General features: G+C 51.6%; 42 protein-coding genes and 1 tRNA gene. 32 read left to right on the top strand and 11 right to left on the bottom strand.

Going from position 1 to position 50,940, the window contains the following annotated elements; all coding sequences use genetic code 11:
• Positions 1 to 17 precede the first annotated feature (17 nt).
• Positions 18 to 94: transfer RNA gene (locus PKO01S_RS21110), tRNA-Pro, on the top strand.
• Positions 95 to 253: 159 nt separating this feature from the next.
• Here the strand turns inward: PKO01S_RS21110 and PKO01S_RS21105 are convergent.
• The 3 genes from PKO01S_RS21105 to PKO01S_RS21095 are packed head-to-tail and all read right to left on the bottom strand — an operon-like array spanning position 254 to position 5,632.
• Positions 254 to 2,041 (bottom strand): PAS domain S-box protein, encoded by a 1,788-nt coding sequence (locus PKO01S_RS21105; protein WP_127533419.1) that lies wholly within the window; start codon positions 2,039 to 2,041, stop codon positions 254 to 256.
• Positions 2,013 to 2,885: a CheR family methyltransferase gene (locus PKO01S_RS21100; protein WP_307719847.1), complete on the bottom strand. Its 873-nt coding sequence runs from the start codon at positions 2,883 to 2,885 to the stop codon at positions 2,013 to 2,015. Before PKO01S_RS21100 ends, PKO01S_RS21105 begins: the two co-directional genes overlap by 29 nt.
• Before the next feature lie 17 nt (positions 2,886 to 2,902).
• Positions 2,903 to 5,632, bottom strand: a complete 2,730-nt coding sequence (locus PKO01S_RS21095) for a response regulator (protein ID WP_127533418.1) — start codon at positions 5,630 to 5,632, stop codon at positions 2,903 to 2,905.
• 345 nt (positions 5,633 to 5,977) lie between these two features.
• On the opposite strand from PKO01S_RS21095, the gene PKO01S_RS21090 reads away from it, so the two are divergent.
• The 5 genes from PKO01S_RS21090 (at position 5,978) to infC (ending at position 10,551) form a co-directional block, all read left to right on the top strand.
• Positions 5,978 to 7,444 carry a circularly permuted type 2 ATP-grasp protein gene (locus tag PKO01S_RS21090; RefSeq protein ID WP_127533417.1) on the top strand — a complete coding sequence of 489 codons (1,467 nt, stop codon included), beginning with the start codon at positions 5,978 to 5,980 and terminating at the stop codon, positions 7,442 to 7,444.
• Positions 7,445 to 7,465: 21 nt separating this feature from the next.
• Entirely contained in the window at positions 7,466 to 8,443 is a 978-nt protein-coding gene (locus PKO01S_RS21085) for an alpha-E domain-containing protein (RefSeq protein WP_127533416.1), read from the top strand.
• A gap of 249 nt (positions 8,444 to 8,692) precedes the next feature.
• Positions 8,693 to 8,815, top strand: a complete 123-nt coding sequence (locus PKO01S_RS29635) for a hypothetical protein (protein WP_281278942.1) — start codon at positions 8,693 to 8,695, stop codon at positions 8,813 to 8,815.
• A gap of 254 nt (positions 8,816 to 9,069) precedes the next feature.
• Positions 9,070 to 10,026, top strand: coding sequence for an AraC family transcriptional regulator (locus PKO01S_RS21080; protein ID WP_127533415.1), 957 nt, complete (start codon positions 9,070 to 9,072; stop codon positions 10,024 to 10,026).
• Between the two features lie 27 nt (positions 10,027 to 10,053).
• Complete coding sequence (gene infC, locus PKO01S_RS21075) at positions 10,054 to 10,551, top strand: translation initiation factor IF-3 (protein WP_127533414.1); 498 nt, start codon at positions 10,054 to 10,056, stop codon at positions 10,549 to 10,551.
• A 45-nt stretch (positions 10,552 to 10,596) separates the two neighbouring features.
• On the opposite strand, the gene PKO01S_RS21070 is transcribed toward infC, so the two are convergent.
• Positions 10,597 to 10,866: a hypothetical protein gene (locus tag PKO01S_RS21070; RefSeq protein WP_127533413.1), complete on the bottom strand. Its 270-nt coding sequence runs from the start codon at positions 10,864 to 10,866 to the stop codon at positions 10,597 to 10,599.
• Between the two features lie 171 nt (positions 10,867 to 11,037).
• Here PKO01S_RS21070 and PKO01S_RS21065 point away from each other — a divergent pair, with 171 nt between their 5' ends.
• Positions 11,038 to 11,832: a peptidylprolyl isomerase gene (locus PKO01S_RS21065; RefSeq protein WP_174818602.1), complete on the top strand. Its 795-nt coding sequence runs from the start codon at positions 11,038 to 11,040 to the stop codon at positions 11,830 to 11,832.
• Positions 11,833 to 12,287: 455 nt separating this feature from the next.
• On the opposite strand, the gene PKO01S_RS21060 is transcribed toward PKO01S_RS21065, so the two are convergent.
• The gene (locus PKO01S_RS21060) at positions 12,288 to 12,893 is read right to left on the bottom strand and encodes a DJ-1/PfpI family protein (protein ID WP_127533411.1); all 606 of its coding nucleotides are present in this window, start codon (positions 12,891 to 12,893) and stop codon (positions 12,288 to 12,290) included.
• A 170-nt stretch (positions 12,894 to 13,063) separates the two neighbouring features.
• The gene (locus PKO01S_RS21055; RefSeq protein WP_127533410.1) at positions 13,064 to 13,690 is read right to left on the bottom strand and encodes a TetR/AcrR family transcriptional regulator; all 627 of its coding nucleotides are present in this window, start codon (positions 13,688 to 13,690) and stop codon (positions 13,064 to 13,066) included.
• A gap of 198 nt (positions 13,691 to 13,888) precedes the next feature.
• Between PKO01S_RS21055 and PKO01S_RS21050 the strand changes: the two genes are divergently transcribed.
• Positions 13,889 to 15,361: a DHA2 family efflux MFS transporter permease subunit gene (locus PKO01S_RS21050; RefSeq protein WP_127533409.1), complete on the top strand. Its 1,473-nt coding sequence runs from the start codon at positions 13,889 to 13,891 to the stop codon at positions 15,359 to 15,361.
• A 114-nt stretch (positions 15,362 to 15,475) separates the two neighbouring features.
• On the opposite strand, the gene PKO01S_RS21045 is transcribed toward PKO01S_RS21050, so the two are convergent.
• Both PKO01S_RS21045 and PKO01S_RS21040 read right to left on the bottom strand, forming a co-directional pair.
• Entirely contained in the window at positions 15,476 to 16,546 is a 1,071-nt protein-coding gene (locus tag PKO01S_RS21045) for a phosphodiester glycosidase family protein (protein WP_127533422.1), read from the bottom strand.
• Entirely contained in the window at positions 16,546 to 16,971 is a 426-nt protein-coding gene (locus PKO01S_RS21040) for a hypothetical protein (protein ID WP_127533408.1), read from the bottom strand. The genes PKO01S_RS21045 and PKO01S_RS21040 overlap by 1 nt, the downstream gene beginning before the upstream one ends.
• A 225-nt stretch (positions 16,972 to 17,196) precedes the next feature.
• Here PKO01S_RS21040 and msrA point away from each other — a divergent pair, with 225 nt between their 5' ends.
• Entirely contained in the window at positions 17,197 to 18,159 is a 963-nt protein-coding gene (gene msrA / locus PKO01S_RS21035) for a peptide-methionine (S)-S-oxide reductase MsrA (protein WP_127533407.1), read from the top strand.
• A gap of 101 nt (positions 18,160 to 18,260) precedes the next feature.
• On the opposite strand, the gene PKO01S_RS21030 is transcribed toward msrA, so the two are convergent.
• Positions 18,261 to 19,598: a hemolysin family protein gene (locus tag PKO01S_RS21030; protein WP_127533406.1), complete on the bottom strand. Its 1,338-nt coding sequence runs from the start codon at positions 19,596 to 19,598 to the stop codon at positions 18,261 to 18,263.
• Between the two features lie 242 nt (positions 19,599 to 19,840).
• Between PKO01S_RS21030 and PKO01S_RS21025 the strand changes: the two genes are divergently transcribed.
• The 13 genes from PKO01S_RS21025 (at position 19,841) to PKO01S_RS20965 (ending at position 34,956) form a co-directional block, all read left to right on the top strand.
• The gene (locus PKO01S_RS21025) at positions 19,841 to 20,764 is read left to right on the top strand and encodes a DMT family transporter (protein ID WP_246070668.1); all 924 of its coding nucleotides are present in this window, start codon (positions 19,841 to 19,843) and stop codon (positions 20,762 to 20,764) included.
• A 174-nt stretch (positions 20,765 to 20,938) separates the two neighbouring features.
• Entirely contained in the window at positions 20,939 to 22,330 is a 1,392-nt protein-coding gene (locus tag PKO01S_RS21020) for a S16 family serine protease (RefSeq protein WP_127533405.1), read from the top strand.
• Between the two features lie 149 nt (positions 22,331 to 22,479).
• On the top strand, positions 22,480 to 23,490 hold the full coding sequence (locus PKO01S_RS29630) for a peptidoglycan-binding domain-containing protein (RefSeq protein ID WP_281278941.1): 1,011 nt from the start codon (positions 22,480 to 22,482) through the stop codon (positions 23,488 to 23,490).
• Between the two features lie 393 nt (positions 23,491 to 23,883).
• The gene (locus PKO01S_RS21010) at positions 23,884 to 24,861 is read left to right on the top strand and encodes a lantibiotic dehydratase C-terminal domain-containing protein (protein WP_127533403.1); all 978 of its coding nucleotides are present in this window, start codon (positions 23,884 to 23,886) and stop codon (positions 24,859 to 24,861) included.
• Positions 24,862 to 25,058: 197 nt separating this feature from the next.
• Positions 25,059 to 25,973: a polyprenyl synthetase family protein gene (locus PKO01S_RS21005; RefSeq protein WP_127533402.1), complete on the top strand. Its 915-nt coding sequence runs from the start codon at positions 25,059 to 25,061 to the stop codon at positions 25,971 to 25,973.
• Positions 25,974 to 26,163: 190 nt separating this feature from the next.
• On the top strand, positions 26,164 to 26,346 hold the full coding sequence (gene comX / locus PKO01S_RS21000; RefSeq protein ID WP_127533401.1) for a competence pheromone ComX: 183 nt from the start codon (positions 26,164 to 26,166) through the stop codon (positions 26,344 to 26,346).
• Between the two features lie 169 nt (positions 26,347 to 26,515).
• Positions 26,516 to 28,783, top strand: a complete 2,268-nt coding sequence (locus PKO01S_RS20995) for a sensor histidine kinase (RefSeq protein WP_246070667.1) — start codon at positions 26,516 to 26,518, stop codon at positions 28,781 to 28,783.
• A 440-nt stretch (positions 28,784 to 29,223) separates the two neighbouring features.
• A complete protein-coding gene (gene comX / locus PKO01S_RS20990; protein WP_127533399.1) occupies positions 29,224 to 29,403 on the top strand; it encodes a competence pheromone ComX in 180 nt (59 codons plus the stop codon).
• 1,106 nt (positions 29,404 to 30,509) lie between these two features.
• Positions 30,510 to 31,859, top strand: a complete 1,350-nt coding sequence (locus PKO01S_RS29445; protein ID WP_246070666.1) for a sensor histidine kinase — start codon at positions 30,510 to 30,512, stop codon at positions 31,857 to 31,859.
• Positions 31,837 to 32,502, top strand: a complete 666-nt coding sequence (locus PKO01S_RS20980; RefSeq protein ID WP_127533397.1) for a response regulator transcription factor — start codon at positions 31,837 to 31,839, stop codon at positions 32,500 to 32,502. The genes PKO01S_RS29445 and PKO01S_RS20980 overlap by 23 nt, the downstream gene beginning before the upstream one ends.
• Positions 32,503 to 32,657: 155 nt before the next feature.
• On the top strand, positions 32,658 to 33,398 hold the full coding sequence (locus tag PKO01S_RS20975) for an ABC transporter ATP-binding protein (protein ID WP_127533396.1): 741 nt from the start codon (positions 32,658 to 32,660) through the stop codon (positions 33,396 to 33,398).
• 38 nt (positions 33,399 to 33,436) lie between these two features.
• Positions 33,437 to 34,141, top strand: coding sequence for an ABC transporter permease (locus tag PKO01S_RS20970; protein WP_246070665.1), 705 nt, complete (start codon positions 33,437 to 33,439; stop codon positions 34,139 to 34,141).
• A 149-nt stretch (positions 34,142 to 34,290) separates the two neighbouring features.
• The gene (locus PKO01S_RS20965; protein ID WP_307719846.1) at positions 34,291 to 34,956 is read left to right on the top strand and encodes a ribonuclease H-like YkuK family protein; all 666 of its coding nucleotides are present in this window, start codon (positions 34,291 to 34,293) and stop codon (positions 34,954 to 34,956) included.
• 33 nt (positions 34,957 to 34,989) lie between these two features.
• Here the strand turns inward: PKO01S_RS20965 and PKO01S_RS20960 are convergent, their stop codons facing one another.
• Positions 34,990 to 35,661 (bottom strand): 3'-5' exonuclease, encoded by a 672-nt coding sequence (locus PKO01S_RS20960; protein ID WP_127533394.1) that lies wholly within the window; start codon positions 35,659 to 35,661, stop codon positions 34,990 to 34,992.
• Positions 35,662 to 35,889: 228 nt separating this feature from the next.
• Here PKO01S_RS20960 and PKO01S_RS20955 point away from each other — a divergent pair, with 228 nt between their 5' ends.
• Together PKO01S_RS20955 and PKO01S_RS20950 are read left to right on the top strand one after the other, a co-directional pair.
• Positions 35,890 to 36,744, top strand: a complete 855-nt coding sequence (locus tag PKO01S_RS20955; protein ID WP_127533393.1) for a DUF4097 family beta strand repeat-containing protein — start codon at positions 35,890 to 35,892, stop codon at positions 36,742 to 36,744.
• A gap of 209 nt (positions 36,745 to 36,953) precedes the next feature.
• Positions 36,954 to 37,454 (top strand): YfbM family protein, encoded by a 501-nt coding sequence (locus PKO01S_RS20950; RefSeq protein WP_127533392.1) that lies wholly within the window; start codon positions 36,954 to 36,956, stop codon positions 37,452 to 37,454.
• Between the two features lie 109 nt (positions 37,455 to 37,563).
• On the opposite strand, the gene PKO01S_RS20945 is transcribed toward PKO01S_RS20950, so the two are convergent.
• Complete coding sequence (locus PKO01S_RS20945; RefSeq protein ID WP_127533391.1) at positions 37,564 to 38,496, bottom strand: AraC family transcriptional regulator; 933 nt, start codon at positions 38,494 to 38,496, stop codon at positions 37,564 to 37,566.
• 212 nt (positions 38,497 to 38,708) lie between these two features.
• Between PKO01S_RS20945 and PKO01S_RS20940 the strand changes: the two genes are divergently transcribed.
• The 8 genes from PKO01S_RS20940 (at position 38,709) to PKO01S_RS20905 (ending at position 50,894) form a co-directional block, all read left to right on the top strand.
• Complete coding sequence (locus tag PKO01S_RS20940; RefSeq protein WP_127533390.1) at positions 38,709 to 40,532, top strand: ABC transporter ATP-binding protein; 1,824 nt, start codon at positions 38,709 to 38,711, stop codon at positions 40,530 to 40,532.
• Entirely contained in the window at positions 40,498 to 42,213 is a 1,716-nt protein-coding gene (locus tag PKO01S_RS20935; protein ID WP_127533389.1) for an ABC transporter ATP-binding protein, read from the top strand. Before PKO01S_RS20940 ends, PKO01S_RS20935 begins: the two co-directional genes overlap by 35 nt.
• 257 nt (positions 42,214 to 42,470) lie before the next feature.
• Positions 42,471 to 44,252 carry a sensor histidine kinase gene (locus tag PKO01S_RS20930; RefSeq protein ID WP_127533388.1) on the top strand — a complete coding sequence of 594 codons (1,782 nt, stop codon included), beginning with the start codon at positions 42,471 to 42,473 and terminating at the stop codon, positions 44,250 to 44,252.
• Positions 44,249 to 45,892, top strand: a complete 1,644-nt coding sequence (locus tag PKO01S_RS20925; RefSeq protein ID WP_127533387.1) for a response regulator — start codon at positions 44,249 to 44,251, stop codon at positions 45,890 to 45,892. The genes PKO01S_RS20930 and PKO01S_RS20925 overlap by 4 nt, the downstream gene beginning before the upstream one ends.
• A gap of 107 nt (positions 45,893 to 45,999) precedes the next feature.
• Entirely contained in the window at positions 46,000 to 47,718 is a 1,719-nt protein-coding gene (locus PKO01S_RS20920) for a type 2 periplasmic-binding domain-containing protein (protein WP_127533386.1), read from the top strand.
• A gap of 238 nt (positions 47,719 to 47,956) precedes the next feature.
• Complete coding sequence (locus tag PKO01S_RS20915; RefSeq protein WP_127533385.1) at positions 47,957 to 48,850, top strand: ABC transporter permease; 894 nt, start codon at positions 47,957 to 47,959, stop codon at positions 48,848 to 48,850.
• A 21-nt stretch (positions 48,851 to 48,871) separates the two neighbouring features.
• On the top strand, positions 48,872 to 49,750 hold the full coding sequence (locus PKO01S_RS20910) for a carbohydrate ABC transporter permease (RefSeq protein WP_127533384.1): 879 nt from the start codon (positions 48,872 to 48,874) through the stop codon (positions 49,748 to 49,750).
• An 82-nt stretch (positions 49,751 to 49,832) separates the two neighbouring features.
• Positions 49,833 to 50,894, top strand: coding sequence for a glycoside hydrolase family 53 protein (locus PKO01S_RS20905; RefSeq protein ID WP_127533383.1), 1,062 nt, complete (start codon positions 49,833 to 49,835; stop codon positions 50,892 to 50,894).
• Positions 50,895 to 50,940: the final 46 nt, after the last annotated feature.

Genomic DNA, 50,940 nt, shown 5'->3' with positions numbered 1-50,940 from the left:
TTTCAACAACTGAATAACGGGATGTAGCTCAGCTTGGTAGAGCACCTGGTTTGGGACCAGGGGGTCGCATGTTCGAATCGTGTCATCCCGACCAGTTAGAACTTTGCGGACTATAACCGTCATCATACATAACAAAGAGCCTTCAGTTATCTGAAGGCTCTTTGTTTATTTATATCGAAGATTTATATGTTGTAATTAGCTGAGCCAAGCCAATCCGGTTATCGAAGGGGTCTCGATGTGTATCATGGCAACATTATATCGAGAGCTGCCGCTGCTTGAATTGAATGGAAAACGTTGTTCCTTGCTCACTGGAGGTGACTTTAATTTCAGCGTCATGCCGCGCTGCAATGCCATAACATACCGACAGCCCAAGACCGGTGCCATTTATTTTCGTGCTAAAGAATGGAGTGCCGAGCTTCTCCAGTACTTCTTCCCTCATACCAGTGCCTTGATCCCGAATCTCCATGACGATGAGATCGTGCTCAGAATAGGTTTTGATCGATAATTCGCCCCCGCTCGGCATCGCTTCAAGTCCGTTGAGCGTTAGATTAAGAAGCAGCTGACGGATTTCTTTCTCATCCAAGTGAAGAGCTGGGCAAGGTGACAAATCTAATTGTATCGAATGGTTGCTGCAGAGTGCCTTGGAATGAATGAGCGGATACAACGTTTCGATAACAGAGTTCAACTGATGCAGCTTACGGTTCGTCGTATGGGCCGTTGCAACGGACAGAAACTCGGAGACGATATTGTGAGCGCGGTCCAGTTCTTCGATCATAATGTTCGTATATTCGGACGAGTAGTTTTTGGATAGCTGCAGAAATCCTCTCACGGTCGTCATCGGGTTGCGAATTTCATGCACAATTCCAGCGGCCATTTTGCCTGTGAGATTCAGGCGGTCGAGACGAACCATCTCCTTCTCCAGAAACAGCTGCTTCGTAATATCAGTAATAACGGTGAGCAGGCAGTATTCGCCATGCAGTTGTATACGCTCGGTGGACATTAGTCCTTCGCGCAGCTCGCCGGTTTTGGTCATATAACTGATCTTAATATTCCGGACGGGAGCATTGTTGCCCATCATTTCGTTAATGGAGTGCAGATGGTCTTCTTCGATCATATATTGCAGCTCGTAGCCCGGATTATGCAACACTTCCTCTGAACTGTACCCCGTCGTTTGCAGAAAGCTGTCGTTCACGTTCAAGTACGAGCGGTCCTTCAGAGAGCGGACGCAAATTAATGAAGGCGCTGCATCAAAAATACGGCGGAACCTTTCTTCCTCCAAGGCTTTACGTTCCGTAACATCCCGAACGGAGCAGACGAATATATGCCGGTTATCGACTTTCGCTTCACCGACTTGGATATCGACGGGGAATCGATGCCCGCCTCGGCGGACTGCATTCGTCTCAATAATGGAGTTCCCTGCATCTTCCTCTGTTAAACGTTCATAGAGCTCCGGTACAAGCTTATTGATAGGCTTGCCAATCAGTTGCTCCGGATTATAATCGAACATTGGCTTAGAGGCACGATTCACGGTTATGACCGTACCGAGTTTGTCCATTGTTATAATCGTATCATTAGAGGTATCGCCGATAATGCGGAGCAGTTCATTTTGCAGCTTGATCTGTTCCTGATATTGATGCATGCGGACAATAGCTTCGATTTTTAACGTTAAGGTTTCGGGATGAAACGGTTTGAATAAGTAGTCGATTGCACCGACTGCATAGCCTTGCTTCACATTCTCAGATGCTTGGCTAATCGCGGTTACGAATAGGATAGGGACATGAGTAGACTTCTCACGCGATTTGATGAGGCTAGCAGTTTCGAAACCATTCATCCCCGGCATCTGTACATCAAGCAGGATGACGGCGAAATCCACGGATAATACGTACCGGAGCGCCTCAAGTCCGGAGGTCGCGGTATACAGCTCATATTGCGGTTTGTCCAGCAGGGCGGCTAGAGCAATCAGATTTTCTTCACGGTCATCAACGAGCAGTATATTGACTTTCTCTGGGGAGTCATCCGATTTTTCTGTATAGTTTCTCAATGGGATCCATCTCCTTATATAAAGCGCTATGGCTCGTATAAGCGATACTTTCTCTCGTGCCAAGACCTAGGAAGCCGGAAGAAATTAAGCTGTCATAGAACAGGCCATGTACGCGGTTCTGCAGGGCAGAGTTGAAGTAGATCATAACATTGCGGCATACAATGACGTGAAATTCGTTGAACGAGTGGTCGACTGCCAGGTTGTGCTGCGCGAACAGGATCGGTTCCGATAAAAAAGGATGAATTACAGCCTGGCCATGCTGAAAGCTGAAATAGTCGCTTAACGATCTAGTGCCGCCTGCAAGCAAATAGTTGCTCGAATAGGCTTGCAGCCGATCAATCGGCAATGCCCGCTGTTTCGCTGCTTCGACGACCTGTGCACTCATATCGGTCGCGTAGTAACGGGTCTTGTGATGCAGTCCCTCTTCATGCATAAGAATGGCCATTGAATATACTTCCTCGCCGGTAGAGCAGCCTGCATGCCAGATCCGGATGCAGTCGAAATCGCGCAGAAGAGGAACGACATGCTGGCGAAAGGCGAGAAAGAAGGACGGATCCCGGAACATTTCCGTCACGTTGATCGAGAAGTCAGCTAATATTTTGTTCAGTACAGAACGGTCGTGAAGTACTTTCTCTTGCAGCCCGGAAACGGTCGTAAGGTTCTCGGCATGGATGCGGTGCCAGATTCGGCGCCGAATCGATTGGAACACGTAATTACGGAAATCGAATCCGCAATGTCTGTACAGCGCTTCTAGGAACAGTTCGATCTCGATCTGTTCAAGCGGATCAATATCCTCGGAGGCAGGGACCATGATGATTCGATCTTGGTAATTATAATTGTACAAGCCTCGCCATCCTCCTCTTATCTGCACATCCAATGCTGCAAAATCGCAAATAACTGCTCCAAACCGATTGGCTTGCTAATGTAGTCGGATGCGCCGGCTTCTATACATTTGTCCCGGTCGTCTTTCATGGCTTTCGCCGTTAGCGCAATGATGGGCAGTGAAGCGTACTGCGGCATCGAACGAATCGTTCTCATTGTATCGTAGCCGTCCAGCTCAGGCAGCATAATATCCATCAGCACCAGATCAATGGCAGGATGTTGCTGCAGCGAGGCAATTCCTTCCCGGCCGTTCTCGGCGAACAGCACGTTCATCTGACGGCTCTCAAGAGCGCTTGTAATGGCAAAAATGTTGCGCATATCGTCGTCGACGATCAGCACCGTCCGGCCTGACATATCGGAGGGCTCCTTCTTGATCGGAAGATCGGAAGGATAAGACTCAATCAGCGGAAGTTCATCGGGCTTTGTTACGTCGTACGCCGCGGCTGCTGTGTCCACCAGAAGAGGCAGCGCCTGCTCCTGTGTACGGAAGTCCGTATCGGGAAGCAGCAGCGTGAAAGTACTGCCTCGGCCTTCTACGCTTTCAACGATGATGCTGCCGCTTAGCAGACGGGCCATCTCCCGGCTGATCGAAAGCCCTAAGCCAGTGCCGCCGTATTTACGGTTGGTTGTGCCATCCGCTTGTTGAAACGCTTGAAAGATGAGGTTTTGCTTGTCACTCGCAATACCAATACCAGTGTCCGAAATTGAGAAAGCGATGGCTGAGAGAAGCGGAGCCGTCCGGCTGGCTTGCTCTAGCATAGAGCTCGTCGCTTGCTGAATGCGCAGCTTTACTTGCCCGTGCGACGTGAACTTGAACGCGTTGGACAGCAGATTTTTAACAATTTGCATCAAGCGCTGTTCGTCGGTATACAGCATGGGAGGAAGCCCGGCATCAAGTTCTGTCCGGAATGACAGTCCTTTCTTATCGGCGACAGGCGAGAACTGCTGCTCGGCCAGTTCACAGATAGACCGAAGTTGAACTTCGTCCGGATATAGCTCGATCATACCGGATTCTACCTTGGACAGATCGAGAATATCATTAATTAGACGAAGCAGATCATTGCCAGACTGGTGAATCGTGTGAGCGTATTTGATTTGAGCAGCCGTTAAATTACCTTCTGTGTTGTTGGACAAAATATCGGACAGAATGAGCAGGCTGTTAAGCGGTGTGCGAAGCTCATGCGACATATTCGCGAGAAATTCAGATTTATATTGCGAGTTCAGCGCCAGCTGGCTAGCCTTTTCCTCCAGCTGCAGCTTCGTAAGCTCCAGCTCTTTGGTCTTCTGCTCGGAGTTTCTGTATTGCTCCTCCAGCTTCTCGTTAATGCCTCTTAGCTCCTCCTGCTGCAGTTGAAGCTCTTCCGATTGGCACTGCAGCTCCTCTGTTAATGCTTGTGATTCTTGAAGCAACTGCTCGATCTGCATACGTCCCGCGATGCTGTGGATCGTGATGCCCAGATGGTTCAGCACTTGATTCAGCAGTTCCATCTGAATAGGTGTAAATGGCGTAAAGGCAGCGAGTTCAATAACGGCCGCGACTTGCCCTTCGAATTGTACGGGCATGATGATGATGCTAGCGGGGAGCGCCTCTCCAGTTCCTGAACGTATCGGTATATACGATTCTGGAACCGCAGTAAGGATAATCGCTCGGTTGTCAGCAGCGGCTTGTCCGACTAACCCTTCGCCGAATTGGAAGCTGTTCTTGACCGTTCCAGACGAAGATGCAGCGTACGAAGCCAGCTTCGTCAGATGCATCCGGCCTCCTGCACTGGAGCGGATATAGAACACGCCCAGGCTTGCGCCTGTCAGCGGTGTAATCTTCGTAATAAACAATTGCGCAAGCGAATTCAAATCATGGACACCCTGAACCATCGTAACGAGCTCGGCGATCGTTGTTTCCAGCCATGTCTTGTCCCGTTCGAAGGCGGAATACTTATCCAGCGTCGTGGCCATTTCGTTGAAAGAAAGTGCGATTGCACCGATCTCGTCCTTGGAACGGATCTCGATGCGGGGCAATCCTTCGCTTGCATTGTAACCGGTCTTAACGCTGGAGATGACGTTCGTTACCCGGTTCAAGTTGCCCGTGATTTGCCTTGAGATAAAGAAGCCAAGCGACAAGGTAAGGATGAAGGCGATCAAGCCGATAAGCCGGGTCGTGCTGTTGGCCCAATTGACAACCTTCTCATTGTGCACGATACCTTCGCCGATCAATTGCTCCTGACGGTCGGAGATCGAAGCAGCTAATGGACTGAGCTGTTTGCCGATCGGAAGCACTTCCGATTTGAAGAAATCGAGCGTGTTTTCCTGGTTGCGGAAAGTTTCATAATCGTCCAGCATTCGATGAGATTGCTGCTGAAATTGCTGGTTCAACCGGGCAAGCTCTTGCACCAGTGTTTGAGTATCCGGATGAGTAACAAGCAATTCGGTCTCTGCGACACGTTTGTTCAATAGATTGTTAGAGGATTGAAGACTTGTGAGGAAGGAGGCATCGTCGGTTAATAAATATCCGCGGAGGTCGTTCGTCTGCTGCAGCACCAAGATTTGAATATCTTTGGTTGCGGCAAGTACGGAAACCTGCTGATCGATGAGGTTGGAGTAGGAATCGTTTACTTTATTCATATAGTAATAGAATACGCCGCCGGCAACAGCGACGAATAAGGACACGAGTAAGAAGGCGGTAAGAAGCTTAGTGCCGATTGTTAGTTTCATGCCATTTCTCCCCCAATTAATGGATATCAAACCGTGGAAGCACGATCAAAATCCGGCAGATGAGCTATATGTCAGGTAGAAACTGATTTCGGTCGAATTGAACTAATATGATAGATTATCTGTTCTTATATGTTACATCGATAACCTGTGTTTGTCATGTAACCTAACATAAGCGATGAACGGTTTTATTGAAATCAGTCTAAATTGTCACAGAATTGTCACAACTTCAATAGCTCATTTCGACATACTCCAATAGTAGGCCTATCCTATACTAAACACATGTTTCAGGTGTAATGAAACGTTACGCTTGATGGTGAGAAGAAATGAAATTAGGAGGGTACCGTCATGGCTATGCTGATGATGAAGCGCAAGCATTTGTTCGCCAATTATGGCAGTTCCGTATTCTATGATGAAATGTTCGATCAGCATGGCAAAGTGCGATCGCCATATGGAACAATGATGAAAATATTAGCCAGGATGGGAATCGATGAGCTTAGTAAACGTCATGCCGTGATGCAGTCCGAGATGGTGACGCAAGGAATCACGTTTACTTTATATAGCGATAATTCCGAAGATTCATCACTGGAGCGGACGATTCCGTTCGATTTGATACCCAGAATGATGACGGCGGAAGAATGGTCGTTGCTGGAACGGGGATTGAAGCAGCGGGTGGAGGCTTTAAACCGGTTTATACACGATATTTATCATCAGCAGAACATTCTGAAGGACGGCATCGTACCGCGTGACATGATCGAGGGCAATCCTTATTATGTCCCAGCTATGACAGGCCTGAATATACCGAACGATACTTATATTCCATTGTCTGGAATTGATATTATTCGAAGCGAGACAGGGGCCTTCTATGTACTGGAAGACAACCTCAGATCGCCGTCCGGACTGTCTTACGTTTATAAAAACCGTGCCTTAATGATGAATCTGTTCCCGGAAATGTTCTTCGAGCACCGCGTAAGGGATATCGGAGAAGGGTTGAACGCGCTTCTGCACAGTCTGCGGAAGCTTGCGCCGAATGGAAAGCCGGACCCGCTTGTTGTGCTTCTGACACCGGGAGAATATAACTCAGCTTACTACGATCATACCTTCCTTGCGCAAGAGATGGGGATCGAGCTTGTGGAAGGCAGAGATTTGACGGTCATCGACAAGAAGGTCTATATGAAAAGCTTGCAGGGATTGCGTCAGGTTGATGTTATATACCGTCGGATCGACGATGAATATTTGGATCCGCATGCGTTCCGGGAAGATTCAATGCTTGGCGTTCCGGGCTTGATAGAAGCTTATTGCGCGGGCAACGTCGCACTGGCTAACGCACCGGGAACGGGAGTGGCCGACGACAAGGCGGTATATGCTTTCGTGCCGGATATGATTCGTTATTACTTGCAGGAAGAGCCGATCTTGAACAATGTGCCGACCTATATTTTAAGCCGGCCGCATGAGTGCGAATATGTGCTCAGTAAACTGTCTGAAATGGTCGTTAAGGAGAGGTCGTTATCAGGAGGCTACGGCATGCTGATCGGACCTTCGGCTTCCGAAGAGGAGCTCGAGTCTTTCGCGGAAAAAATAAGACAGGATCCGCAGCGGTTCATCGCGCAGCCGACGATGAAGCTGTCATGCAGTCCGTCGCTCAGCGATTCGGAAGTGTGCGCGCGTCATATCGATTTGCGGGCGTTCGTGTTCAAAGGAGAGGACATTCATGTCGTCGCGGGCGGACTCACGAGAGTCGCTCTGCAGGAAGGCTCACTAGTTGTTAACTCCTCGCAGGGCGGCGGAACGAAGGATACGTGGATATTAATATAGGAAGGAACAGAGGTGAGGATCATGATGAACCGGTACGCAGAGTTGTTATTTTGGGCAGGACGTTATATGGAGAGAGTCGGAAACTATGCGAGATTGATCGATGTGAACTATCATATGAGGCATGAGCTGTACGGTCATCAGGACCGGGAGTATATATGGGAAAGGCTGGTCGAGACGACTGGCGAAGTACGGCGGTTCGAAGAGCTGTACTCCAATATCAATGCGGGCACGAATGAGTTGACCGTGCTTCATTTCTTGACGTTCGAGCGGTCCAACACGAATTCGATATTCGCCTGCGTCCAGCAAGCGCGCAACAATATTCGAACGCTGCGCCAGTTGGTCCCTGCCGAGCTGTGGGAGATGATCAATTCGTTCTACATATGGCTCAAGGATCAGAATGTGAGTCAAATTATGCTTCAGTCTCCGCATCTGTTCTATCAGAAGGTGCGGGAGTGGGCAACGCTGTTAAGCGGTGCCGTAGACTCCATCATGATCCGGGGACAGGAATGGGATTTCATTCAAGCAGGCAAATACGTGGAACGGACGGATAATACACTGCGAATCATTAGTGCTGTTCATCGGCAGATTGGCAAAGCACCAGCCGCCGAGGGCCATTCGTACTCTTACAAACGTACGGTTGTGCTGTTGAAGTCCGTCGGCGGATTTGAAGCGTTTCGCAGGCTGCATGCAGCGGACGTTACGTTCGAAAAGGCGTTGGAATTTATGCTGATGAACGGCCAATTCCCGCACTCGGTGCAGTATGCTTTAACAGCCCTAGGCCGTCACTTCGAGAAGCTGCAGCTCCAAGAGGACGGGGGGAATGCGATAGCTGAAGCGGCGGTCCAGCTGTCGGGAACGATACAGTCGGTCGTTGCAAGTATGGCGGGCGGAGAATCAGATGTGACAGCAGCGGATTTGAGCCGGCTGCTGCTCGCCTCGGGACGGTTAGGCAATGCTGCTGCCTCAGCATTCTTGTCCGATGTTCACGTAGGAGCTTAAAGGAAAAGGTCGCTCTTGCTGGTTGAGTTCGGCGAGAAGTGGAACTAAAGAAAACGGTTTGTAATGAAGCATTGCCCGCAGGCGTTTGGTCCAAGACCAGCTTGCGGGCTATTTATTTGTAGAGTCACCCGGTATTCGAACTTCTTTGTGACAGAATTTGACCTTTCGTTGCTTAACGGACAAGCATGCGGTATGATCGTAGCGAGCAAGCTGCATTCGTATGAAGCGAGAAGAGAGGAGGCGGGTTGCATGGGTGTGCCAGCTGGTGTATGGGTTGCCGCAGTTATCATTACGATCGCGATTGCGTGGGTTACGTTGTGGGTAACGAAGAAAGCGTACTCGCGCAAATGGGACGAGCCCGATCATGAATAGATGAGTTTTGCCGCCGCTGTCTTCTACAGCGGTTTTTTCATTTTCGCGCCCAGAAATGACCAGATCAAATTACTCCAGATATTTACCTGACTTCTCCATTGTGAATACGCTTTCCATACGTGATAATAATGCTAGTAAATGAAGTAACAATCATACATTATTAACACCATGTAGAGAATACAGACAAGGCAGTTGCCGACAATCTGGATAAACTGGATGTCGTATACGTGCTATCGGGAGGGGACGATCGAAGGATGGGAAACTGGGCAGAAGCTTGCGATTTGAATACAGGAAAGCATGTATATAAGCCGCATCAATCGGGAGAACCACTTCTTCCGACAATTCATACTGCGGGTGACTTGGTGGCAAAAGCCGGCACAGGGTTGAAGCCTAGACGTATAAGAGATTATGAATTGATCTATTTTCCCGAAGGTACGGGTGGCGTATATATAGTTGAAGGAAGGGCCTATTCGCTTGCCGAACCATGCTTCATTATTACGCGGCCTGGCGAGTGGCATGAATATCGTTATGATAGTTCTCAGCCTTCACGGCATTTGTTCGTCCATTTCGGATTCGAGAAACACGAGGATGCGGAGAATCGGCTGCTCTCGATTTTAAGGGATATTGGGCCAGCGCGTATTGTACAAACAGATGATTTGCATGTTAGCATGATGACGCAGATGCTTAATATAGCGTATAATTACCCGACTCGCATGCAGACTCGGGGAAGTTCGCTGCTGCTCGCTCTGCTTGAAGAACTGAACGGTTATGTCGTCGACTGTCCGATGGAGAGAGAGCAGACGGTACCGCCGCAAATCGTGAAGGCAATCGATTACATCGAAGAGCATTTGGAAGAGCCGCTGACAGTCGAAGGGCTTGCGGAGAGAGCGGGATGGACGCATGAGCACTTCACCCGGTTGTTCGCACGCCATACGGGACGTACGCCGCGCGAGATGATTATTCAGCGCCGGATCGAACGGGCATGCCAGCTGCTGCTGTATGATGAGACAACTGTGAAAGAAGTAGCGTACGCGGTCGGGTTCTCTGACGAGAATTATTTTTGCCGCGTGTTCAAGTCGGTTAAAGGCGTTACGGCAACGCAATACCGCAAAAAATATTACAATCCGAGAAACCGCGGTCTGTATCCGGCCAGCAAGGGAGAGACGCCGATTCCGCCGAATCGGGTACTCTTCTTCGCAGGGATCTCGTAAGAGGCAGCGAAAGGGAAGAAAGCAGACATGAGTTTGTTAATGAATGAGAAGATCAAGTCCAAGGAAGTGGACTTGACCGGATTGGAAGGCGAATCACTCGGCATCGTATCCAGGGATGAGGCGCTTGCGATGGCGAAGCAGTTGAAGGCGGATCTGGTCTGCACTTCACCGATGAGCTTCCCGCCGCCGTGCAAGCTAGTCTCCCGCGGCGAGGCGAAGAAGGAGCAATCGCAGCAGAAGCGGGAAGAGCGGCTGCGCGAGCAGCCCGCGAAGGAGAAGGAGCTGCGGCTGTCCGCCTCGATCGAGGAGCATGATTACGATACGAAGCGGCGCCAAGCAGAGAAGCTGCTTGCATCGGGCAATGCTGTCCTGCTCGTCGTGCGGCTTCAAGGCAAGCATGAACAGGCGCCGGCGAAGCAGCTTTTGGAGCGGTTGTCCGCCGATCTGGCTCCGGCCGGTACGAAGGCGACGGGCATTCAGGTAAGCGGCAAGCAGGCAGCAGTCCGCATCAATCCCGCAGTCTGACTTACGGACCGAGCGTTGCGAGACGGAAGGGCACAGAATAAAGCGTCAGGCCATTGTGCCTGACGCTTTATTCATAGGGATCTTCTTGGTGCGTTCCTGTTCAGCTGACGGTTTGCGGTGAAAGATTTGTTTGTACACAATGGGCAGTATAATACTCCCGGCGATGGCGAAGATATCGACGAATATAAGCTTACGGAGCGCCAGCTTCAAGGTGTAATAGAATGCGGTGCTTCCGATCATATCGACAGCAATGAATTCCCGGATCGCAGACATCGGGACGACAACGATGAGGATTTCTTGATTGGAACGCAGCACGGTATTCCTCCTAACTCGGATGGGATGACCTTATGATGTATGCCTGCTACCGGTTGTCCTATGAGTAAAGGTTCGTTCATGAAGCGTGCAGGGATTTAGAGCGATTCCGTCGAATAATTGAAGGTCGTGCCGAATGGCATGTACAATCCAACTGAAAAGAGGGAGTTAACTTTGAAACATCGACTGCAAGGGCTCGTTATCGGGCTGTTGGTCGGACTGCTCCTCAGTGCGGCGACGGCGTATGCAGCGAGCGGGACGATCGTGGTAGATTTCAAGAAGATTACGTTTTTATTCGATGGGGTAGAGAAGAAGCCGCCAGGAGACGGTGCGTTCCTGTATAAAGGAACGACATACGTACCGCTCCGTTTCGTGTCGGAGTCCATTGGTAAACCGGTCAACTACGATGCGAAGAAAGCGACGATTCGAGTGGGCAAAGGTTATACGAAGGCGCCTGAGATGACGATTGATACCGCGAAAACGTACAAGGCCAAAGTGACGACGACAGCGGGTTCGTTCACGATCGAGCTGTTCGCGAAGGACGCGCCGAAGACGGTGAACAACTTCGTTACGCTTTCGCAGGACGGTTATTATAACGATATTATTTTCCACCGCATCCTTGATAATTTCGTCATCCAATCGGGCGATCCGCTTGGGACAGGACAAGGCGGCCCAGGGTACTCGTTCGAGGATGAACTGGACAATGGCCATAAGTACGAGGACGGCATCGTCGCGATGGCGAACGCGGGTCCGAACACGAACGGCAGCCAATTCTTCATTTGCACGGGTACGGACAGCGAGAACTTGAACCAATATCCGAACTATTCGATTTTCGGCAAAGTGACCGAAGGGCTTGATGTCGTGCATGCGATCAGCAAATCTAAAGTCAAAGTAAACGAGATGACGGGGGAAACAAGCACGCCGGTCACTCCAGTGAAGATCAAGTCGGTTGTTATTGAAGTGTCATAGGTCATGCCGTGTGGAGACCGGAATGTCGTCCGACGACGCCGGATTTCCACGGCAGTAATGTATGACCATAGAAGCGAAGTTCATTTGATCGGAGTTAACGCTTGCTTGTAGATGTGGTGTTGCGGAGCGGGCTCATTGTATTTCATACCATGAGTGAAGAGGTTAATTAACGCTCAGGGAGACTCGTTGTAATTCATACAATGAGGAAACTTCGATAAGGTTGAAATCAGGCCAATTCGGCGGGTTGCCTCATTATTTCGTTGTATGAAATGCAACGAAACGGCATTATAGGTCGTTAAGCAACCGTATTCGTTGTACTTAATGCAATGAAGATAAAGCGGCAAAACGCACACCCGCCTTTTGTTCTTGCTCTAACCCCGACTTAACCAATGACTAACTGCCGCCACGACAAACCAAGGGCCGTCTCCTAGGAGACGGCCCTTGGTTTGTCTATATTAAATCGCGTTCGAGGCTTGTTGTTCGAAGTCGGACGATTGGCGGTTGTTCTGCAATGCGCTTAGAAACTCGCGCATGAAGCCCGGCAGATCCGGCCAAGCATGACCCGAGATCAGATTGCCGTCTACATGCAGCGTTTCTTCGGCGTAGGTTGCGCCAAGACGCTCCACTTCGAGGCGGCAAGCATTATAAGCGGTTAGAGTGCGGCCTTGGAAGAAGCTGTTGTCGTTAAGGGCGAGGAATACTTGCGCGCCGTGGCAGATCGCGCCAACCGGCTTCTCTTCTTCGAGGAAGTGACGAATGATTCGCGGCAGGTCAGCATCGTTGCGGATGAACTCCGGTGCGCGACCGCCTGGAATGATGATGCCGGCATACTCGGAAGGGTCGACATCGGCGAAAGCGATATCAGCCGCAAGACGATGTGCCGGTTTCTCTGTGTATGTATCCCAGCCTTCGATGAAGTCGTGACAGACCGTGTTCAGAACTTTCTTCTGCGGTGCCGCGATGACCGCCTCGTACCCTGCTTCGAGTATCCGGAAATACGGATAGTACACTTCGAGCACTTCGGCTGCATCACCGGTCAGAATAAGAATTTTGCCGGACATGATATCACTCCTCTGGGAATGGTTGGATCTACCTATTCCATTATCGTAGGAGCACAGACAAGCGTCAATGAATCGCCAGAAGGAGGGCGCAAGTCCTGTCTATGTCGAAATTAAGCGCTTTCAGAAAAGGGTGCCTAAGTGACAAATAACCCGGATAGCCTTGAAAAGGTCTATTCCGGGTTATTCGGTTTAAACAACGGGCAAATGAGCGTTCTAAGCAGCTGCTCCACGATTGCGTCTGTCGACATGCCATAATCTTCGCTCAGATGCTGCAATGTGAATGGAGCAAGTGAGGCAATATAAATATGGGCAGTGAAAGCAGGATCGAACGGCACGGTCTGACCGCTGTCCTGTGATTCCTTAAGTAAGTGCGTGAGCGTGCTGTGAAGAAACATATAAGGTGGCGACGTAAAAAAGGTGCGCTTGTCGTTCTCGATGCAGCGATTGTGTACGAGTGATATGTGAATGGCCTTCAGCAGAGCGGTCTCGTCGCTCGCGAATACGACGAGCCTGCGGAACACGGCCTTCAGTCTATCTAGAACAGGCTGATCGTGAATCGATGCGAGCAGCTGCTCGATATCGTTCTTGAAGCGGTTGAAGTGGTCGTCGATCAGCTCGAGACAGAGATCGCCTTTCTGCGTATACCGGCGGTACAGCGTAGCTTGTCCTACGCCGGCTGCCTTGGCGATCTGGTGCATGCTAACGGAATCGACTCCGAACTTCGTGAACAAATCGCGCGCCGTATCCAGTATGAGCTCTGTCAGTTGTTGAGCGTCCTTTCGTTTGGGCGTCACCATTGGTTCAATTCTCTCCCTTTTTTGAATTGACAAACGGACAATTGTCCGCTATTATTCAATAAGCGTAGCGGACAATTGTCCGCAGGATGCGTAATTGGAATCTGCTTGCTATGTGTCAGATCAATGCTATCATTGTAACCCGATCCGCATAGGCAGTCAATTTCAGAAATAGAGGAAACAAAGGAGTGGAGTAGAGCAATGACGAAAGAGGCAATAAAACAAGAACAGTCGATCAGCTCGATTATCGCGCCGCTGCTCGCGATTATCGTCGGGATGTTCATGGTTATTCTCGATGGTACGGCAATGAACGTCGCGATTCCGGGCCTCGTTACGGACTTCGATTCGACGATGAATACCGTTCAGTGGACGGTTATCGGCTATGCGCTGGCACAAGCGGCGGTTATCCCGCTGGCAGGCTGGCTGTCGGACCGTTACGGTGCGAAGAACATTTTCCTTCTGTCCATTATTTTGTTCACGGTAGGTTCGGCGCTGTGTGCACTGGCTGGATCGGTTGAACAACTTATTATTTACCGCGTTATTCAAGGTTTAGGCGGGGGCATGGTTGCTCCAATCGCGATGGCGTTCACGTACCGTCTGGCGCCTCCGGGCAAAGTCGGCGCAGTCATGGGAATGATCGGCATTCCGATGCTGCTGGCACCAGCTCTCGGTCCGGTTCTCGGCGGATGGCTGATTGAGGACGCAACATGGCATTGGATCTTCCTGATTAACGTACCTGTCGGTGTTATCGCCGTACTGATCGGCCTTAAGACGCTCCCGGCAATCGGACGTCAGCAAGTGCCTACGCTAGACATTCTTGGCATTATCTTCGGACCAATCGCATTCTCGGCGCTCGCTTACGGTATTAGCGAAGGCGGCAATGACTGGGGTTCGGACAAAACAATTTACGGAATCATTATCGGTGCTGTTTCTTTGATTATCTTCATTATTGCCGAGCTGCGCCGCAAGCAACCGCTTCTGGAGCTTCGCGTATTCGGTTCGGGCAACTTCACGAAGGGCATTATCGTTCAATGGGTATCCCAAGTTGCACTGTTCGGCACGATGTTCCTGATTCCGCTGTTCCTGCAGCAAGCGAATGGTTACGGACCGTTGAAGACAGGCGTACTGATGCTGCCTATGGCCATCGCGTCCACGATCTTCATGCCGCTGGGCGGCAAGCTGTTCGATAAAATCGGCGCGCGTCCGCTCGTCGTCGCAGGTCTTGCGATCGTTACGGTTGCCGGCTACTTGCTGACTGGCATCTCGACGGAGTCGGGCACGGTGGAACTGATGATCCCGCTCGCGCTGCTTGGCGCAGGCATGGGCTTGTCGATGATGCCGCTTAACACGCACATTATTCAATCGACGCCAGCTGATCTTGTCGGCCGCGTTACGTCCTTGACGGCAGCCATGCAGCAAGTTGTAACGTCGTTCGCAATTGCCATTCTGACGACGATTCTGAATAAGAAGGTTGAGCATTACTTGCCTCAGCTCGGTCAAGAGCAAATGGGTAAAGTCATGTCGAACTCGTTCGGCGACACGTTCGGAGTGCTCGTATGGATCGGCGCAGCCGGCGTCCTGTTCGGATTCCTGCTGAGCCGTCCGAAGCGTCAGCCTGGCGGTTCCGGCGAAGGTGCCGAGAAGCCAGAAGTGATGATGATGGGCGGCCACTAATCGAAACGAGTAGTTGGAGTACAACAACAAAAAGGATGCCCGGCTTAAGCTTAAGCCGGGCATCCTTTTTGTTATGCACACGCATCACATAATGAAGATACATAAGAGCTAATGCTATTTGAAGAATAAGAAGTGGGTCGGCAGCGGCCGCAGCCTTCCATCGGAAGGATTGTTCACGATGCGTCCGTTGAAGATGAGGGACGATGAGCCGCCTCCATCTAGATTGTAGGCATTGACGGCGCCGAACCGTTTCAAGATGATTTGCATCTCCTCCAGCGTTGCGCCGGAGCTTCCGTTCTCGTTATAGCCGTCGATGACGACGAACAGCAACTGATCGTCCTTGTAGTTGGCAATAACGGTGCGAGGTGCACGCCGCGGGCTAACCTGCCATTTGCTCGGGATCGGCATCGCCTGACCGTTGCGGAGCAGCACAGGCACGAATGAAGCGCCGAATTGCGGCTTCATCAGGTCCAACTGTTCCCGGCTTGTAAATTTGCCGCCGATTAGTTTGTTGTCTTCATCCATACCGACGAAGAACAAATCTTTGTTGGAGGGCTCAAAGCCGTTCACATATTGGCCGTTCAACACGGTCGTGCTGAGCGGGTACCGTTTGCCGTGTCCGTCTGCGAAGCCGCCAGCATTGACGCCTGCTGCTGCCTTATACCGCTTCACAGCGGACATCGTCGTCTCGGAGCCGCCGAACTTATCGTTGCCGAGCACCATGCGCATCGCGTCTTTGCTGCCGAGCTTCACCTTCAGGGCGTAGCCGCTGAAGTTCTGCGCACGGATCGAGAACAGCTGCGCTCGGAGCTTGTCCGACTGAATGGTGCCGGATGTCGAACCCAGCTTGCCTGTAATGCGCCGGTCATAAATCGTTAGCGGCCGCTTAGCCTGAGTCGAAGCGGTATTGGCAATTATCCGAATGTCCGCATTCGTCTTCTCGTAGATACTGATTTGTTTCTTAATGGAGGCCTGAGTGTCTTTCGCCAATATCGCTGCTTGGTCCAATCCTTCTAATGCTTGACGCACGCCCGTGTCTGCTGTTTCTGCCTGCGGCGCGGCCTCATGAAGCTCCGGCTGCAAAATGATCGTAAGCTGCGCCGTAAGCAGCCAGATCATGATGCCGACGAACGGCGCGGCGACGAGCAGCATGGAGCGGTTAAGAAATTTGACGGGCATGTTCATCATTTCAGTACGTCCAAATTCTTCTTGAGCTGATCCAGCTGCTTCTTCACGTCGTTCAACTGACTGAACAGCTTGTTGCTGTTGTCGGTCTTCGCATTGGCATTGTCCTTCGTGAAGGTAAGAAGCTCGTTAAGCGCGTCAACCTTGCCTTGCAGTACGGCAATTTCATCTTTGTAGCCCGTTTCGACTTGTTTCAGCCGCTCGTCATATTGCTTCTGCATCTGGGTAATCTGAGCAGTAGTCTGCTGGTTGATCTTGTCGGTCATCTCGGATTTCATGTGATCGGTATATAGCTTCGCCCCAGCGATGCCGGAAGCGATGAGCAGCACCCATATGAATAGAAAAATGACGAATGCGCGCTGGCTGCGTTTGCGCGGCGCGCGGTCTGACCTTGTGGCAGGCGTTGTTGCTAGTTCGGTTTGCATAATAATCGTTCACCTCTTTGCGTTCGTTAGTAAAGCCGTCTGCGTCAGATGAACGGACGTGCGCTTTCTAGTAAAGACGATTGAACATGCCGGATTGGTTGCGAGCTTCACTATATTGTAACAAAAATAAGCGGAGGATGCTCGCCGTTCTCATTTGTTCCGCTAGCGGAGTTGGAGTATAATCGAAGCAAATTGTGCGCGTAACAGCGGGAGGAGCGAAGAACGATGAGCGAGCAGCATAACGAATTGGCCACCTTCGCAGGAGGCTGCTTCTGGTGCATGGTGAAGCCGTTTGAGGAAATGCCGGGCATTATTAGCGTCGTATCCGGCTATACAGGAGGAACGACCGTTAATCCGACCTACGAGGAAGTGTGCCGGGGAGGCACCGGTCATACCGAAGCGGTTCAAATTACGTTCGATCCGCAGCAGTTTCCTTATGCGAAGCTGCTGGACACCTTCTGGCGGCAGATCGATCCGACGGATGCCGGCGGACAGTTCCATGACCGGGGCGATTCCTACCGTCCGGCAATCTTCTATCACAGCGAGCAGCAGCGCGAGCTTGCCGAAGCTTCGAAGCGCGAGCTCAATGAGAGCGGACGGTTCGATCGGCCGATCGCGGTGTCAATCGAGCCGGCGACGCCATTTTATCCGGCGGAGGACTATCATCAAGACTATCATAAGAAGCAGCCGCTTCGTTACCGGATGTACCGCAAAGGCTCGGGCCGGGACGCCTTCATTGCGGAGAATTGGAAGTACCGCGAGGATGCGGCGAGCTTGCGCAGCAGGCTGACGCCGGCTCAATTCGAGGTGACGCAGAACAGCGCGACCGAGCCGCCGTTCCGCAACGAGTTCTGGGACCATAAGGAGCAAGGCATCTACGTCGACATCGTCTCGGGCGAGGCGCTGTTCAGCTCGCGGGAGAAGTACGATTCCGGCTGCGGATGGCCGAGCTTCACGAAGCCGATCGCAGGCTCCGGCGTGACGGAGCATCTCGATACGACCCATGGAATGGTTCGCACCGAAGTGCGAAGCCAATATGCGGATTCGCATCTGGGCCATGTGTTCGAGGACGGACCGCCGCAAGCGGGAGGACTGCGTTATTGCATCAACTCCGCTGCGCTCCGGTTTATACCGGTCGACAAGCTGGAGGAAGAGGGATACGGCGAGTATCGTAAGCTTTTTGTATAGGAAACAAGCCATGAAGGCGGCCCGTCATCGGGTCGCTTTTTTTTGCATAGAAAGAGGCTGCCACTCTTGATGATCAAGAGCAGCAGCCTCTATAGTAGCGATTAAACAACCTCTTCCAACCGCTCGTCGATCAGTTCCTCGGCTTCGCCGCCATGGACGATCAACTCGACCTTACGAATCCGGTGCTTGCTTACTTCCCGGATAATGAATTGCAGATTGCCGTGCACGAACTCGTTGTTCGCCTTCGGCTCTTCCATTTCGTTGTACAGCCAGCCGCCGATCGTATCGACTTCCTCGTGGCCAATATCTTCGCCAATCAGTTGGCCGAGCTCATCAAGCGACACTTTACCATCGAGCAGGTAGCAGTTGTCCGCCAGCTTCTCGATATCTTTGCGTTCGTCGGCATCGAATTCGTCGCGGATCTCGCCGACGATAATCTCGAGAATGTCCTCGATCGTAATCATGCCCGACGTACCGCCGTATTCGTCCATCAGAATCGCGATATGCATCCGTTCCTGCTGCATTCGGCGAAGGAGCGTCTTGACCGGCATTACTTCCGGAACCGTCATGACCGGACGAATCAGCTTGTCGAAGTTCAGCGGCTCGCCGTCTTGATGCTGGAGGAACAGCTGCTTCGTATTGATCATGCCGATGATCTGGTCCTTACTGTCGAGTGCAACCGGGAAGCGGGTATATTGTTCTTTGCGGATGACCGCCATATTATCTTCAATCGATTTATTCGAGAATAAACAAATCATATCGGTGCGCGGCACCATAATTTCTTTTGCAAGCATTTCGTCAAAGGCGAAGATACGGCTAACGTAACCGTACTCGGTATTGTTGATTTTGCCGCTCTGGAAGCTGTCGTTCAAAATAATTTGAATTTCTTCCTCGCTGTGCGCCTCTTCATGCTCCTTCACCGGCTTCAGTCCGAACAAGCGGACGAGCGCATTCGCGGAGCCGTTAAGCATCCAGATGAACGGATACATGACCTTGTGGAACCATATAATAGGCTTGGCAACCGCAAGGCTGATAAATTCCGCTTTCTGAATCGCCCATGTCTTAGGCGCGAGCTCGCCGACGACGACATGAAGGAACGTAACCGTAATGAATGCGATAAAGAAAGATGCGATATGCGAAGCTTCACTGTTCAGGTGCCATGTATCGAATAGCGGCAACAATAGCATCTTCACGGTCGGTTCGCCGAGCCAGCCAAGTCCGAGAGCCGTAATCGTAATCCCGAGCTGACAGGCGGACAGATAACCGTCCAAGTTGCTGGTGACGCGCTGCACAGCGCGTGCGTTGCTGCGGCCTTCCTGTACCAACTGATCGACGCGGCTTGTTCGGATGCGGATAATCGCAAATTCCGTTGCTACGAAGAAAGCGGTTAATACAATTAATACTGCTACCATAAACAGATTTAAGCCTGTACTGCCCATTTGTTTCCATCACAATCCCTTATTATATAATGTAACTCTTCTTTTGAACTACTATAACGGACTTTTGCTCTCGGGACAATGCGTTTGTGGGGGGCTATCCGGTGCTGAGCGGTCAATTGGTCAGAAAAAGTGAAACAATGAGCTTGTTATTAGCGAATTTCTCCGCTTTACAACGGTTCTGTGCGGAGATTATTATAATGTAGTGTACGCGTGTACATAAATATGAACGAGAGCAGGCTGGAATGAACAAGATGGCTAACAAGGGATGGGCTTATGCAGGACTGGCAGGCGTAGCTGCCATATGGGGAATCAATTTCGGCGTTTCGCGCCTCGCGATGGACACTTTCGATCCGGTATTATTCGCCTTTTTGCGCTTCGGACTCGCAGTACCGTTCTTCTTCCTCGTGTTGTACTTGAAGGAAGGAAGCGTCGGCGTCTCGCCGCGCGCTGCTGTGAAGCTGGCATTGATCGGGCTGTTCGGCGTGACGCTGCTTGAGATACTGGTTATGTATTCGATCAAATATACAACGCTCGCGAATGCTTCGCTGCTTAACGTTGCGCCATGGCCGATCTTCGCTGCTTTGTTCGCGCCGTTATTCACGAAGGAATCGTTCACGCGCCGGATCGCGGTCGGGGGCATTATCGCGATTGCAGGCGTATCGCTCGTCATATTAGGCGGCGGGGAAGGCCTAAGCCTTTCTTCCGATAATATGAAGGGGAACTTGATGGCATTCTCGATCAGCTTAATCGGCGCATTGTTTAATTTGTCCTGCATGCCGCTGATGAAGCAATATTCGGCGCTTCGCGTTACGACTTGGTTCAGTACGTTCGGCGCATTGTTCATGTTCCCGATTACGATCGGATCGTGGGGCAAGGTCGATTGGACCGGACTGTCCGGCACGGAATACAGCGTCGTTGCATTCGGCGTACTGCTATGCACTTTCATTTCCTTTATTACTTGGAATGCGGCGATGTATCGAGTCGGTGCTGCCCGCTCGAACTTCTTCCGTTATGTGGTGCCTGCGGCCGCCGTTATTACGGGCTACATTATGTTCGACGAGCAAATTACAGGTTGGCAGATCGGCGGCGGTGTCGTGATGGCAGCGGGACTAATCTGGATCTCGTCAGAGCGCAAAGCGGCCGCAGCGGAATCTTCGGCGCAATAAACATGAAACGTCTTTCGGCTATTGGGCCGGAAGACGTTTTTTTTGTAATGGCAGTGGTATAATTGGCGTATTCGGTCCAACCTAATCGTACCTTATTATAATGAAGCTGCTGCCGCATCAGCCGTATTTCAGTCCGGACGGTGTACGGATGCGATAGCTTCCAGGAGGAATGACATGCGTTCTGCGCTCAAAATGTATTGGACAGGCATTGCGCTCGCTTTCCTGTATATCGCGGCGGCCGAGTTGATTTGGGTTCCGGATCCGCTGCGCTTGCCGGGCGGTCTGACTTGGCTCGAGACCATTGACCGGCTGCTTTATGCGCCTGCGCTTATTGCGTTGATTTGGATTGCCGGGGCGGCGGCAGCATGGCAAGGTGAAGATCAGCAGGGGCGACGGCTTCTTCGTAAAATTCCCCGCGTATTCGTTATTGGATCAGGCATTGCGGCCATGATTGCGATTATAGCGGCCCCACGGACCGTGACGGTCGGCATCGGATTGCTGGTTGTTAACTGGCTGTTCGTTCTGATTGATCTGTTCGTCATCGAATTATCGGACCGCAACCGCAGACGCAGATGGCCGATGAGGACCGTAACTGCACTTGCCGCACAGCTTGCGCTGCTTGCCGTTATGGCGCTGCCGATTTCGTATAACGTCACTTATCCGGGGTTAACGATGAACATGAACCATTATGCACGTGTCGAAGGCGGGAATGTGAACGGCCAACTGACAGGTGTTCTCGTGTTCGACCGGAGGGCTGTCCCGCTGGATTGGCTGATGTCGCGCGTGCTTAATATTTATGAGCTTAGTCCCGTGCCGCCGAACGAACCGCCGCTGCGTGAAGCGTATGCGGAAGTCGTAGCGATGAAGACGGAAGCAGAGACGGTCGCAACAGCGGTTGCGCTCGGTAAGCTTGGCCTTAGCCGGGGAGCCGAGGCGAACGGCGTGAATGTGAACGCTATAGCGGAGCAAGCGGCTGCACGCGGTATATTGAAGGCGGGCGACCGTATCGTCTCCATTGCCGATCATCCGACGCTTGACGTTCAATCGCTTACCGAAGCGATGAGTGACGTGAAGCCGGGCAGCATCATTGTGGTCGGGCTCGTCCGCGGCAGCGATTCCTTGTCGCTTGCTGTGCCGACGGGTTCCGCTGAAGATGATAACGGTAAAGAGAGGGCTGTGTTCGGCGTATCCGTCGAGACGGCGTATCATTACGATATTCCGAGGCAGGTCAAGTTCGAGCGGCCTTTTGCGCATATCGGCGGTCCGTCTCACGGCGCTATGCTTGCGCTCACGATCATCGATCAATTGACGCCGGACGGCATCTCTCACGGGCGGAAGATAGCGGGGACCGGTACCATTGAGCCTGACGGCAGCGTCGGACCGGTCGGCGGCGTCCGGCAGAAGGCTTATGCGGTCGCGAGAACGGATGCCGAGCTGTTCTTCGTGCCGGCTAGTGAAGAGAGCGAGGCGAGAGCCGGACTTGAATCCGGCGATACACTGGAAATCGTACCAGTTCAGACATTGGATGAAATGCTGCAGTGGTTGAAGGATCACGCTAAATCTTAATAGAAGCTTCCCGGCACCAAGGCGGTGCGGGAAGCTTTTTTGCTATGCGGTTAGGGAATATTTCCAATGGAGAGAACGCAATGAAACGATGGATTAGGGGATAGTAAGAGCGGCAATACCAAGAATTTATGGAAGGGTGTTTAAACGGCATGATGAACCGCCACCAAGCGGCTACGGGGCAGCAGAAACCGAAACGGAAGAGAAGAATGAAGGGGGTCCAATGTTTATCGGCGGCGGTTCTGGCGGCGATGTTGTTATTCAGTTGGCCTAGCACGAGCGAGGCGGTCGGCAAGCCGGCAAGCGGGCCGGATGTGTATGTTATTCAGGGCATGTTGAAATCACTCGGAAGCTATTCCGGACCGATTAACGGAAAGTATAACGATGCAACAGTTAGAGGGGTCAAATATTATCAGAAGACGCACGGACTGCCGGTTACCGGCGCGGTCGACGGGCGGACGCTTAAATCGATTACGTACTCGTATTCCACGTTGAAGACGACGGGCAAAGCAGCCCAAGGCAAAGGGACAGGCACGAAAGGCGGCAAAGGAACAGGAACGGGTGGCGTTAAAGCTAAAGACCGCGGCGGTGCGCAAGGCATTGGAGGCGGAGGCGGCCAAGGACAAGGAGAAGGCAAAGGCATTGGCGGTGAAGGCGGCCAAGGACAAGGAGAAGGCCGCGGCTTTGGCAGCGGAGGCGGTCAAGGACAAGGAGGAGGCCGCGGTTTCGGCGGTGAGGGCGGCCAAGGACAAGGAGGAGGCCGCGGCTTTGGAGGCGAAGGCGGTCAAGGACAAGGAGGAGGCCGCGGCTTTGGAGGCGAAGGCGGCCAAGGTCAAGGAGGAGGCCGTGGCTTTGGCGGCGAAGGCGGCCAAGGACAAGGAGAAGGCCGTGGCTTTGGCGGTGAAGGAGGCCAAGGTCAAGAAGGAGGCAAAGGCTTCGGCGGGGGAAGAGGCGGCCAGCAAGGCGCAGAGCAAGAGCAGCCAGCGCCGCAACCAGCACCGCAACCGGCGCCGGCACCACAACCAGCTCCAGTACCGCAACCGGCACCGGCTCCACAGCCGGCTCCAGCACCGCAACAGGTACCGGCACCACAGCCGGCTCCAGCACCGCAGCCTGAGCCGGAACCAGCGCCAGCACCGAAGTACGGCGGGGACAACCGGTAAAATATTTGTTGAGGTTGATCGAATTGTGGAGGCGCCTGGCAGGCGCCTCTTGTTCGTGTTTCGGGGCCGGTTTTGCGGCGTTTGCGGTGCCGCATTGAGAACCATCATCAGCTGCATATTCGTGAGAAACCTTATAATGACGGGCATTGTAGGCTCCAGCCAACGATTAACTAATCATTTTGCTACTAGGTACGCAGTATGAAGGTGGAGCGAAGCGCAACAGAATTGTGGTAATTGCGGCACAACTAGTCGGTGAGAACTAACCTGAAATCTATTATGATTTCCATTAGACAACACAGTTCGCGTTTCAATAGGTTCGATAATAACGAACGGGTTAGAAGATAGCTTGCCGATTGCGAGCTGCAAATCAGACGAAGGAAGAGGGATGCATGAATGATGAACGGCCGACACAATGGCTGGCGAGCGCTCCATTTGTTTTGCAGAGGCTCTAAGATTCAAGAGCATCTTCTGTTAGAGAAATTGTTGCTGAATGTGATGAGAATGCATGAGAAGGGCGAGGTTCTCGGCTGGTTTTATTCCAGATATTCAGGTGGCGGTGCTCATTTGCGTCTACGACTCTTCCGTCCTACCGAATTTGCGATGAAGAAATTAAGAGCAGCTGCGGAACGGATGCTTCGCAGCATGCCAGTCAGCTCCGGCGAAGAAGAAGAATTGACAGGCGCCAAAGTGAGTCCGTTCATTCTTCATGAGACGTCCGTTGCGTTAGATTATGATTTCACCCCTATGGTGGAATTTGATTATGAACCGGAATTCGCTAGATATGGCGGCGTAGCTGCAATGCCGATCAGCGAGCGATTGTTCCAGCGCTCCAGCGAGACTTCGGCGATCATCATTAGCCGCTCGGTCGACAGCCGTTCGAAGCGCATGGTACCGGCATTGTGCATGATGATTGTAACCGCTTCACGCTTTGGCGTGAAGAAGGACGAGCTTTCTTCGTTCTTCGCTGCATATGCCGATTACTGGAGTGTGTTCCTTAATGCAAGGGACGTTAAGCTGCAGTACGATCAGCAAGCGATAGAAGAGGCGGAGACCCTCTCTAACCGCTTGTCGATGCCGGCACTCGTCGGTGAGGAAACGCCGCAGGATGACGTCATCGCCGTGTGGTCGCATATGGTGAGCGATGCAAGCATGAAGCTGGAAGACCTTGCGCTTGCAGGCAAGCTTCTAGTTCCGTATACCGGACAGCCTGCGATTCAGGAAGCGGACCGGCTTGAAGCGTTCCGTTCCATCGCATGGTCGCATATCCATATGATGAACAACCGGTTGGGCATGACGCCTTCCTATGAGTACTATTTGGCTCGAGTCGCGCAGCGTTTATGTGAAGCTTTTGAAGTGACGATCGACAACTAATCGTCTTGAGTAGAACTGCATACATGAGCAATTATAATTGGCCTTCTCCCGACATGTCGGGGGGAGGTTTTTTTGATATATAATTAACACAATATTGCATTTAAATGGAAACATATTCCCTCGGTCCATTGAATTATAGTACATTAGAGTTAATAGATTCGTTCATTAGTAGCTAGCAGAGGAGGCGCATCCATCGAATGTCGACGATGTTACAGCCGGCAGTGGATTTAATGAGATCAAGTATCTCCAGAGCTTTTCATGAGGCGGAGTTAAGGTCGCTCGCAGAACAATTCGTCGAGTATAAACAGACGGAAGGCAGCAGCTTCGGACAGCTTGCGGCGCTTCATTGCGCCATGTTCGGCGGTGATGAACAGCGTGCGACGGCCGCGGCGGCTGCCATCGATTTGATGATTTTGTCGCTTGATATCTACGACGACTTGCAGGATCAGGACAATGACAGCGTCCCTTGGTCGAAAGTCCCTCCTGCTCTGGCATTAAACGTGGCGATCGGACTGCAGGCCTTGTCGATTGACGTCCTTATGAAGCTTCCAAGCCCGATCGATCGTAAAGCGGCTGCTGTTCAAGCGTTAAATCAAGGCATATTAGGAGCAGTTAATGGACAGCATGTCGACATTCTCAATCATCTGTTGACGGAAGAAGAGAGCTTGCAGATGATCGCGGACAAAGCGGGGTCGCTGATCGCAGCGTCTTGTCTGGTCGGTATCGCTCTAGTAACGGACGAGCACCACGATATTGTCGAGCAGTACGGCAGAGCAATAGGCGTCTCTGCCCAGCTCTATAATGACGTGAAAGGCATTACTAGCTGGAGCACTCGCAATGATCTGCTGGCCCGTAAGCTGACGCTTCCTGTGCAGTTTTTGTTGGAACAGCAGTCGGAAGAAGCTGCAATTGTACGCAAGTATTACGATGGCGAGATTACGGCCGCGCAATTATTAGAGCATAAGATTGCGATTATGGACTATATACATGGCTGCGGATGTGTCGAATATGGGCTCGTGTTGGGCAAAATGAAGCAGTATGAAGCGGAGGAGAGCATTGCGCTGCTCCCAGTGGAGGAGACGTGGCGGGAGCAGCTGAGATCGTTCGTGTAAACGCTTTATGCTTTACAGGGCTTGAAAGAAAACGCTTATAAATTAAATCGGCTAAGTAGGCATTGGCGGCCAGTCCGCAATGAAATTGTGGTATCCCGCAATTCATAATACGATGCAGGCCGGTCCTACAAATGGTAATCTTGGATTAAGACTTACATGCCTGTAAAATATTATAAAGGTGGTTACGGGGATGCTTAAAAATGTAATCGCTCAACTGAAGCAGAACTCAGGAATGATGACTCAGTTTATGAACGGAAATGTAGCACTCGCCGGTGCTAATGTAAACCAGCAGCGGGCAGTGTTTGACATCTTTAAAGGTCAGGAAACAGCTAAAGATCAAGTTCGTGCTGGTAGTGATTTCTGGCGGTGTTAAGAATGTAAGATTAAACCGGCAACGTTAACTCGTAGCCGGTTTAATCTATTTTTAAGGAGTCAATGCCCATATGATCAATAGGTTAAAGAGAAATTGGGTTCCATTATTTTTTCTGATTACGCTTGTTTTTGCAGGGTGGATTACCGTTTTGTATTTTCGAGTTCCGAACATGGGCGTCGATGTATACGAATCTAACGGTAAGTGGATTATTAACGCAATGGATAAGAAAGCACGGGCCGCACAGGAAGGAATATTGCCGGGGGATATTGTAACGTATGTTGATCATCAGCCGGTTGAAAGAACGGGTCTGGACGAGCGTTATGGCATTAATTCAGCCAAAAGCATTACAGTCATGAGAGATGGAAGCCAGTTCGACTTTGATTTTTCGGATATGTCTGATCGACCGATTCAGTTGAACCAGTCTATTATTCCAATGTTATTATTTGTACTGATGATGACCTTCTCTTCGTTTATCGCCTACAAGAAGCCCAAGGACTTGTCGGCTTCCTTATTGATATTGTTTTTAATGTCAGTGGCAGTTGGGTATTTGTCGGGTTATGGTAACACGGTTGGAGATCTGTTCTCGTCTGTCATTCTCGAAATTGCACTAACATTTGCGCCTGTATTGTTTGTTCATTTTGTAAGAAGTTATTTCAGTAATAAGGGGATTTATTCGTTTCATAAACGCTTTGTCTATATTGGATATTGGACGGTTGCGGCGTGGAATATCTGCTATGCTCTCGTCGTTAGCATTAGTGGACAAACACCTTCGTTAATTAAAAATATAGGACTTTTGATATTTATCGCAGGCACGCTAATGGCGCTGCTCGTTCAAGCTCTAATGTACATTCGGTACCGTAATTCATCCAACCAAGCTGTAATGATCTATATGATGATTGGAAATATCGCATCATTTTCCCCAATTATTATTCTAAATTTACTTCCATACCTTTTGGTAGGGGATTTCATTGTGAGTGGCGGCGTAGCTGTATTGTCTTTTTTGTTTTTGCCTTTGACATACTTGTATCTTATTATCTCTAAACAACTGTTTGATATTGAGTTCATTGTAAGCAGGCTGAGATACTATTGTATGATTGCACTACTGCCGGCATTGTTGATCTTATCGGGCTTTGGAGTCATATTCATGAATGAAGCACCTCACCCGATAAGGTGGATTCAAATGTTTCTCGTCATTTATGGTTCAACCGTCCTATTCTTGTATGCGAAGGAAGGGCTTGACCGCAAATTCCGCAACAAGGTGATCAAGGGCGCTCATCAATTCGAGCAAAGCTTGGAGAGTTTCTCGCGTCAAGTATCCGAAGTGATGAAGGTTAACGAGCTGGAGCAATGCTTGCAAAAAGAACTGCTGAAGCTGTTGCCTGTTGAATCGGTTGGAGTTATTGAACGTCACAATGAATCCAAAGTGATCAGCTTGAAGAGAAGTCAGGGTTCCGTACCGGTAGATGAGTTGTGTCAGCGGCTGAATAATCTGTCCGGCCTAAGTATTGGGGAAGGGCTTAAACTGACCAGGGGCATCTGTTATATGATTGGACACGGCCGTTTAACGCAGCATTTTATCTGGATTGACGATAAGAATAATCATACGGAATATAACCATGACGAAAGAATGTGGATGCGTACCATCATCACGTATGTCAGCTTCGTGTATCAGAATCTTCTGCTTATCGAAGGGCTCGTTCATGATCTAGATTTGAAAAAGGCGGAGGCTCCGCCTTGGGTGCTTCGCCTGCTGTTCCGACTATCCGAGAATGAAAGACGCAAGTTAGCCAGCGACCTCCACGATTCTGCGCTTCAGGATCAGTTGTTATGGTTCCGCAAGTTGGAGGCGGTTGTGAACGATGAAGCTGCGTTGCCGACCGATATTCGTTCGAGCCTAAGGGACATTAGTGAAGGATTGCTTGATGTTATTCACCAGATTCGTGAAACGTGTAATGAACTTCGGCCGCCATTCCTTCAGGAGATGGGGGCGATAGAAGCGATTGAGAATTTATGTGTCCATACACAGTTGAATGCGAACTTTACAATTAAGTTTGACCATCAAGATTTCCGAGTCGAGCTGGACGACGAATATGTGCTAACGATCTACCGCATAACTCAAGAACTGCTGCGCAACGGGATGAAACATTCGAAGGCATCTCACGTAGAACTGCTGCTCTACTATGAAGATCATCGTATTCGTTACCGATATAAGGATGATGGGATTGGTTTCGAGACGGATGGAGTACAGTTGTCGTTTGATCATATGGGCTTGTCGGGAATTCGAGAGAGAGTATCTGCGCTAGAAGGTGAGACGATCATGCAGACAGCACCAGGTAAGGGGTTGGAAGTTGAAATCATATTGCCTCTACCCAATGCAGATAAGATCCAGCATAGCGAAAGCGATGACATGCTAGATGACGAGCGTTCCGCAAGCTGATCTATACTCACACGTAGTAATCATAGGCCTTCTCCCAGCGAATGTGGGGGAAGGTTTTTTTGATTAGGGCTTAACCAGTAGAGAGATTACATAAGTACAGTGAAGTTATTAAACAAGACTTTACTCATAACAAAGCAGTACAATTTGCGGGCTGAACTGGGCAGATTGAAGCAGTGTGAAGCGGGAGAGAAGTGGGGAGCTATGTTCCTAGTGGGAAAAATAACAGTGGTGATTGCGGTATGAATGTAAACGCTTAACACTTGACAGGGCTTGAAAAACAACACCTTCTAAGTACATCATATAAATGGGTATTATTAGCTAATCCGCAACATATTTTGCGGCATTCCACAATTCATATTGCGATGCAGATAAGTGCTACTAATGGTATACTTACTTTGTGAAATGCATGCATGTATATTAATATAAAGGTGGTATTGGGGATGCTCAGAGAAGCGATTGCTCAAATGAAGCAAAACCCTGAAATGATGCGCCAGCTTATTCGAGAGAATAAAGCGCTAGAGGCAGTAAGCCAAGCGCAGCAGCAAGCAATGTATGACGTCATTAAAGAGTCGCAACCAGCTAAAGTCCAGGTTCGCGGATTGTGGTGGAATACTAACTAAATAGTGCGTAGAAAATGCAGCCGGCAACGTTCATCCGTGGCCGGCTAAGGTTGTTTTAAGGAGCCATCGATATTATGACAAATAAGAAATTTAGAACATGGCTATTCTTGTTAGTTACGTTAGTTATTGCAGGATGGTTTACCGTACTGCATTATAGTGTTCCGTACTTGGGTATAGAGTTGAAGGAAGATAATGGAATATGGATCGTCACCTTGGTAGATAAGGAAACATGGGCACTGCAAGAAGGTATTCAGACAGGCGATGTTATAACACATGTCGACCATCAACTACTTGATAGAGAGAGATTGATGGAAAAGTACGGAATTAACACTGCGCAAAGTATTACGATTATGCGAGATGGAAGTCAATTTGAATTGGATTTTACCGATAAGTCCGAGCGGCCTATATCCATTAACCAGACGGTCATTCCGATGGCGCTATTTGTCGTCCTGTTCACCTTCTCTTCATTTATCGCCTACAAGAAGCCGGAAGATGATTCGGCTTTTTTATTAATATTGTTTCTCATGTCCGTGCCTATTGGGTATCTAGCCGCTCTGCCGAATACGATAGGAGACACTTTATCCATTGTTGTTATGCAACTCACATTGACATTCGCTCCTGTACTACTTCTACATTTCGTCAGGCACTACTTTAGCAGCATGGGGATTTATGTGATCCGTAGATATGCTGTTCCTATCATGTATGGAGCAGTTGGTGTATGGAATATTTTTTATTTCACGGTTATTTTCATTAGAGTACATAAACCGGATATAAGAAATGTACCATTGATATTCGTTAATACTGGTTTAATGATCTTTATTGTAGGTATTTTACTAGTGTCTCTCGTACAATTAAGAATGTATATCCGTTATAGGAAAACGCCGCAGCAAGCCCTTATGAAATATATGATGATAGGCAACATGGCTGCTTTCTTGCCATTCATCTTGTTAATATTGTTGCCAACACTCCTTCTAGAAAAATACATTGTGAACGCTGGCGTCGTTGCATCTTTCTTTCTGTTTTTACCTCTGACGTATGTATATTTGGTTGCTTCTAATCAACTGCTAGACATCGAATTTATCATGAGTCGGCTGAGATATTACTGTATGATCGCATTCTTGCCGGCACTGTTAATTCTGAGTGGATTTGGACTTGTATTTATTGGCACGTCGATAGAACTTGTCCAGTGGATTCAAATGTTCCTCGTCGTGTATGTATCAACCGTGCTGTTCTTGTATGCGAAGGAAGTGCTCGACCGTAAGCTTCGTAACCGTGTCATTAAAGGCGCCCATCAATTCGAGCAAAGCTTGGAGCACTTCTCACGACGAGTTTCGGAAGTCATGAAGGTAAATGAGTTGGAGCAGTGCCTGCAGAAAGAATTGTTCGAATTACTTCCGATCGAGTCAATCGGGTTTCTTGAGCGGCAGATCGAGAGCAAGGTCATTAGCTTAAAACGTACGCAGGGCGAAATGCCGTTCGAAGAGTTATTGGAGCAACTTAATCATAACTTGTCCCGTTTAAGTGTGGGGGAAGGCATGAAGTTGACGAAGGGCAATTGCTACATGATTGGTCAGGGCCGCGGGACGCAGCATTTTGTGTGGATCAGTGACAAGGATAACCATACGGAATATAACCATGATGAGAAGGTATGGCTGCGCACGATCATGACTTATGTCGGCTTCGTGTACCAGAACCTTCAATTAATCGAGGGACTTGTTCAAGACCTTGATCTGCAGAAGGGCGAAGCTCCGCCGTGGGTTCTACGTCTACTGTTCCGGTTGTCGGAGAAGGAAAGACGTAAGCTTGCAAGCGATCTTCATGATTCAGCGCTTCAAGACCAGCTGCTCTGGTATCGCAAGCTGGAGACGATCGTGAACGATGAAGCCCGGCTTCCGAATGATACGCGGACGAACTTGTTCGACATTAGCGAGGGTCTCCTCGATGTTATTCACCAAATTCGTGAGACTTGCAATGAGCTTCGGCCACCGTTCTTGCAGGAGATGGGGGCGATCGAGGCAATCGAGAACCTGTGCGCCCATACTCAGCTTAATGCGAACTTTACCATTACGTTCGACCATCAGGATTTCCGTGTAGAGCTGGATGATGAATACGTGCTTACGATATATCGGATCACACAGGAATTATTGCGGAATGGAATGAAGCATTCCAAGGCGTCGCATGTCGAGCTGTTGCTCTATTACGAAGAGCAGCGTATCCGGTATCGTTATAAGGACAACGGTGTAGGGATTGCGATGGATCGGCTGAACTCTTCATTTGATCACATGGGACTGTCCGGTATACGGGAGAGAGTGGCTGGATTAGAGGGTGAGACCCTGTTCCGGACTGCTCCGGGAGAAGGTCTGGAAGTTGAGATTGTATTGCCGCTGCCGCAAGATGATAGCGTGGAGTACCCAGAAAGCGAGGTAGAGATAGATGTTAACCGTACTGCTAGTTGATGACCATCCTTCCGTCGGGGAAGGAACCAAACATATGATTGAACAGGACCCGGACATTCTAGTTACCATTGTATTCTCTGGTGTAGAGGCGTTAGAGAAGCTGGAAGAGGAAAGCTACGATGTTATGCTGTTCGACTTGAATATGCCGACAATAAGCGGGTTGGAGCTGACCAAACGTGTGACGGCGAATAATCCGGATGCGATCGTGCTTATATACACAGGCTATGACCTGGCCTCTCATTACAATATGCTGCTGGATGCGGGTGTATCCGGCTTCATCAGTAAAGCGGCGACTAGAGAACAGCTGGTAACGGCTATTCGATGCGCTTTGCGCGGTGAGGCAGTCGTGCCAATCGCGCTGTTGAAGCAGCTTCGGCGGTCGGAAGTTCGATTCCAGCAAACCGATGGCAAAGTGATTTCGGAAGTATCGATAAGCGAGAAAGAACAGCTGATACTTCGAGAGGTGGCAACGGGGGGAAGCAACCGGGAAATAGCGGCCAGACTGTTCATGAGCCAACGGACGGTCGAATACAATCTGACTCGCATCTTCGAGAAGCTGGGTGTTCGTTCCCGGTCGGAAGCGATTGTCGAAGCGAAACGGCTAGGACTCATTAACGAACGAGATATTACGATAACGATATAGGATATGAATCTGTTGTAAAAGAAACGCAATCGTTCTGCGCGGCTATGCAGAATTGATTTCGGTGAAAATTGATAGAGTATGCTATAACATGAGGACAAGGAAGGTGATTGCTGGAATCGGGTGAGTGATAGCGACCTAGCGAATGGAGGAATGTAATGAATTCACAATATGCGATTCTAGCTGATGGTATTGGTAAGAGATACGAGCGAGTCGAAGCGATCCGTAATCTTAATCTGCAAGTGAAACGCGGCGAAATGTTCGGCATAACCGGCAGTGGCGGATCGGGCAAGTCGACGCTATTGGAACTGTTGACCGGCATCCGCAAAGCGGATAGAGGCGACATTCGATTGCTTGGCATGGACGTTAAGACTCATCTGAACCAGATCAAACAGCGAATCGGCGTACAGCTGCAGAATTCGGCATTGTACGAACGAATTACGGTGAAGGAAGCGCTGCAGCTGTTTCAAACTTATTATTATAAGAAACGCGATCTGCCTGATTTAATCGAGATGCTCAGCTTAGAGCCGTATCTCAATCAATATATTAACAGGCTCTCTGCTAGTTTACAGCAGCGGGTGTCTCTGGCGGTTACGGTCGTTAACGATCCGGATCTTATTGCATTGGACGAGCCTTATGCTGGCCTAGAGCCTCATCACCGCAAGGAGATGTGGACGATCCTCAGCAATCTGCGGGATGAAGGCAAGACCATTATCATTGCAACGTCTGCCAAGGAAGAGGCGCAGCGGCATTGTGACCGTGTTGCATTACTTGTAGAAGGAGCAATATCGGAATGCAATTCGAAGAAACCCGTACTGACCGTTCCGGCGATCATGACGGTCAAGGACGAGAAGTATATGTCATTGACTGCGTTCAATCAGAAGGGAGAATCGGCTTGATGCGATCCCTCTTAATGCATACGAAGATGGAATTACGAATGTTATTACGTGACATTATTGGACTGTTCTTCGTATTCATTATGCCTGCATTAAGCTTCTATTTCTTCAGCCAGATGTTCCAATCTCAAGATTCGGATCAGGTCCATTATTTCAATCGTTATATCCCCGGCATGATTGGCATCGTGCTGTTTACTTCCGGGTTCTTCATTATCGGCCTGGAGGCTGTTACCGATCGTGAGAAGGGCGTCTATAAGCGATTGAAGAGTACGCCGATTAAGCCGTTTATTATTATTCAGGCGATCGTGACGAAGGGGTTCGTTGCTGTAGCAGTAGGCGCTTTGGAAATCATGATAATTGCGCGAATCGCGTTAAGCGTGCCGCTCAAGATGCATGTCTTCCAGTTCCTCATTGCCTTGCTTATCGCCTCGGCGGCATTCTTCGCTATTGGATTTATTATCGCCAGCATCGCCAGAAAATTTCAAAGCGCGATGGCTATCGGATTCGTCATGCTCTATCCGATGCTATTCTTGTCGGGGGCGATGATCCCGATCGAATCGCTGCCGAATAGCTTCCATCCTGTTACGCTGCTTATTCCGCTCACCTATGCCGTACATCTGCTCCAGAACGGCTGGGAGGGACAGCTCTTCACGGTGTCCAGTATAAGAGACGTTATTGTTATGCTGTGTATTCTCACAATGGGCATATTCCTCAGCCGCAAGTTCTTTCGGTTGGACATGGAGTAGCTAAGCCGGGTTGACAAGAAGCAAGGTTAATGGATACGCTATAGGTAGACGCAGTATTGATCGTGACCGTATACGCACTAACAAGTCGCCGTTGAATGATAATGCGCAGCTGCTCCGCAGCTGACGTGTTCCGCACGGCGGCTTTTTGTATGAGTACATACTCCAGCATTCGAACGTTGATCATGGGCGGCCTCATCGACAACTTATCACGAGGCTTCTTGCGAACAGGTGGCGACTCGGATATGGGCAAGAAGAGCATTGCTTTCCACGAAGAGACGTTGTTTCAGAACTTGTCGGAGTGCCAGTTAAGTATTGAAGATGTTAGTGAGCGGATCGTTCGATTCGTCTCGGAGGATGTTAGGGCGCCGTATCAGTTCGTCATCGGGACGGACAGTCAAGTGTTCGGGGATTATACGAAGTTTGTGACGGGCGTCATTATTCGAAGAATGGGCAGAGGCGTCTGGGCTTGTTACCGGCAGTCCGTTGTAAGAAGGCCGATCTTATCGATTCGGGAGAAGCTGTCGTTCGAGACGGCGTTGTCTCAACAGACCGGTTATCAGTTCATGGAGCCCGTGTTCCCGGCAGTGGAAGGATTGCTGCTCCCTTACTTGTATCATGGGGCTGCATTCGAGGCGTATATTGACATCGACGCGGGCACAGAGCCGCATCGGAATCCAACCTCGATGTTCGTGGATGAAATGGTCGGAAGAGTGAAGGCAATGGGCATGTATGAGCCGAGGACGAAGCCGGAATCGTATGGTGCGTCGTCCTACGCGAACCGGTTCACGAAGCGGCCGGTAAGACTTGTGATGTAGCCGAACATAGAGGAAGCCCCGGTTACGGGGCTCCTACTTAGGATTGTTGAATAGCGAGGCGAGATGGCGGAACGGGTTTGAATCGTCATCGTCCTCCTCGACGCTAGAATAGACAAGCTTCGTCTCATACAGCGGATCTTCGGAGGCGTTGTTATGCTCCAGTGTAATTTGGTCGAACATCTTCACGAACAGCCGCGCGGTGTTGGCAGCGTCGTCCAGCGCTCTGTGCTGTGCGCCGTCGAAGGTGAAGCCGGCTGTCTCAAGTGCTCTGGCTAATCCAATACGCTTGCTGGCATCGTTGCCTTGCAGCTTCGTATAGTACAATTGAAGATCATTCATATTGCGCAGCCAAGTGAGTTCAAGCTTCATGTCGCGGCATTGGCGAACGAAATGCTGCTTGTCGTCGGGGCCCCATGAGCATAGATAATAGGTGCCTTCCCCAATCCATTGCTGGAATAAATCAATGGCATCGCGGAAGGTAGGGGCGGCATCGACCTGCTCTTGCGTGATACCGGTGAATTCGGTGGTGTGGGACGTAATGATTTTGTTGCGTTCGGGTTTGACATACGTCTGAAAACGGTCCACCTCGACCGGACCTTGCTCGCTGTCCGTCAGCTTGACGGCACCGATCTCGATAATGTCAGCGGAAAACTGCTGTTTCCGGAGGACGGTAAATTCTAGATCGAAAACGATATAAGTGCGCATACCGAATCACTCCTTTCTGTTCTGTTACTCTATTGTAACATGCGGCGACGAAGGGAGGGAGATGGTAAATCACGAGATTATATGCGTGCGAAGTACGATACCCGACTAGAGTCGGGTATCGAAATACGACGCCAGTCGAATGTTCGCGTACATCTGGCGTGGTAATCTGATTATAAGTGAAGCAAGCGGCTGAACGTGCTGCTTGCTGGTATAGGGCGGAGGGATGGAATGTCAGTCGAGAACGCTGAAAGCAAAGCGAATTCTTTTATGATGTGGCGTAAGGAGCAGTTGAACGGCAGATTCGAGCAGGCTGGAGCCGATGGCGTCCGCAGCGTTCTGATCGACGTCAAGCGTGCGAACGTGACGGTTACACCTAGTAATGGCGCGACGATTGGCATTCGGTTGACCGGCAAGCTGAGCAAGACTTGGAACGGAGAGATCGGCATCGCGACTTCGCGGCTGCAAGATGAGCTGGCAATCGGCATTCGGCAAGAACGAGGATTGTTGCGTTTCTTGGATTGGGGAACGCTTCATCTTGAAGTAGAGCTGCCTGCGAAGATTTGGTCGACGATTCAAATCAACACCGGCAGCGGCAATGTACGAGTGAGAGATCTGAAAGCGGACACGGTCTATGTTGCAACGGGCAGCGGGAATCTGATTGCAACGGACATCGTTGCGGGGCAACTGCTGGACATGAATGTCGGATCCGGCAACATCGACGCCGAATGGTTCGATGCGGGTAAGACTTGCATTCGGACGGGGAGCGGGAATTTGAGACTGATTGAAGGAATGACGACGTTGACCGCGGAGACGGGCTCGGGCAACATTGAAGCGGAAGAGTTGTCGATCGAAGGAGATACGGAGCTGCACTCGGGAAGCGGTAACATATTCGTCCGCTTGGCGCCGGAGCCGTTATCGTTATCGCTGGAATATGAGAGCGGATCGGGTAATGCTCACGTGACGAGACCGGGATTCGTCACGCAGGAACGCGGCCGAGGCAATTCGGCGCTGCGCGGCAAGTTCGGAGACGGTGAAGTAAGACTGAGGGTACGAACGGGCTCAGGCAATTTCCAGTTGGCATAGCGACAATAGGACGGGGATAAGGGGCAGCCACTTGATGGTTGCCTTTTTTGCGTTGGGCTCATCGGATTCGACTATTGAGTTGTTATGTAACAATTTGTAACATATAGACAAAATGGGAAGTTGGGTTTATATTACTGTTGTGAATTTATTCCAGTTGTTATTTCGCTATAACGAAAACAGAAGATAATGAGAATGAGAGGGGAATTTCCATGAGCATGGTAGGCAATCTGAAACGTATTTCTCCGACGGTATTAAATGACTTGCTCCAAGGTGATGTCGAATTAGACGAGCTGCTTTATGGTGTAGCAGATGAAGATCAATCGTTGTACCTGGACAAGTCCTGGCATGCGATTCACTATTTGTTGAACGGCGCGGCATGGGAGGGAGAAGTACCGCTTATTCATACGGTGCTTGGGGGAACGCCGATTGGCGAACCGGATGAGGAAGAAGAGAACGAAGACTATAATCCGACTCGTTATTTGACAGCTGAACAAGTGAAACAAATTCACGACGCACTGTCCGTCATTTCCGAGGAAGAGCTTCTTCGCCGTTATAATCCTGAGCATATGACGGAGCTGGATATCTATCCTTCGATCGACTGGGATGAAGATGGAGAACGTGAATACGTGATGGACTATTACCGGGAATTAGTGGCTTATTATCAAGAAGCGGCAAAGAATAACGAGGCGATGCTGCTTTATATGAGCTAGGCCGAAGCTAGATTATTCAATGTTCCGTATTCACGCAATAGAATGATGTAATATGTGAATGGTCCGGAAGCTCCTAAGCTTCCGGACTTTTTGTCATGACGCAACATCCTCATCTCGCCTTCACCGGCAAATAAAACGTAACTCGCTCCTCCCCGTCTTTCCAGCTATCCGGCTCATGGAGCCATTCGAACGACGGTCGAGTGTTATCCCACGTATAGGGACTGCCCGGCAGCCACTGAATATGCATCAGGTAGATCAGGTCGCAAATGAACTCCGGCCGTTCGATCAAATGGACCGTCGCGTACAGCCCGCCGGGCAGGGTCTGCCGGTCGACGCCGCTTTCCGCCGCAGCATCGCGGCTCGCCGTGATACAAGCGTCGTACCGATGCCGGCCCGGCGGTGTGACGTACGGATCGTCGAGAACGATGCCGATATATTTGCGCTCATCGTCTGCCATTTCCCTCGCCTTCAGCCACCCCTCCACATACCGGAAATGGTCCTCTAATTCGACATTATTACGCGTGCTCAGGTCCAGCGTTCCGATGAAACGCCGATAATAGACCGTTTCCTCCGGGAGACGCTCCAGCCGCACCTGCATTCGCATAAACTTCTCGCGCAGCAGTTGAAACCGTTCCGATTGCAGTCCAGTTTCGTCATCATAGCTTTGCTCGAATAGACCGACGAGAACGCCTGGATTAGAGCGCTTTCGAAATTCAGTTGCGGATAAGCCCGTCAGCTCACGAAACGCGCGCGCAAAATGGGCTGGCGACTGTAAGCCGCATTCCAGTGCAATGTCGCTAATCGTCCGATCCGGGTGAAAGACCAGCAGCTTCGAGGCCTTCTCAATCCGCAGCCGTCGGATGAAGCCGGCGACATTCTCGTTCATCACTTGATAGAACAGCCTATGAAAATGGAACGGCGAGAACGATCCGACCGCAGCCAGACGCTCGATCGTTAGTTCTTCGTCGAGATGCTTTTCGATATAGCTGACAACGCGCTGTACGCTGATGATATGGCTATGCGGCAGCGAGGAAGCGGACAAGAAGATCACCAGCTTTCTAGTAGTAGTTCAAGGAACGTATACCAATCATTAAATAGTTTAATTGGAGAACAATGGTTTCGCAAGAATCGTTAAACGGTTCGCAAGAACGGGCAAGACAGTTCCCCCTCCGCTCCCCTACATTGGATCAGTGAGGCTTTGCTTAGCCGTAAGCTCTGCTTTCGCGGGAACATCATCCATTGGGGGAGACTGCCATGAAAGATCTCAATAAGACAAAGAATAAGGAAGCACTATCGCTGGGCGAGTCGCTGCGCATTTACCGGTGGATGACAAGCTGGCTCAAGCCCTACATGTCTCGATTCTTGCTCGTCCTGCTAGCAGGACTCATCATGGCAGGTGCTGAGCTTGTTATGCCCAAAGTCGTGCAGTATGTCCTCGACGACATCGTCCCTGCAGGTGACCGCGCACGCTTCTTGCAGCTTCTGCCTTGGCTCATTGCCCTCCCCTTCGCGGCGATAGGAGCGGGAATCGCGCAAGAAGCGATTGGCAGACCGATGCAAGAAAGAATCGCCGCCAATATTCAGTTCGGACTATTCGCCAAAATCCGCTCGCTTGGCTTCTCGTATTTCGAGACGCATCCCGTCGGTGAGAGTCTTGGATTGCTGCAGTCGGAGACGGCCGCACTTCAAGATTTTTACCGCAAGCTGCTTCCCGGTCTTATTCGCAACAGCCTATTCACTGTTCTCGCGCTCTTCTGTATGGCTAGCACAAGCGGGATCATGCTTCTTATGACCGTGCCGGCCATTCTATTGTTCTATGCATCAGGACCGTTCATCGAGCGGGCAATGGGACGCGCCAGTAGAGCATGGGCAGACGAGCGTGTCCGGCTTTATGGTTCACTGCACGAGACACTGTCCGGCAAGGCGGAATTGCGGGCGAACGGCGCGGAGCGCTGGACTAATGCGCGTACGGAAAAGCGGATGGCGGAGAACGACCGGCTGTTCCTGCGAACCTATAAGCTGATCAATGCGCGCCAAAGTGCGCGTACGTTGTCTTTTTACGCCGGAAGCTTAGCCGCTCTACTGTATGCCATATACGCCGTTCCGGCTGGCAAGCTGTCCGTCGGCGCAGCGGCCGCGTTTCTGCTGTACCACGGGCTTGGTATGCGCCACATGATGCAGACCATCTCACTGTTGGCCGAGCAACGTATCCTGATTCATCAGATGCGGCGATTGTACGACCTGATGGGCACCGCGCCCATGATCGCCGATTCGCCGAATGTTTCTCCTATAGGGACCGTATATGGAAGCATTATGTTAGACCATGTTTCGTTCGCTTACGAAGGCCGTCCTTCTGTGCTCACTGATGTTCAGTTATCTATCCCGGCAGGCAAACGTATCGCGCTCGTCGGACCAAGCGGCGGCGGCAAATCGACGCTGCTGAAGCTGATCCCGCGTTTCTATGATCCTACTTACGGACGGATCGTGATCGACGGCTTAGATATCCGCGATTGGCCGCTCGGCGTCCTGCGCGAAACGATCGGTATCGTGTTTCAAGAAACGTATCTCTTCGGCTTCAGCGTACGCGAGAACATTCGCTTCGGCCGTCCAGACGCCACCGATGATGAGGTCGTCGAAGCTGCCCGAAAGGCCGCCGCTCACACGTTCATCGAGCAACTGCCGCAAGGCTATGATACACCGCTTGGCGAGCGCGGCGTCATTCTCTCCGGCGGGCAGAAGCAGCGCATCGCGATCGCCCGGATGCTGCTGAGCAATCCGGCGATCGTTCTGCTGGACGAAGCGACTTCAGCGCTCGACAACGAAAGCGAGCGCGAGGTAACAGAAGCGCTGCGCCAGCTGGCGCACGGCCGGACGATCGTCGCGGTGGCGCACCGGATTTCAACGATTCAGGATTACGACCTCATCGTCCATGTGGAGAACGGGCGTATTGTCGAACAAGGAACTTACGAGGAGCTGCTGTCGCGGGGCGGCGCGTTCACCCGGCTTGTCGAGGGCATGAACAACGAAGAAGGGGGAAAACACGATGCACAGTTTGCGATGGATCTGGCCGCACGTTAAGGCGCGCCGCTGGCTGCTTGCGCTGGTGGCGAGTCTGACGGCGCTGCAGGTTGCCGCCGATCTGATCGGCAGCTCGCTGCAGCGCAATCTGCTGAACGGCCTGCTGTCAGGCGACGTACAGCACGCTATGCAAACCATTATATACGCCATGGCGGGGCTGTATTTTGTCCATGCGGTGCTGGTCTACGTCAGCCCCGTTGTCTCTTTGTACAACTACGCTGGCATTCGACTAAGATTGTCCCGCAAGCTGCTGGAGCGGGCCGACCGGCTTCCGCTTGTCCGGCTGCAGCGGGAACGGACGAACGAGCTGATCGGTCTGTTTCTGCATCACGCCCATATGGTGGCATTCGCCTTCTCGGATCGGCTGTTCGTCTTCGTGCGGACCGGCGCCGCGGCCGTGATCTTCTCTTGCTTCCTGCTATGGGTCCATCCGCTCCTGTTCGCGGCGTGCGCTGTTGCCGCTGCGGGATATGTAGCATTAAGCCGTTACTTTGCGGGACGAATGAAACAAATGTCGGGGCGGCTCTGGGAAGCGCGGAATGCGCTGGGCATCTGCCTCGAGGAGGGGCTGTCCGGCACGCGGGAAGTGCTGGCCTATCATCGCGGAGCTTGGGAGAAACAACGGTATGACCGCCATTTTGACGTCTACGCCGCGCGAGTGCGGGAGGATACGAATCTGCGCGCGAAGAGAACGTTAGCGGGCTCGCCTCTGGAATGGGGCATCCGGCTGTGCGCGCTGGTGTTCGGCGGCCTGCTGTGCCTGCAAGGAGAGATCAGCGCTGGTGCGTTCTTCGTCGCGTATCTGTTCGCGGGACAGCTGCTGTCGAGTCTGCAGGAGCTGTTCGTCGCAGGTACCGACATCGCCGGCCATCTGAAGCATACCGAATACATTCGCGCGTTTCACGAAGGCCCTTCCGTCGAGGAAGGCTCGGAGCCGCTTGCCGGACTTGAACAGCTGGCTTTCGAATCGGCCACCTTCTCGTACGCAGCAGATGCAGGGATGCCCGTGCTGAAATCAGTCAGCTTCGAGATTCGTCCCGGCGCAATGACTGCCATCGTCGGTCCGAGCGGCAGCGGCAAATCGACGGCGGCCGCTCTTCTCGCCGGTCTTCATGAGCCGACGGAAGGCGAAGTTCGAGTGAACGGCTGTCCCCTCACGAGCTGGCGTCAGGAAGATTGGCGCGCTAAAGTCGCCTACGTGCAGCAAGAGCCGTTCCTGCTGCACGATACGCTGCGGACCAACTTGCTTCTTGGACGGGAGGCGTCAGAGGCGGAGCTAAGCCGGGCGCTGGACGCCGCCCAGCTGTCCGAGACGGTCGCCAGCCTGCCGGACGGCCTCGATACGATCATCGGCGAACGCGGCATCACGCTGTCCGGAGGGCAGCGGCAGCGTACAGCCATTGCGCGGGCATTACTCCGGCAGCCGGAGCTGCTCATTCTGGACGAAGCGACTTCTGCGCTCGACCTGGAGACGGAGCGCCGCCTGCAGGACTGCCTGCTGGCCGACCGTACAGGCCGAACGACGGTCGTCGTCGCGCATCGGCTGTCGACGATCCGCCATGCCGATTGGATTATTGTGCTTCAGAACGGCGAAGTCGCCGAACAAGGCACGCATGATACATTAATGGCGGACGATACGCTATACCGCCGTCTTGTGCAAGCTGACTTCCAGAGCAGCTAACCTGAGCTGCGATTAGCGGATCAAGCGGGCAAAGACCTGGCAGGGGATATGGCGGAATATCGTGTAGTGAACAATGAATAGACAGACGGCCTGCAGAGCCCGGAAGCGTCGATGCTTCCGGGCTTTTTGTGCTCTATGCTGTACGTTCCCCTCCCCCTTCCCCTGCAGTTCCCCTAAATAAACCGCTTTCATGTTGTTCGGTTGTCTACTACAATGGTACCTATCAAGTTTAAGCTGCCACCTAGCGGAGGGACCGGATGCCGAAATATAATCTGTTTTCCAAAATCGTCGTGTTGATCGTCGTCATGCTGCTTCCGATCATCGGACTTTATTTCTATTCGAACAAAACGAGCACCGACGTGCTTCGTTCCGAGCTGAACCAATCGAACGAGAATCAGCTCGCTTTCTTCCAGAATCAAGTGAACACCAATATCGATACGCTCGCATTATGGCCGAATCTGCTCATTCAAGATCCGGACATCGCGAGCTTCCAGGACATTTTTATTAACAGCGAATATTTCAACCTGGATACGATTTCGCTCGTCAAGCGCATTCAGGCCAAGCTTGCTATTCAAGAAAGCTCGTCCAATTGGAAAAGCAGCCTTTACATCTATTCGCCGACAATGCATCGCGTCGTATCGGTTAATGATGCGAAGCGTTACGATGAGGCGGATCTGGAGCAGCGGGTCAAAAAAGGCTGGCAGGTAAAGAAGCTGTCGGATGACTTATTCCAGTTCAGCTGGTTCACCGCATCGCCTTATTCGACCTATGAGGACCCGGAGCTGGCGAACACGATTATCGAGGTCCGGTTCAACAGCCGCAACATTCAAGACATGCTCGATAAGTTCAAAAGCTCGGGCCGGAACGATCCGTTCTACTACTCCAGCGGACTGGGCCTGATCTTCAATCATACAGCGGACGGGAAGCTGGCCCGGCAGCTCGTAGAGCGTATGGAGATCGAAAGCGGCGGCAGCAGCATCGGCAGCAGAACGGTTGAACTAAACGGCCAGTCGTATCTCGTGAATTCGGTCCGGTCGCAGACGACAGGCTGGTATTTGATCGACTACACGCCGTTGTCGGAAATCATGCAGCCGATTAACCAATCGAACCGGATGTTCTACTTCTCGGTCAGCTGCTTGCTGCTCATGAGCTGCCTTGCCGCCTACTTGCTCTACGGGCAAGTGCAGGTGCCGGTGAAGCGGCTGATTGGCAGCTTCCATAAGCTGCGCAGCGGAGATTACTCCGTCCGTCTCGACGACAAGGGCAGAGGCGCAGCCGAATTCAAGTTTCTGTTCACCCGGTTCAATCTGATGGTGGAGCAAATCCAAGAGCTGTTCGAGAAAGTATACGTCGAGCAAATTCGCGTCCGCGAAGCGAAGCTGAAGCAGCTGCAGTCGCAAATCAATCCGCATTTCTTCTACAACTGTTTCTCCTTCATCTCCAGCATGGCGAAGCTGCAGGATTACAAGGCGGTCGTGGCGATGAGCCAGAGCTTGGCAGCCTATTACCGGTATACGACCAGACAGGAGCGGGATGTCGTGCCGCTGGCGGAAGAGTTGGATTTTGTCCATCATTATCTCGAAATTCAGAAGCTGCGGCGAAAGCGGTTGGAGGTTGCGGTCTCCATACCGCCGTCCATGCGTCCAGCGGAGATTCCGCCCCTGTTCCTTCAGCCGCTAGTCGAGAATGCGGTCATTCACGGTATTGAATCGAGCGCGGATGCGGGGCGAATCGTCGTGACGGGCGAATGCGAGGGCGGCGTATACCGGATAACGGTAGAGGACGATGGTGCGGGTATGGAGGCGGAACGTATGCTGGCCCTGCAATATAAGCTGAATAAGCCGATGGAGCAGGAGATGGGCTGCGGTCTATGGAACGTGCACCAGCGTATGCATCTGCAATTCGGCGACGAAGCGGGACTGTCGTTCGCGCCTTCGGCACTAGGCGGATTGAAAGCCATGCTTCAATGGCCTGCACCAATGACTGCGGACTCTAGGCAGCAGGAAGATAACGACACAGAGAAGGGGACGGCAATATGATCGATATTGTGCTCGTAGATGACGAGTCTTACGTAACCGAGAGCTTGGCGAGAACGATCCCTTGGAGCGAGCTCGGTATTCGTACCGTATACCAGGCGGAGTCAGCGCGAGAGGCGCTGCAGCTGTTGGAGGAGCAAGAGATCGATATCGTCGTCAGCGATATTCGGATGCCGGGCATGGACGGGCTGGAGCTCGTCGCTACGATTGCGGAGAAGTGGCCGCATGTTCGCTGCATGCTGCTGACCGGACATTCCGATTTCGATTATGCCCGCCGCGCGATTCAGCTGAAGGCAGCTGATTATATTTTGAAGCCGGTCCATGACGATGAATTCGTCGCCAGCATATCGAGCGCGGTGGAATCGCTTCGCGAGGAGTGGGAGGCGGCAGACAAGTACAACCGCCTTATGTATAACATGAAGTCGGATTACGCGGTGCTCCGCACCCATCTGCTGCACGATCTGCTTCTGGGCCAACAGCTTGCGCCGATGCTCGTGCACAACAAGCTGCAGCAGTACGAGATTCCGCTTGCCGTGTCGGAGACGGCTGCGCTGCTGCTTATCCAATACGGCAATCCGTTCGAAGGCAGCGACCGCCAGTCGGCGTCTCTCATCGAGTACGCGGTGTTGAATATCGCAGAGGAAGTATTCGGCAGCGAGTTCCGCGTCTGGTGCGGCAAGGCGCCGCATGATTGCCTCGTAGTGTTCGTTCAGCTGAATAGCGCAAGCCTTGATGCCGTGGCAGCTGGACAGCAGACGCTGATCGTCCGAGAGAAGCTCGAGCGAACGGCGGAGAAGTTCCAAGCGCAGGCGGATACGTATTTGAAGAGCGCGGCATCGTGCATCGCGTCGGGTTGGTTCACATTCCCGGAAGGCGTGCCGGACGCTTACCGGCGCGTACTGAGCGATTATTATCTGATGGAACGGGGGCCGAATGCGCCTGCCGTACTTTTTCCCGATGAGGAGAAGGAACGCGAGCAGCCGGCGAAATCGATGGACTGGCTGCATAAGCCGCCGACGTTGGCGCATCTGCTCGAATCGAAGCAGTGGGTCGCCGCGAATGACAAAATCGACGAGATGTTCGATCAGCTGCATCAGACGAATTATTCGCGGGAACAGCTGTACGAAGTATTCTTGTATGTGACGAACGCGTTCATGTACAGCGCGCATAAGCGCGGCCAGTTCATATCGGACATCGATCATTCGGCGTTCGATCTGTTGCTTGACCGTGCTGCGATTCATTCACACGACAAGCTGAGGAGCTGGTCGTCCGGCATGCTGCGCAAGCTGGAGACGGAGCTGTCGGCGACCGATTCGACGAACCGGACGCATCTCGTGAAGCAAGTGCAGGACATCGTGGAGCAGACGCTTGGCCAAGATACTTCGGTGAAGACGATCGCGGACAAGGTATATTTGCACCCGGTCTATCTGTCCAAAATCTACAAGGCGGACACCGGCGAGAGCCTCGGCGACTACATCATCCGAATGCGGATGGAGCGGGCGCACGCGATGTTGAAGAAGACGAACAAGAAGATTTACGAGATTACAGCGGAGCTGGGGTATCAGAACCCGCAATATTTTAGCAAAATGTTCAAGAAGTATTACGGCATGACGCCGCAGGAATTCCGGGATGCCGCTGACTAAACATCGAAGAGGTTGCATAAGGTGCAGAAATGTTCAATTTATGACATAGGCCGCTCGGCCCCCCGATTCTATAATGAAAACGTAAACAAAAATGAAGGGGGTCCACCATGAGAGCGAAATTCAGAATAGCATTGCTGCTCGCGCTTTCGTTAGTGATGATAATTACGCTTGCGGCTTGCGGCGGCAGTAAAGAGGACAAGTCCGCATCGTCGGATCAACCGGCACAGACCGGGACGAAGACCGATGAAGGCGCTGCGCAAGAAACAAGCCCTTATAAAGACAAGTACGATCCGCCGGTTACGATTACGACCGTATGGGGCGTCGACCCGGCGCTTAAATTCAAGAACGGCGAGACGATCGAGAATAACGTCGCGACCAAGTGGGCCCAAGATACGCTTGGCATCGATATCCAATCGCTCTGGTCGGTGACGAACACGAACAACGCTTACGCGACGAAGCTTCGACTGGCGATGACTTCGGGACAAGAGCTTCCGGACGTGCTCGTCGTCGGCAATGAGGATGCGCAGCTGATTCAAGATCTGATCGATTCAGGCGCGTTCCAAGATGCAGGCGCCTTGTTCGATAAGTATGCGAATGAGAAGTGGAAGACAGCGATGGATCTAGACAAGAACGTCTGGAACCCTTACTTGCGTGAAGGCAAGAGGATGGCGATTCCGATTCTCGATTATGCCTACAACAACGACTATCTGCTCTGGATCCGCCAAGACTGGCTCGATAAGCTGAACATGGCGGCGCCGACGACGATCGATGAGCTTGAGAAAGTGATGGAAGCGTTCAAGAACAACAACCCGAGCGGCTTGTCCCCGGACAAAGTCATCCCGCTCAGCATCGGCTTCAAATCGTCGATGAACACGTGGATGGGCGATCCATCCTGGCTGTTCGGCGCATATGGCACGATTCCGCAGCAATGGAACGTCGGCGCTGACGGCAAGCTCGAATACGGCTCGATCAATCCAGCTGTGAAGCAAGGTCTTGCGAAGCTGAATGAATGGTATACGAAAGGCTTCATTCCGAAGGAAGCAGCGCTTTGGGATGAGAATAAGACGTCGGAGCCGGCGGTTGCAGGCACGGCAGGCATCATTCCAGGACCATACTGGATGAGCGGCTGGCCGCTGCAGGATACGGCGAAGAACGATCCGAATGCGGTATGGAAGCCGATCTCGCTCCCGACCGGTCCGGACGGCAAAGCAGGACGCCACGGCACTCCGTTCTCCAATGGCGTCATCCTGATCAACAAGGATATGAAAAATCCGGAAGCGCTGTTCACGTATGAAAACTATATGTTCGACAACATCGCCGATCCTCAGCCGGGCGGTCCGTTCGAGAACGGTCTGTTCAAAGGCTACGATTATGACGTAGACGCTAGCGGCAATCCGGTATACGGCGACGAGAATGTGCAAGGCGGCGTCGTCAATGCCGTGCGTTACCTGCTCGTTCGTGACGGTGCGCGTATTCCGGACGCTCAGATGAAAGCGCTGCTGGGCCTTGCGAACGGCAAGGAAGCAACGACTCGCATGGAGAAGGATCTGAAGAACAACTTCGGCAAAGAAACGCCTGCAGCGGCGAAGGTGCTCATGGGGCAGCCGAACATCAGCTTCATGAACATGTACACGGGACCGTCGACGGAAACGATGCAGACGAAACTCGACTATTTGAAAAAAATCGAGATGCAGACGTTCAACGAAATCATCTACGGCGAGAAGCCGGCGGATGCGATCGATAAGTTCGTCGAGACGTGGAAGAGCTCCGGCGGCGACAAAATGACCGAGGAAGTAAACGCTTGGTACGCGAACTTGAATAAGTAATTTGGACGAAACCGTCCCGCAGCCGAAGGAGGCTTGGGGGACGGTTTTTTATTTTAAGCCGCTCATCAATGCCGTCCTTAAGTGATTGCATTTGTGCCATTTATGTTGGGTTTGTTAGCTACTAAGCGCACGGAAGCGCTTGCTATAATTTGAGGCATAGAGGTTCAGTTCAAGACGTACAGACGCAGACATACTGACGTACTGACGTACGTCTCAATGAGGCAGGGGGAACATTCGTATGACACATCTTAAGAAATACTGGCCGCTTCACCTTATGGTATTGCCGTCGCTGCTGTTTCTGATCGCATTCAGCTACTTGCCGATGGGCGGAATCGTGATGGCGTTCCAGAACTTCAAGCCCCGGCTGGGCATTACCGGTTCGGAATGGGTCGGACTCGACAATTTCCGGTTTCTGTTCGAGCGTGAGGACAGCATCCAAGTCATCTGGAACACGCTGCTCATCGCGATGCTCAAAATCATCTTCAATCTGATCGCGCCCTTCACCTTCGCTATCTTCTTGAACGAGGTGCGCAAAGAACTGTTCAAACGTTACGTGCAGACGATGGTTTACTTGCCGCACTTTCTGTCATGGGTCCTTCTTGGCGGCATCCTGTTGAACGTGCTGTCCACCGATGGAGGGTTCGTGAACCGGATACTGGAGTCGGTCGGCTTCGACGCCATTCCGTTTCTTATGGACGGCTCTTGGTTCCGGTTCACAGTCGTCGCTTCGGATATATGGAAGGAGTTCGGCTATGGCGCGATCGTCTTCCTGGCCGCTTTATCGAACGTGAATCCTTCGCTGTATGAAGCAGCGGAGGTGGACGGAGCGAGCCGGCTGAAGCAGACGCTCCACATTACGATCCCGGCGATGCTGCCGATTACGATCGTGGTCGGGACGCTGGCGCTCGGCAACGTACTGAATGCGGGCTTCGATCAAATTTTCAACTTGTACAATCCGCTTGTCTACGACTCGGGCGACATTCTTGACACATTCGTCTACCGGACGGGCATTATCGGCGGCAATATGGGCTTCGCGACCGCAATCGGGTTGTTCAAATCGGTCATTAGCATGGTGCTGATCTTCATCTCTTACCGTGCGGCGTATAAGTGGGCAAACTATCGGATTTTCTAACGACGAGAGAGGGAGAGAGACATGTACCACAAAACATTATCATACCGTGTCTTCACGGTATTCAACACGATCGGTCTGCTGCTTCTGTCGATTGCCTGTATCGTTCCGCTTATCCACGTGCTTGCCGTATCGTTCAGCGCGAAGTCGGCGGCGGATGCGAATCTGGTGTCGCTGTTGCCGGTTGATTTTACGACGGAGGCTTATAAGAAGACGATCGATAATCCGCTGTTTCTTCACTCGATCTGGGTGTCGGTGAAGCGGACGGTTATCGGCACGGCGCTGACTCTGCTGCTTGCGTTCCTTGCGGCCTATCCGTTGTCAAAAGAAAATAGCGAGTTCAAAGGCCGCTCGGTCTATGCTTGGCTCTTCATCTTCGCGATGGTGTTCAACGGAGGGCTTGTGCCGTTCTACATCGTCATGCAGAAGCTGCATCTGATTGGCTCGTTCTGGGCGCTTGTGCTGCCCGGCGCGGTCAACATTTACTTGACGATTCTGATGATGAACTTTTTCCGCGCGGTGCCGAAGGAGCTGCAGGAGGCAGCAATGATCGATGGAGCGGGACATTTCCGGACGTTGTTCGCGATCTTCCTGCCCGTGTCCACGCCGGCGATCGCGACGCTCGGATTGTTCAGCATCGTGTTCCATTGGAATTCATGGTTCGACGGCTTGCTGTATACGACGAATTCGCATCAATTTCCGCTGGCGACGTTCCTGCAGACGGTCATTATTACTCGGGATCTTAGCTCCATGAGTCTTGATCCGACGAGTCTTGCACTCATCTCGCAGAAGACAGTCAATGCGGCGCAAATTTTTATCGGAGCAATGCCGGTGCTTCTTGTGTATCCGTTCCTGCAGCGCTTCTTCGTGAAGGGGCTCGTGCTTGGATCGGTGAAAGAATAGAGGTTGATGTGAGGCGAGTTGGAGAGAGCGAGAGTGCTGAGAAGTACCGGGAAGTACTAGGAAGTGCGGAAGGAGCTTCAGGATGGACAGGTCGAATGCGTTTTTTTGGAACGGGATGGATATATCGTTTCTGGATGAGATCGAGCTGAGCGGCGGCGCATTCTATGAAGACGGGCTGCAGCGCGATCTGCTGTATATGATGGCGAATAATGGCGTCAATACGATACGGCTGCGCATCTGGAACGACCCGCCGGGAGGCTTCTGCAACCTGGAGCGTACGCTTGCGATGGCGAAACGGATCAAGGCGTTAGGACTGCACTTTTTGCTCGATTTTCATTATTCCGATGTCTGGGCCGATCCGGCTCATCAGACGAAGCCGAAGGCATGGGAGAGCTTAAGCTTCAACGGGCTGATTCATGTCGTGTACGACTATACCCGGATGGTATTGACCGAGCTGCAGGCTCAGGGAACATTGCCTGACATGGTGCAGATCGGCAACGAAATTACGCCTGGCATGCTATGGGACGACGGCCGAGTTGGCGGCGAGGAATATAACAGCGAGGAGCAGTGGGCCCAATTCGCGGCACTCGTCAAGTCGGGCATCGAGGCTGCGAAGGCGGTAGATGCCGACATTAATGTAATGATCCATATCGACCGGGGCGGCGATAATGAGACGTGCCGGATGTTCTACGACCGGTTCGCGAGACTCGGTGTCGAATTCGATACGATCGGCTTGTCCTTTTATCCGTGGTGGCACGGTACTCTAGATGATTTGCGGAGCAATCTGCACGATCTGGCGCTTCGTTACGATAAAGACATTGTCGTCGTGGAGACGGCTTATCCGTGGACGATCGAGCCTGCGGAAGGCCGGTCGTTCATTGTGACGAGCGAGGAACAGCTGCATGAAGGTTACCCTGCGACGGTGCAGGGACAAACCGACTATATGCGCGACTTCATACGGATTGTACAGGAAACGCCGAACGGCCGCGGCGTCGGCTTCCACTACTGGGAGCCGTGCTGGATTCCGTCCAAAGACGAATGGTCCGTCGGCCACGCGAACAACTGGTCGAACCTAACGTTATTCGACTTCGAGGGACGCAAGCTGAAGACGCTTGAGGTGCTGAAAGAAGTAGTGAGGCTGTAACGACACTTTTGGTGTTGTTAGCGAGCGACGACACGGGGTGAGACGA

The sequence above is a fragment of the Paenibacillus kobensis NBRC 15729 genome, assembly GCF_004000825.1.
In the GTDB taxonomy this organism is placed as follows: domain Bacteria; phylum Bacillota; class Bacilli; order Paenibacillales; family Paenibacillaceae; genus Paenibacillus_T; species Paenibacillus_T kobensis.
Note: the sequence above shows the minus strand (reverse complement) of the source record. Positions and strands in the feature narration are given on the sequence as shown.

Coding starts and splice junctions, on each gene's coding strand:
- PKO01S_RS20960 (WP_127533394.1), bottom strand. CDS start 35,661: ATGCGCACTTATATCGTTTTCGATCTAGAATTTACCGTCCTCCGGAAA.
- PKO01S_RS20935 (WP_127533389.1), top strand. CDS start 40,498: ATGCACAGTTTGCGATGGATCTGGCCGCACGTTAAGGCGCGCCGCTGG.
- PKO01S_RS21085 (WP_127533416.1), top strand. CDS start 7,466: ATGATGAACCGGTACGCAGAGTTGTTATTTTGGGCAGGACGTTATATG.
- PKO01S_RS21060 (WP_127533411.1), bottom strand. CDS start 12,893: ATGTCCGGCAAAATTCTTATTCTGACCGGTGATGCAGCCGAAGTGCTC.
- PKO01S_RS21090 (WP_127533417.1), top strand. CDS start 5,978: ATGGCTATGCTGATGATGAAGCGCAAGCATTTGTTCGCCAATTATGGC.
- PKO01S_RS20920 (WP_127533386.1), top strand. CDS start 46,000: ATGAGAGCGAAATTCAGAATAGCATTGCTGCTCGCGCTTTCGTTAGTG.
- PKO01S_RS20970 (WP_246070665.1), top strand. CDS start 33,437: ATGTTATTACGTGACATTATTGGACTGTTCTTCGTATTCATTATGCCT.
- PKO01S_RS21005 (WP_127533402.1), top strand. CDS start 25,059: ATGTCGACGATGTTACAGCCGGCAGTGGATTTAATGAGATCAAGTATC.
- PKO01S_RS20995 (WP_246070667.1), top strand. CDS start 26,516: ATGGGCGTCGATGTATACGAATCTAACGGTAAGTGGATTATTAACGCA.
- PKO01S_RS21095 (WP_127533418.1), bottom strand. CDS start 5,632: ATGAAACTAACAATCGGCACTAAGCTTCTTACCGCCTTCTTACTCGTG.
- PKO01S_RS20980 (WP_127533397.1), top strand. CDS start 31,837: ATGTTAACCGTACTGCTAGTTGATGACCATCCTTCCGTCGGGGAAGGA.
- PKO01S_RS21055 (WP_127533410.1), bottom strand. CDS start 13,690: ATGGTGACGCCCAAACGAAAGGACGCTCAACAACTGACAGAGCTCATA.
- PKO01S_RS20905 (WP_127533383.1), top strand. CDS start 49,833: ATGGACAGGTCGAATGCGTTTTTTTGGAACGGGATGGATATATCGTTT.
- msrA (WP_127533407.1), top strand. CDS start 17,197: ATGAGCGAGCAGCATAACGAATTGGCCACCTTCGCAGGAGGCTGCTTC.
- PKO01S_RS21080 (WP_127533415.1), top strand. CDS start 9,070: ATGGGAAACTGGGCAGAAGCTTGCGATTTGAATACAGGAAAGCATGTA.
- PKO01S_RS20925 (WP_127533387.1), top strand. CDS start 44,249: ATGATCGATATTGTGCTCGTAGATGACGAGTCTTACGTAACCGAGAGC.
- PKO01S_RS21010 (WP_127533403.1), top strand. CDS start 23,884: ATGATGAACGGCCGACACAATGGCTGGCGAGCGCTCCATTTGTTTTGC.
- PKO01S_RS29445 (WP_246070666.1), top strand. CDS start 30,510: ATGATCGCATTCTTGCCGGCACTGTTAATTCTGAGTGGATTTGGACTT.
- PKO01S_RS20915 (WP_127533385.1), top strand. CDS start 47,957: ATGACACATCTTAAGAAATACTGGCCGCTTCACCTTATGGTATTGCCG.
- PKO01S_RS21030 (WP_127533406.1), bottom strand. CDS start 19,598: ATGGGCAGTACAGGCTTAAATCTGTTTATGGTAGCAGTATTAATTGTA.
- PKO01S_RS29635 (WP_281278942.1), top strand. CDS start 8,693: ATGGGTGTGCCAGCTGGTGTATGGGTTGCCGCAGTTATCATTACGATC.
- PKO01S_RS20975 (WP_127533396.1), top strand. CDS start 32,658: ATGAATTCACAATATGCGATTCTAGCTGATGGTATTGGTAAGAGATAC.
- PKO01S_RS20930 (WP_127533388.1), top strand. CDS start 42,471: ATGCCGAAATATAATCTGTTTTCCAAAATCGTCGTGTTGATCGTCGTC.
- PKO01S_RS20950 (WP_127533392.1), top strand. CDS start 36,954: ATGAGCATGGTAGGCAATCTGAAACGTATTTCTCCGACGGTATTAAAT.
- PKO01S_RS20955 (WP_127533393.1), top strand. CDS start 35,890: ATGTCAGTCGAGAACGCTGAAAGCAAAGCGAATTCTTTTATGATGTGG.
- comX (WP_127533401.1), top strand. CDS start 26,164: ATGCTTAAAAATGTAATCGCTCAACTGAAGCAGAACTCAGGAATGATG.
- infC (WP_127533414.1), top strand. CDS start 10,054: ATGAGTTTGTTAATGAATGAGAAGATCAAGTCCAAGGAAGTGGACTTG.
- PKO01S_RS21050 (WP_127533409.1), top strand. CDS start 13,889: ATGACGAAAGAGGCAATAAAACAAGAACAGTCGATCAGCTCGATTATC.
- PKO01S_RS20965 (WP_307719846.1), top strand. CDS start 34,291: ATGAGTACATACTCCAGCATTCGAACGTTGATCATGGGCGGCCTCATC.
- comX (WP_127533399.1), top strand. CDS start 29,224: ATGCTCAGAGAAGCGATTGCTCAAATGAAGCAAAACCCTGAAATGATG.
- PKO01S_RS21025 (WP_246070668.1), top strand. CDS start 19,841: ATGAACAAGATGGCTAACAAGGGATGGGCTTATGCAGGACTGGCAGGC.
- PKO01S_RS21045 (WP_127533422.1), bottom strand. CDS start 16,546: ATGAACATGCCCGTCAAATTTCTTAACCGCTCCATGCTGCTCGTCGCC.
- PKO01S_RS20940 (WP_127533390.1), top strand. CDS start 38,709: ATGAAAGATCTCAATAAGACAAAGAATAAGGAAGCACTATCGCTGGGC.
- PKO01S_RS29630 (WP_281278941.1), top strand. CDS start 22,480: ATGATGAACCGCCACCAAGCGGCTACGGGGCAGCAGAAACCGAAACGG.
- PKO01S_RS21040 (WP_127533408.1), bottom strand. CDS start 16,971: ATGCAAACCGAACTAGCAACAACGCCTGCCACAAGGTCAGACCGCGCG.
- PKO01S_RS21020 (WP_127533405.1), top strand. CDS start 20,939: ATGCGTTCTGCGCTCAAAATGTATTGGACAGGCATTGCGCTCGCTTTC.
- PKO01S_RS20910 (WP_127533384.1), top strand. CDS start 48,872: ATGTACCACAAAACATTATCATACCGTGTCTTCACGGTATTCAACACG.